Raw genomic sequence first — 57,671 nt, 5'->3', positions numbered from 1 at the left:
GTGCCGCTGCCCTGGGTGTCCAGTTCAAAGTCCTGGATGCCGAGGTTCTTGGCAATGTCCGAGGTCACGCCGGCACTGCCCATCAACCCCAGGCCCAGCGCCGCTTGCGCCAGCATGTTGTTGTCTTCGCCGGTGGTGCTCAATGGGCGACCCAGTACCAGGTAAGACAGCGCCTGCTCCTGGCTCATGGCCGGTTCCGAGAAGATCTGCGTGGTCGGCTGCTCGGCACTGCCGCTCAAGCGGATACCGGCGATCACGTCGTCGGTCTTGCGGATGGCTTCGATATCCAGGTACGGCTGGTCCAGTGGCCCGGCGAACAGCAGGCGCGCACGGCGCACATCCAGCCTCTGGCCGTAGGCGCGGTAGCGCCCGTCGTTGAGCCACAGCTCGCCACGGGTGTCCAGGTTGTCGCCGATATGCACTCGGCCCTGGACCTTGGCGGTCAGGCCGAAGCCGGCAAAGTTGAGCTGCTCCTCGCCCACCACCACGTTGATATCCATGGCCATGGCCATTGGCGGCTTGCCCTCTTCGGTCTGGCTGCCGACGATCACCGTGTCGTCCGAAACCTTGACCGTCGACGGCGGCAGTTCGCGCACGGTGATATCACCGCGCGGGATGTGCACATTGCCAGCAATCGCCAACTTGTCGTCTTTGAGCGTGATCTTCAGGTCAGGCGCCACTTCCAGTTCGGCGTAGGGTTCGACCGTGACCGGCAGTTGCGAGCCTTGCAGACTGAGGTCCACGACCAAGGCCCGGCCCCAGTCGATCTGCCCCTTGAGGCTGCCCTGCCCGGCCTTGCCACTGCGCCAGCCGCCGTTGAGCTGCACGCTTTCGCCGGCGATCAGGGCCTGCACGTTCAGGCCTTCAAGGCTGATGGGCAGTTCAGGCCCGGAAATCTCGCCGGCGATCAGGTTGATGCTGCCGTTGACCTGCGGCGCCAACAACCCGCCGGAGATCCGCCCGTTGCCATTGAGCTTGCCATTGAGTTTTTCCACCATCGGCACAAACGGCCGCGCGACCGCCAGGTCCAGGCCGGTGAGGCTGAAATTGCCGGAGATCGGCTTGTTTTTCGCCAACGGGTTGATTTGCGCCTGCAACAGCAACTCGCCGAGCTTGCCGCCACGGAAATTCAGCTGGGTATCGATGCGCGTGGGGTTGAGCGTGGTTTCCAGCTTGAGGGCGTCGTAGGGGAAATCCAGCCACTGGTCCTTGTCCTTGACCCGCAGCGTGCCGCCACTGGCATCCACCGCGATCAGGCCTTTAGGGCCGCTGGCCGGCAGGTCGAGCTGGATATCGGCGTTGAGCTTGCCCTGCCAGGCAAAATCCTTGGGCAGCCATTGCGCCAGGCTGTCGATGGGGAACTGCTTGAGGTGGTAACGCAACTTGGGATCGGGCATCAGCCGCTGGTCTTCGCCACACAGGCTGGCGGGCCCGGAGACCCAGCAATGGGCGGCGAACGTCAGCTTGCCGTCGGCCATGCGCTCGATTTTTGCCGGGGCTTGCAGTTTCCAGTCCTGGCCACCGGCCTGCACATCGCCACTGGCCAGGCGCCCGCGCCAGTTACCCTTGTCGAGATTGCCGTCCAGGGCCAGGGCCAGCTTGACCAGGGGGCCCATCAGGTCCAGTTGGAGGTTCTGGCTTTTGATATTGCCCTGGGCGCTGGCGGTCAGGGTGCCGAGCTGGGTGTCTCCGGCCTGGATGCCTGTGCCCTTGAGGTCGATCTTCGCGCGTTGGGCGTTGTCCAGCGTTGCGTCCAGGCTCAGGGCTTGCAGGCGATTGTCTTCAAACACCAGTTGCTGGCCCTTGAGGTCGAGCTTGCCCTGGGGCGCCTTCAACGTGCCGGCCACATCGAGCCGGCCATTGACCTGCCCACGCAGCTGCGGCCACAGCTGGGCCAGGCGTGCGAGCTTGATGTCGATCTGCCCGGCCAAGCGCTGTTGCAGGCTGGCGCTGCCGTTGATGCGGTTGTCGCCCAGGCGGATATCCAGGTTGGCCAGGGTCCACTGCTCGCCCGCGCCTTCGGCCTTGGCCGCCAGCACCGCCGTTTGGCCACGCAAGCGGCCCTTGAGGTCGAGGTCGGCGTTGAGCTTGAGTTGCTCGTTCTTGAACTCGCCCTTGCTGCGCAGCGGCCCGGCCAGGGTGCCGGGCAATTCTGCGACCCAGTACGCCGGGTTCAATGCCGACAGGTCCAGCGCCGTATCCCAGGCGATGCCCTCGGCAAATTGCAGGTTCAGGTGGCCTTCGGCCTTGCCTTGGCCGGCAGTCAATTTCAGCTCGGGCAGGAACACTTGCTTGAGGTCGCCACTGAACGGCGTGACCAGGCTGAACTTGCCGGCCGGGCCATCGAGGTCGGCCTTGAGATTGCCCAAGTAGTTGCCGTCCTTGTAGGAAACCTCACCATTGAAGGTGCGCAACACCACTTGCGGCTCGTCAACCAGCGGATACAGGCGATGCCAGGGGAAGTCCAGCCAGTCGATTTTCGCCTCGGCGCTCAAACCCTGCTGCCAATCCAGTTGGGCACTGAGCTTGAGGCTTTGCTTGTCCCCGGCATTCAGGTCCAGGCCGGCGAGCTGCGCGCCCTTGGCATCGACCCGGCCTTGCAGCAGCAGGTCAACCGGGCCTTTTTCCGCCGGTAAAACGGCTTTGCCCAGCAACTGATAACCCTTGCCCAGGTCACCCTTGGCCGTCAGGTCCAGTTGATTGAGTTGCAAGGTATCCGGCAAGTCGGCGGCAGGCTTGAAGCCATCGGCGGTGATACGCAGTTGCGCCGGCAGGTTCTCGAGCAAAGGTTGCAGCTCGCCACTGAGTTTGGCGGGCAGGTAGCCGCTGCTGTCGGCGTCGAGCTTGAGGGTCTTGAGCAAGTCACCGGTAACATTCAGCGCCATCGTCCACGGCGCGCCACCCGGGGCATAGGGCAGGCTCAGGCTGCCGCTCGCCGTCAGCGGCCAATCGCCCGTGGGTTGCAGCACGCCGTTGAGGTCCAGCACCAGGCCGTCGCGTTGCAGATGTACCGCGTCGATCTTCATGCCCTTAGCGGTCCAGTGCGCGGCCAGTTGCAGGCCCTGGAGCTCTTCGCTGCCGTTGAACAGCAGGCTGGCGACGCGCACGTCGCCCAGTTCGATGGCCACGGGCAGGTTCAAGTCCGGCAGGGTGATCGGGCCGCTGCTGTCCTCGGTGCTGGGCGGGAACTGCAGGCTCACCTGCTCCACGTCCAGTTGCCGGATGCACAGGGTCATGCGCAGCAGGCACGCCGGCGACCAGTCGAACTTAGGTGCTTTGAGCTCCACGCGGCTGCTGTCTTGTTGCCACAGCAAATGGTCGGCGCTCCACTCCCCGCCCAAACGGCCCTGGAAGTTGTCCACGCTCAAGCCCGGCACCTGGCCCAGGGCCCAGCGACTGCCGACTTGCGTACCCAGTACGCTCCAGACGGCCAGCAGCACCAAGGCGACGAGCGCCACCCCACTCAAACCCGCTATTTTCAAACCACGCTTCACAGCTCAGGCCCCATGGAAAAGTGCAAACGAATGCCGCCCGGGTCTTCCAGGGCATGGGCCAGGTCAAGGCGGATCGGGCCGACCGGCGACACCCAGCGCACGCCAACACCGACCCCGGTTTTCAGGCTCGGCAATTCCAGGGAGTTAAAAGAGTTGCCCTGGTCGACAAAGGTCGCAATCCGCCATTTTTCGGCGATGGAATATTGATACTCGGCGCTCAGGGCCACCATGTAGCGGCCACCGATGCGGTCACCCTTGTTGTTTTCCGGGGACAGGGTCTGGTACTCGTAGCCACGCACGCTCTGGTCGCCACCGGCAAAGAAGCGCAGGGACGGCGGCACCGACTTGTAGCCATTGGTGGCGCTGCCGCCAAACTGCGCGCGGCCAAGGAAACGGTGCTTGTCCCACACGGTGGTCAAGCCCTTGATCATCGCGGTGCCGTACAGCAGGTTGGTGTCCGAGCCCACCCCCTCCTTGGCCACCTTGGTATCGAACTGCAGGCGATAGCCGTTATGGGGGTCGATGCGGTTGTCGCTGCGCAGGTAGGAATAACTGAGACCGGGCATCAGCAAATTACTCAAGCCGGAGTCATCCCCCAGGCGATATTCTTCGCGCTGCCATTTGAGCGAGATCACCCGTGTCCAGCCGCTGGGCAACTTGCTGTGCCATTCCGGGCCGAGGGTGAGCAGCTTGCTGAGGGTGTCGGTGTTGGCCAGTTCTTCGTTCTGGTAGCCCCCGGCAAAACGCAGCTTGTCGGTCAGCGGCGGGTCGAGGGGAATGTCGTACCACAGGCCGACGTTCTGCCGGGGCGCCGACAACTCGGCCTCCCAGCCATAGCTGTGGCCCTGGGGGTTGACCCAGTGTCGCGTCCAGTTAGCCTTGCCACGCGGGCCGACGTCGGTGGAAAACCCCAGGCCCAGGCCCATGGTCCGGGGCTTGCGGGTCTCCAGCTGGACCGCCACCGGGATCACATCATTGGCCGCCGCAGCCGGGGCGGCATCCACCCGGATGCCTTCAAAAAAGCCGCTGGCTTGCAGGGCCTGGTTCAATTCGGCAATCAGTTCGGAATCGTAGGGGGTGCCACTCTTGAACGGCACCATGCGCTGCAACAGTTCTTCATCAAACGGGGTATCGCCGGCAAAGTTGACTTTGCCGAGGGTGTAGCGCGGGCCGCTGTCGTAGACCAGCTCGATATCGGCCACGCCCGCCTGGGGGTCGACGGAAAGCTTCTGACTCGTGAAACGGCCACTGAAATAGCCGAAGCGCGAGGCCTGGTTCTGGATCAGGCGCTTGGCGTCTTCGTAATGACCATGGTTGAGGATGGCGCCGGACTTGAGGTCCTGGCTGTCGGGTACACGGAAGGATTTAAGCTCCGCCGCCGGGCCGTCGACCCGGATCGTGACATTGCGCAAATGCACGGGCTCGCCGGGGTCGATGCTGAGGATCAGGCGCGGGTTCTTGCCGGCCTTTACCTCACTGGCAATCTGCGGCTGATAAAAGCCCAGTGCCTGGGCGGCCTTGCGCGCCTGCTCCTCGGCGCCACGGCTAAAGCGCAGCAAGGCCTCTTCATCACGCTCGCCAACCCCGCCGATATAACCTTCGATATTGGCCTTCAGCGCGTCGTTTGAAGGCTTGACCCGCACGTCCAGTTCGCTTTGTGCCAAGGCGCCGCAACTTGTGAACAGCAGAATCAAGCCGCTGGTAACTCTATTTGGAAACTTCATAGGCGCGGATGCTACACGAGCTGGGGAGCACCTTAGAACCTGGAATTGTCTGAATAATTCTCCGTTAAGCCGTTGCAGGTTGTAACACCTGGGGATTGGGGTGAAAAAACACATGTTCCAGGATGGGGCCTACCGCCACCTCTCCCACTTCCTCATAGCCCTGGCGCTTGTAGAACGCCAGGTACAGCGGATTGCCGGTGTCCAGCACCACCCCGTGTGAATGAGGGTCTTCGGCGCACCAGTTATGCACGGCTGCCAGCAGTTGCTCGCCGTAATGCTTGCCCTGGAATTGCGGGTGGATGCCCAGCAGCGGCAACACATGCACCGACTCGGACGGCAGGCATGCCAGCACGGCCTGATGGTATTCGAGGTAACGCCGGGTGCCCTTGAACCCGGTACTCAGCCACATGCGCAATTGCCAGGCCCAGCTTTCGGTGATGCCCAGGCGTCGTTGCGGCGGGGCAATCAGGGCGATGCCGATCAGGCGGTCATTGACCAGCAGGCCGATGGCCGGCAGATCCTGGAGAAAGTGCTGCTTGACCAGCTCGCGCACGGTGGCCCTGACCCGCTGCTCATAGCCGGAGCGTTCAGCTTCAAACAGGTAGGCAAAGGTCGGCTCATGGCGATAGGCGTGGTACAGCAGCGAGCGTGCTTCGCGGGAATAGCCGCTGTCGAGCAGGTGCACCTGGGCAGTGGTGGTCGAGGTGTCGGGCATCAGTCGTATCTCCCCTGGGCGCCACTCAAAAAGGTCGCGCTCTTGTTATTACGAGCCCGGGGCAACGCAGTCGTTCCCCGCCACTGGCTCCTTGAGAGACATTAGCAGTGCATCTGTCCTACCGCCACGCTGGCCCCCGTCCGACTTGTCGGCTAGCATCGCCCTTTTGCCAGACTGGACTGCCGACCATGAAAATCGTCTCCTTCAATATCAACGGGCTGCGCGCCCGCCCTCATCAGCTGGCGGCCCTGATCGACAAACATCAACCGGACGTGATCGGCCTGCAGGAAACCAAGGTCCACGACGACCAGTTCCCGCTCGCCGAAGTCCAGGCCCTGGGTTACCACGTGTACTACCACGGGCAGAAAGGCCACTACGGCGTCGCCCTGCTCTCGCGCCAGGAGCCGCTGGCCCTGCACAAGGGTTTTGCCAGCGACGAAGAGGATGCCCAGCGCCGCTTTATCTGGGGCACCTTTGCCGATGAACACGGCAACCCGATCACCATCATGAACGGCTATTTCCCACAGGGCGAAAGCCGCGACCACCCAACCAAGTTCCCGGCCAAGCAGCGCTTCTACGAAGACCTGCAACAGTTGCTGGAAACCCAGTTCAGCAATGACCAGGCGCTGGTGGTGATGGGCGATGTGAATATTTCCCCCGAGGATTGTGACATCGGCATCGGTGCCGACAACGCCAAGCGCTGGCTGAAGACCGGCAAGTGCAGCTTCCTGCCGGAAGAGCGCGAATGGATGGCGCGCCTGAAGAACTGGGGCCTGACCGACAGCTTCCGCCACCTGAACCCGGACGTGGCGGATCGCTTCAGCTGGTTCGATTACCGCAGCCGCGGTTTTGAGGACGAGCCCAAGCGTGGCCTGCGCATCGACCTGATCATGACCTCCAATGGCTTATTGCCACGGGTCAAGGATGCGGGTGTGGACTACGAGTTGCGCGGCCTGGAAAAACCTTCGGATCATGCGCCGATCTGGCTGGAACTGAGCTGATCTTTGCGGCCACACCCTAAAATGTAGGAGCTGGCAAGCCAGCTCCTACATTTGGATAGGCGGGGTGTCAGTCATATTTTTGAAACCTTACTGTCTTAATCTGCCCGCACTTCCTTTGGCTTGAGAAGGTGCCAGCATGATGCTGCGCGTTTTGTACCTGCTGACACTTTGCAGCGTTTTTCCTCTTGTGGTTTCTGCAACGCCCCTGCCCTTCCCCGAACAGGGCCCGGCCTTGCGCATCCAGGGTTCCAACACCATTGGCGCGGCGCTGGGCCCGGCGCTGGTCAAGGGCTTGATGGAGCAACAGGGCCTGAAGGCCGTGCACAATGAGCCGGCCAGCCGCCCCAACGAACAGCGCCTCGTCGGCACCAGCCCCCAAGGCAAACGGGTCCTGATAGAAATCGCCGCCCACGGCTCCAGCACCGGCTTTGCCGCGCTGAAAAACGCCGAGGCCGACCTGGCCGCCGCGTCGCGCCCGATCAAGGACCGCGAACTGGTAGACCTCGAACCCCTGGGCGACCTGAAAAGCCCCGGCGCCGAACAGGTGATCGCCATCGATGGCCTGGCGATCATCCTGCACCCCTATAACCCGCTACAGGTGTTGAGCACCGAACAACTGGCGAAGATTTTCAGCGGCGAGATCAGCACCTGGGAAGCCTTGGGCGGCCGCGGCGGGCAGATCCGCTTGTATGCCCGTGATGATCAATCCGGCACCTACGACACCTTCAAGGAACTGGTGCTCAGCCGTCGCGGCAAAACCCTCGACAGCGCGGCCAAGCGCTTTGAGTCCAGCGAGCAATTGTCCGATGCGGTCAGCCACGACCCTCAGGGCATTGGTTTTATCGGCCTGCCCTATGTGCGCCAGGCCAAGGCCGTCGCGATCAGTGACGGGGACTCCCAGGCCATGTTGCCGCAGAGCAGCCTGATCGCCACCGAGGACTACCCGCTGTCGCGCCGCTTGTTTTTCTACCTGCCACCCACTAACACCAACCCTTGGGCCGAAGTGCTGGTGGACTTTGCCCAAAGCGCCCAAGGCCAGGCCATCGTGGCCGCCAATGGGTTTATCGCCCAGCAGATCAAGGCCATCACCGTGCAACCACGGGCGCCGATGCCCGCCGACTACCAGGCCATCGCCCGCGAGGCGCAACGCCTGAGCGTGAACTTTCGCTTTGAGGAAGGCAGCGCCAGCCTGGACAACAAGGCGCGCCAGGATCTGGCGCGGGTGGTGGCTTATATAAGCCGCCACGATAAACGGGACAAACGGGTCACCCTGGTGGGCTTTGGTGACGCCAAGAATGACCCGCAACGCGCCGACCTGCTGTCGAAGCTGCGGGCGATGGCGGTGCGCCGGGAATTGGTCAAGAGTGGCGTGGTGCTGCGCGATATCCGCGGTTTTGGCGCGCAGATGCCGGTGGCGGCGAACACCGTGGATGAGGGGCGGATCAAGAATCGCCGGGTGGAGGTCTGGGTTTACTGAAGCCTGCCACCGCTATCGCGTGCAAGCCCGCTCCCACAGAGGTCAGTGTGGGAGCGGGCTTGTACGCGATACAGGCGATGCGGTCCTACTGACCGCTGCGCATCATTTCCCGAGGCACATATTTGCCAATCTCGAACTTGCCAATGGCCGCGCGGTGCACTTCGTCCGGGCCGTCGGCCAGGCGCAGGGTGCGTTGCATGGCGTACATATAGGCCAGCGGGAAGTCATTGGACACCCCGGCACCGCCGTGGATCTGGATGGCCCGGTCAATCACCTTCAGGGCCACATTCGGCGCCACCACCTTGATCTGGGCAATTTCACTTTTCGCCACTTTGTTGCCGACCGTGTCCATCATATAGGCCGCCTTCAGGGTCAGCAGGCGCGCCATGTCGATTTCCATCCGCGAGTCGGCGATCTTGTCGATATTGCCCCCCAGGCGCGCCAGTGGCTTGCCAAAGGCGGTGCGGCTGACGGCACGCTTGCACATCAACTCCAGGGCCCGCTCGGCCATGCCGATGGAGCGCATGCAGTGGTGGATACGCCCCGGGCCAAGGCGACCCTGGGCAATTTCAAAGCCACGGCCTTCACCCAGCAGGACGTTTTCGTACGGCACACGCACGTTATCGAACAGCACTTCGGCATGCCCATGGGGCGCGTCGTCGTAGCCAAACACCGGCAACGGCCGGACGATTTTCACCCCGGGCGCATCCACCGGCACCAGGATCATCGAGTGCTGCTGGTGGCGCGGCGCATCCGGGTTGCTCAGGCCCATGAAAATCAGGATCTTGCAGCGCGGGTCGCACGCGCCGGAGGTCCACCACTTCTTACCGTTGATCACCCACTCGTCACCCTGGCGCTCGGCGCGCGCAGCCATGTTGGTGGCGTCGGAAGACGCCACGTCCGGCTCGGTCATGGCGAACGCCGAGCGGATCTCGCCGCGCAGCAGCGGCTCCAGCCAGCGTTGTTTCTGTTCTTCGTTGGCGTAGCGCACCAGCACTTCCATATTGCCGGTGTCGGGTGCCGAGCAATTGAACGGCTCCGGGCCCAGCAGGGAGCGGCCCATGATTTCGGCAAGCGGCGCGTATTCCAGGTTGGTCAGGCCGGCCCCCAGCCCGGATTCCGGCAGGAACAGGTTCCACAGGCCTTCGGCCTTAGCGCGGGCCTTGAGCTCTTCCATAATGGCCGTGGGCTGCCAGCGGTCACCTTCGCTGACCTGGCGCTCAAACACCGGCTCGGCGGGGTAAACGTAAGCCTCCATAAACGCGGTGACGCGTTCACGCAGTTCCTGAACCTTGGGCGAATAGGCAAAATCCATGAGCAGCTCCCTTCGTGGAGAGGTTGTTTAGGTCATGCAATCGATGCTAGAACAGCGTTGATAATTTACCTAGCCTATTCTCGGCGTGTATTAACATTCATCACCGATATATGATCGGCGCATGAAAACCTAACAAGAAGAGCGCAACGCAATGAATCTGAGCAAGGTCGACCTCAATCTTTTCATCGTCTTTGACGCGATCTACACCGAAGCCAACCTGACCCGTGCCGGGCAGATCGTCGGCATTACCCAGCCGGCCGTGTCAAACGCCCTGGCACGCCTGCGCGAGACCTTCAACGACCCGCTGTTCGTGCGCACCGCCCAGGGCATGGTGCCGACCCCCATGGCCCAGAACATCATTGGCCCGGTGCGCAACGCCTTGTCGCTGCTGCGGGTGTCGGTGCAGGAAAGCCGGATCTTCAACCCGTTGCAGGCGGCCAAGACCTACCGCATCAGCATGACCGACCTCACAGAGGCGGTGATCCTGCCGCCGCTGTTCCAGCGCCTGCGCCGCCTGGCGCCGACGGTGATCATCGAGAGTTTCCTGTCCAAACGGCGGGAAACCACCAAGGAACTGGCCGCCGGGCGCCTGGATTTTGCCGTGGACGCGCCGCTCAACACCGACCCGCAAGTGCGCCACGTCAAGCTGATGGAAGACCGCTACGTGTGTGCCATGCGTAAGGGCCACCCGCTGGCGGGCAAGGAAAAGCTCAGCCTGGATGACTACCTGGCGCTGACCCACATCCATATTTCCAGCCGGCGCAATGGCCTGGGCCACGTCGACCTGGCCCTGGGCAAGATGGGGATCCAGCGCAAGATCGCCTTGCGCTCGCAGCATTACCTGATGGCCTCCCAGGTGTTGCAGCAGACCGATATGGTGATGACAGTGCCCGAGCGCTTTGCCAGGCGTAACGAGCTGCATTCGTTCAACCTGCCGGTCAATGATGTGCCGTCGGTGGAAACCCACTTGTACTGGCATGAAAGCACCGACCAGGACCCGGCCAACCGCTGGATGCGCGAGCAGATGATCGAGTTGTGCCAACAGGTGACGGCGCGCGAGAAGAAGTTGGATAACCCATAGGGGGGGATTTGCTTGACGTTTACGTCAAGCAGCCATTAGCGTAGCGCCAAGACCCTCCTTGAGCGCCATCATGAGCACCACCTACAGCATCTCCGACCTGGCCCGCGAGTTGGACATCACCACCCGGGCCATTCGTTTCTATGAAGAGCAAGGCCTCTTGAGCCCCGAACGCCGGGGCCAGGAACGTATCTATTCGCCCCGGGACAAAGTCAGCCTGAAGCTGATCCTGCGTGGCAAGCGCATCGGCTTTTCCCTGGCCGAATGCCGCGAACTGATCGAACTCTACGACCCCAGCAGCGGCAATCAGAAGCAACTGCACAGCATGCTGGCGAAGATCAGCGAACGCCGCGAGCAACTGGAACAGCAGTTGCTGGACATCGAACAGATGAAGCTGGAACTGGACACCGCCGAAGAACGTTGCACCCAGGCCCTGGAACAGACGATCCAGAGCCAGGTCGGCCAACCCCAATAAAAAGGTAGCTCCCATGTCTCTCCCCTCTTTTGTGCGCCTGATCGAAGTCGGCCCGCGCGACGGCCTGCAAAACGAAGCACAGCCCATCAGCGTGGCCGACAAGGTACAACTGGTGGACGCCCTCAGTGCGGCCGGCCTGGGTTATATCGAAGTCGGCAGCTTTGTCTCGCCCAAGTGGGTGCCGCAGATGGCCGGCTCCGCCGAGGTGTTTGCGCAGATCCAGCGCAAGCCGGGCGTGATCTATGGCGCCCTGGCGCCGAACCTGCGGGGCTTCGAGGACGCGCTGGCGGCCGGGGTCAAGGAGGTCGCGGTGTTTGCGGCGGCGTCCGAGGCGTTCTCCCAGCGCAATATCAATTGCTCCATCAGCGAGAGCCTGGAGCGCTTTGCCCCGATCATGGCGGCGGCGCAACAGCAGGACATCCGTGTGCGCGGCTATGTGTCGTGCGTGCTGGGCTGCCCTTATGAAGGCCAGGTCGCGCCAGCGCAAGTCGCAGCGGTGGCCCGCGAGCTGTATGCCATGGGCTGTTATGAGGTGTCCCTGGGCGACACCATCGGCACCGGCACCGCAGGCGCTACGCGGCGCATGTTCGAGGTGGTGGGCAAGGACGTGCCCCGGGCCAAGCTTGCCGGGCACTTCCATGACACCTATGGCCAGGCCATCGCCAATATCTATGCCAGCCTGCTGGAAGGTATCGCGGTGTTCGACAGCTCTATCGCGGGCCTTGGCGGCTGCCCCTATGCCAAGGGCGCCAGCGGTAACGTGGCCACCGAGGATGTGCTGTACCTGCTCAATGGCCTGGGCATCGAGACCGGTATCGACCTGGATACGTTGCTGGTGGCGGGGCAACAGATCTGCACAGTCCTGGGCCGCCCCACCGGTTCACGCGTGGCCAAGGCCCGTAGTGCCAGTTGAGTACTGTGCCCGTGACGATGTGTTACCTCGCGGCTACACATCGGGTAACACGGGAACATATTTTGTCGCATTTTCTGAAGTAAATTTCCCACTCAAAAATCAAGTTATTGATTTTAAAGGTATTTTAAAAGTTGGCACGGCTTCTGCTATCTCTATGGCATAACAAGAATAAAAAGCACCAAACCTAATAAAAATAAGACGTACCGACTCTGACATAACAAAAACAACACGGCAGAGACGCAGCTAACAGATTTTTTTGGAGAAGATGTGCTTCGCAGGGTACGGCGCAAGCCGCCACTCGCAACCGGGCAGAGAACAATAAAACTACCCCAAGGTAGCTACCCACTGGTTGGATCGCGTGCGAAGAAGCAGATCAGCGCTCAAAAAAATACGTTTGCTCTTGACCCCGGATGGGGGTCGCCAAAAACAGCGGTAAAGGGCCACGGTTGCCAAAAACAACAATAGACCGCCCCTCAATAATAAAAAAAGAGCACGTAACAACAAATTAAAGGGGAGCTTCGGCTCCCCTTTGTGCTGTCTGGGTAAAATGAATTGTGTGAATCACCTGCCATCCCCTGTGGGAGCGGGCTTGTGTGGGAGCGGGCTTGCCCGCGATAGCGGTGGGTCAACTGATGAATAGTTGGCTGACACTCCGTCATCGCGGGCAAGCCCGCTCCCACATTTTTGATCGGCGCCAGATCTTAATCTTCGCTACGCAGTTGCTCGATCGTGATCTCCCGCATCCGAAACTTCTGGATCTTCCCCGTCACCGTCATCGGAAACTCTTCGACAAAGCGGAAATACTTCGGTGTCTTGAAGTGTGCAATGCGCCCCTTGCACCAGGTTTGCAGCTCCAGCGCGTTGGCCACGTGCCCCGGGTGGAACTTGATCCAGGCCACGATCTCTTCGCCGTAACGCTCATCGGGAATGCCGATGATCTGCACATCGGCCACCGCCGGGTGGGTGAAGAAGAACTCCTCCAGCTCCCGTGGGTACACGTTCTCGCCACCACGAATGATCATGTCCTTGTTGCGCCCGGCGATGCACACATAGCCCTGCTCATCCATGCTCGCCAGGTCGCCGGTGTGCATCCAGCCAGCGGCGTCGATGGCCTCGCGGGTGCCTTCGGGGTTGTTCCAGTAGCCAAGCATCACGCTGTAGCCACGGGTGCACAACTCGCCGATCTGCCCGCGCGGCACGGTGTTGCCGGCCTCGTCGATGATTTTGCTTTCCAGTTGCGGCTGGGTGCGCCCAACCGTGGTCACGCGCCGCTCCAGGTCGTCATCCGCGCCGGTCTGTAGCGACACTGGACTGGTCTCGGTCATGCCGTAGGCAATCTGCACTTCACTCATATGCAGGTCGCTGATCACCCGGCGCATCACCTCGATCGGGCAGGTGGAACCGGCCATGATCCCGGTGCGCAGGGTCGACAGGTCGAACGTGCTGCGTTGCGGATGATCGAGCACCGCGATAAACATCGTCGGTACGCCGTACAGGCCGGTAGCGCGTTCTTCGGCCACGGCGGTCAGGGTCAGCAGCGGGTCGAAGCCGTCATTGGGATAGATCATGGTGGTGCCATGGGTGATGCAGCCCAGGTTGCCCATGACCATGCCAAAGCAATGGTAGAGCGGCACCGGGATCACCAGGCGATCCTGCGCGGTCAGGCCCAGGCTTTCGCCGACCATATAGCCGTTGTTGAGGATGTTGTGGTGACTGAGGGTGGCGCCCTTGGGAAAGCCCGTGGTGCCAGAGGTGTACTGGATGTTGACGGCTTGATCGAAGTGCAGGCTGGCCTCGCGGCTGTGCAGGTGTTCGGCGGGAATACCCGCGCCGAGGGCCGATAATTGCGACCAGGGCAGGAACCCCGAGGGCGGTCGCGCATCCAGGCTGATCACCCCGCGCAGCTCGGGTAATAGCTCGCAGTGCAATTGGCCGATGCCCTGCTCCGCCAGTTCCGGCACCAGCGCCTGTAGCATCCCGTGATAGTCAGAGGACTTGAACGCGCCGGCACAGATCAACCACTGGCAACCCGATTGCTTGAGCACGTATTCCAGTTCGCTGCTGCGGTAGGCCGGGTTGATGTTGACCAGGATCACCCCAAGCTTGGCGCTGGCCACCTGGCTGATGCACCACTCGGCACAGTTCGGCGCCCAGATGCCGAGGCGATCCCCGGCCTGCAGCCCCAGGGCCAACAGAGCGCGGGCATGCAGGTCCACGGCTGCGGCCAATTGCTGCCAGGTGTAGCGCAGCTGCTGATGGCGCACCACCAGGGCCTCGCCCTCCGGGTGCTGCGCCACGGTGCGGTCAAATGCCTGGCCAATGGTCATGGCCAGCAGGGCCTTGTCCTGTGGGCCACGGCTGTAGCTCTGATTCGGTTGATCCATGACGACCCCTATTGTCTTTTTTGTAGGTGGACGGTGCGCCGGTCAGGCGCGAGCTTGACGTTAACGTAAGCTACGATTGACAGTCATGCAACGCAAGTTTACGTTAACGTAAAGGTGACCGCCCAATGGCGTCGCCAGCCCCACAACAATAATGTTTATAGGTGCCCTCCCATGAGTTACCCGACCCTGAACTTCGCCCTCGGTGAAACCATCGACATGCTGCGCGACCAGGTGCAGGCCTTCGTGGCCAAGGAGCTGGCGCCACGGGCGGCGCAGATCGATATCGACAACCTGTTCCCCGTGGATATGTGGCGCAAGTTCGGCGACATGGGCCTGCTGGGCATCACCGTGGCGGAAGAATACGGCGGTGCCGGCCTGGGTTACCTGGCCCACGTGGTGGCCATGGAAGAAATCAGCCGCGGCTCGGCCTCGGTGGCCTTGTCCTACGGCGCGCACTCCAACCTGTGCGTCAACCAGATCAACCGCAACGGCAGCCACGAGCAGAAACTCAAGTACCTGCCCAAGCTGATCAGCGGCGAACACATTGGCGCCCTGGCCATGAGCGAGCCGAATGCCGGTTCTGATGTGGTGTCGATGAAGCTACGCGCCGACAAGCGTGGCAGCGTGTACGTGCTCAATGGCAGCAAGACCTGGATCACCAACGGCCCCGATGCCCACACCTATGTGATCTACGCCAAGACCGACCTGGAAAAAGGCGCCCATGGCATCACCGCGTTTATCGTCGAGCGCGACTCGAAAGGCTTCAGCCGCAGCAACAAGTTCGACAAGCTGGGCATGCGCGGCTCCAACACCTGCGAGCTGTTTTTCGATGACGTCGAAGTGCCCGAAGAAAACATCCTCGGCACGCTCAATGGCGGGGTCAAAGTGCTGATGAGCGGCCTGGACTACGAACGCGTGGTGCTTTCCGGTGGCCCCACCGGGATCATGCAGGCCTGCATGGACCTGATCGTGCCGTATATCCACGACCGCAAGCAGTTCGGCCAGAGTATCGGTGAGTTCCAGCTGATCCAGGGCAAGGTCGCCGACATGTACACCCAGCTCAACGCCAGCCGCGCCTACCTGTATGCGGTGGCCCAGGCCTGCGAGCGCGGCGAAACCACGCGCAAGGACGCCGCCGGGGTGATCCTGTACAGCGCCGAACGCGCGACGCAGATGGCCCTCGATGCGATCCAGATTCTCGGCGGCAATGGCTACATCAATGAATTCCCCGCTGGCCGTCTGTTACGTGATGCCAAGCTGTATGAAATCGGCGCGGGCACCAGTGAGATCCGGCGCATGTTGATTGGTCGCGAACTGTTTAACGAAACCCGCTGAGGGAGTGCACCATGGCCACCCTGCACACCCAACTCAACCCGCGCTCGGCAGAGTTTGCCGCCAACAGCGCGGCGATGCTCAAACAGGTCGATGCCTTGCACACCCTGCTCGCCCAGGTCCAGCAAGGCGGCGGCAGCAAGGCTCAGGAGCGTCATACCTCCCGTGGCAAGCTGCTGCCACGCGAGCGCATCAACCGCCTGCTCGACCCGGGCTCGGCGTTCCTCGAACTCAGCCAACTGGCGGCGTATCAGGTCTACGGTGAAGACGTACCCGCTGCTGGCGTGATCGCCGGGATCGGCCGGGTTGAAGGCGTGGAATGCATGATCGTCGCCAACGACGCCACGGTAAAAGGCGGCTCCTATTACCCGCTGACCGTGAAAAAACACCTGCGCGCCCAGACCATCGCCGAACAGAACCGCCTGCCGTGCATCTACCTGGTGGATTCCGGCGGCGCCAACCTGCCGCGCCAGGACGAGGTGTTTCCCGACCGCGAGCACTTTGGGCGGATCTTCTTCAACCAGGCCAATATGAGCGCCCAGGGCATCCCGCAGATCGCCGTGGTCATGGGCTCCTGCACCGCCGGCGGTGCCTATGTGCCGGCGATGGCCGATGAAGCGATCATGGTGCGCCAACAGGCGACCATCTTCCTCGCCGGCCCGCCCCTGGTGAAGGCCGCCACCGGCGAAGTGGTCAGCGCCGAAGACCTGGGCGGTGCCGATGTGCACTGCAAGATCTCCGGGGTGGCCGACCATTACGCCGACAGCGACGAACACGCCCTGGCCCTGGCCCGCCGCAGCGTCGCCAACCTCAACTGGCACAAACAGGGGCAGTTGCAGCAGCGCACGCCGGTCGCGCCGTTGTATGCCAGCGACGAGTTGTACGGGGTGATCCCGGCCGACGCCAAGCAACCCTTCGATGTGCGTGAAGTGATTGCGCGGCTGGTGGACGGCTCGGTCTTCGATGAATTCAAGGCGCTGTTCGGCACCACGCTGGTCTGCGGCTTTACCCATTTGCATGGCTACCCCATCGCGATCCTCGCCAACAACGGCATCCTGTTTGCCGAAGCGGCGCAAAAAGGCGCGCACTTTATCGAACTGGCCTGCCAGCGCGGGATTCCCCTGCTGTTCTTGCAGAATATCACTGGCTTTATGGTCGGCCAGAAGTACGAAGCCGGCGGCATCGCCAAGCACGGCGCCAAGCTGGTCACGGCCGTGGCCTGCGCCAAGGTGCCGAAATTCACGGTGATCATCGGCGGTAGCTTTGGTGCCGGTAACTACGGGATGTGTGGGCGCGCCTATGATCCGCGCTTTTTGTGGATGTGGCCCAACGCACGCATTGGCGTGATGGGCGCCGAGCAGGCGGCCGGTGTACTGGTGCAGGTCAAGCGCGAACAGGCCGAGCGCAGTGGCCAGGGGTTCAGCGCCGAGGACGAAGCGCAGATCAAGCAGCCGATCCTCGACCAGTACGAAACCCAGGGCCACCCCTATTACTCCAGCGCTCGCCTGTGGGATGACGGCGTCATCGACCCCTTGCAGACCCGCGACGTGCTGGCCCTGGCCTTGTCCGCCGCGCTGAATGCCCCCATCGAGCCGAGCCGCTTCGGCGTGTTCCGCATGTAATTGGAGCTGCACCCATGAGCGATTTCAACACCGTTGAACTGGTCAACGACCCCCGGGGCTTTGCCACCCTGTGGTTGAGCCGGGAAGAGAAGAACAACGCATTCAACGCCGAGATGATCCGTGAGCTGATCATTGCCCTGGACCAGGTGCAGGCCGATGCCGCCTTGCGTTTTCTACTGGTCCGCGGGCGCGGCAAGCATTTCAGCGCCGGCGCGGACCTGGCCTGGATGCAACAGTCGGCCGAGCTGGACTACCACACCAACCTCGACGACGCCCGCGAGCTGGCAGAGCTGATGTACAACCTGGCCAAGTTGAAGATCCCCACACTGGCGGTGGTCCAGGGCGCGGCCTATGGCGGCGCCCTGGGCCTGATCAGTTGCTGCGACATGGCCATTGGCGCCGATGATGCGCAGTTCTGCCTGTCGGAAGTGCGCATCGGCCTCGCACCGGCGGTGATCAGCCCGTTTGTGGTGCAGGCGATTGGCGAGCGCGCGGCACGCCGCTATGCCTTGACCGCAGAACGCTTCGACGGTCAGCAGGCCCAGGCCATCGGGCTGTTGGCGCAAAGCTACCCTCTCGATACGCTGGAGCAGCAGGTCGAGCAATGGACCGCCAACCTGCTGCTCAACAGCCCGGCCGCCATGCGCGCCAGCAAGGATTTGCTGCGCGAAGTGGGTAACGGCACGCTGACCCCGGCGCTGCGCCGTTACTGCGAAAACGCCATCTCCCGTATCCGCGTCAGCGCCGAAGGCCAGGAAGGCCTGCGCGCATTTTTGCAAAAGCGTACGCCCAGTTGGCAGTCCCAGGAGCCGCGTTCATGAGTTTGCCGTTGATTACCTGCGTGCTGGTGGCCAACCGGGGCGAAATCGCCTGCCGGGTCATGCGCACGGCCAAGGCATTGGGCATGACCACCGTTGCCGTACACAGCGCCACGGACCGCAATGCGCGCCATAGCCGCGAAGCCGATATCCGCGTGGACCTGGGCGGCAGCAAGGCCGCCGACAGTTACCTGCAGATCGACAAACTGATCGCCGCCGCCAAGGCCAGCGGCGCCCAGGCGATTCACCCGGGCTATGGCTTTCTTTCCGAGAACCCAGGATTTGCCCGGGCGATTGAAGAGGCCGGGCTGATTTTCCTCGGCCCACCCGCCTCGGCCATTGATGCCATGGGCAGCAAATCCGCCGCCAAGGCGTTGATGGAAACCGCCGGTGTGCCGCTGGTGCCGGGTTACCACGGCGCCGAGCAGGACCTGGAAACCTTCCGCCAGGCCGCCGCGCGCATTGGCTACCCGGTGCTGCTCAAGGCCACCGCTGGCGGCGGCGGCAAGGGCATGAAAGTGGTCGAGGACGAAAGCCAGCTGGCCGAAGCCCTGGCCTCGGCCCAGCGTGAGGCGCTGTCATCGTTTGGCAATGCGCAGATGCTGGTGGAGAAATACCTGATCCAGCCGCGCCACGTGGAAATCCAGGTGTTTGCCGACCAGCACGGCCATTGCCTGTACCTCAATGAACGCGACTGCTCAATCCAGCGTCGCCACCAAAAAGTCGTCGAGGAAGCACCCGCCCCCGGCCTCAGCCCTGCCCTACGCCAGGCCATGGGTGAGGCAGCGGTGCGTGCCGCCCAGGCGATTGGCTATGTCGGCGCCGGCACCGTGGAGTTCCTGCTGGATGCACGCGGTGAGTTCTTCTTCATGGAGATGAACACCCGCTTGCAGGTGGAACACCCGGTGACCGAGGCCATCACCGGCCTGGACCTGGTGGCGTGGCAGATTCGCGTGGCGCAAGGCGAACCGCTGCCGATGACCCAGGAGCAGGTGCCGTTGCGCGGCCACGCCATTGAAGTGCGGCTGTATGCCGAAGACCCGGCCAATGACTTCTTGCCGGCCACCGGGCATCTGGCGCTGTACCGCGAGTCGGCGCCAGGCCCGGGACGCCGGGTGGACAGTGGCGTCGAGCAAGGCGACGACATCTCGCCCTTCTACGACCCGATGCTCGGCAAGCTGATTGCCTGGGGCGAGGACCGCGAACAGGCACGCCTGCGCCTGTTGAGCATGCTCGACGAATTTGCGGTCGGCGGCTTGAAGACCAACCTGGGCTTTTTGCGGCGCATCATCGGCCACCCGGCGTTCGCCGCGGCGCAGTTGGATACCGGGTTTATCCCGCGCTATCAGGAGCAACTGCTGCCTGTTGCAAGCGCGTTGAGCGATGCATTCTGGCAGGCGGCTGGCCATGGGTTTATGCAAAGCCAACTGCCTCGGTTGCGGGACGACGACCCCGCCTCGCCGTGGGCTGCGACACAGGGGTTTCGTGCAGGCCTGCCTGCCGAGACATCACTGCACCTGAGCTGCGACGGTCAGGACCGCCTGGTGACACTGCAAACCACCACTGCGCCACAACTGCGCGACGAACAGCTGTTGATCGAAGACGCCGGCATACGCCGCTCGCACCTGGCCGTGCGCCAGGGGCCGACGCTGTTCCTGCGCTGGCAAGGCGAAATGCGCAGCGTGACGCTGTTTGATCCGATCGCCGCCGTCGAGGCCGGGCAAGCCCATCAGGGCGGCCTTACGGCGCCTATGAACGGCAGCATCGTGCGGGTGCTGGTGGAGGTCGGCCAGACGGTCGAGGCCGGCACGCAACTGGTGGTGCTCGAAGCGATGAAGATGGAGCACAGCATCCGCGCGCCCCATGCAGGTGTGGTCAAGGCGCTGTATTGCCAGGAAGGCGAAATGGTCGGCGAAGGCAGCGCCTTGGTGGAGCTGGAGGCCCAGGCCTAGAACTTCACCGTGGCCTGTACCACGACGCCGATGATCCGGCAGTCATCGGTCAGCAGCGCCTTTGGATAGGTCGGGTTGAGCGGCACCAGGTAACGCTGGCCGCTTTCTTCGATCAACTTACGAAAGGTCGCCTGGCTGCTGCCGGCCCATTGGGCCACCACCAGGTGGCCGGGTTCGGCGTCGAGGGCCGGGTCCACCAGGATCATCATCCCGTCGGCGATGCTCGGCCCACTGGGCGCGGTCATTGCGTCGCCGCTCACCTGTAGCCAGAACGCCTCGCCGCTGGCGTCGTAGTCACTCGCCTCAAAACGCCCAGGGCCATAGGCTGGCCGCGCTTCGTGCACCCGGCAGGGTTGCTTCCAGTCACTCACGGGGTAGCGAAAATACGGATTGTATTTAACGGCCGACGCGGTGTCGTCTGCCGGGCCGTCACCCCTTTCGCGGATCACCAGCGCCGCTTCCAGGTAACCCAGGCCCAGCTCTTCGAGCACCCGGTTCATATCGGCAAGGCTCGGCACCCGGCGCTTGCCCAGCCAATGGCCAATGCCGCCCTGGGACATGCCCAGGCGCGCGGCCAGTTGATTCTGCGTGACCTTGCGGGCCTTCATGTTGGCTTTGACCAACGCTATCCATTTATCCATGGGGCAGACAATACCGGGTGGATTCACGGCGACAATAAACAGTTTGTAGTAATCAATCAAATGACATAAATACAGATCGTATTATTATCAGTCCCACCTGTTCACCCTCCCACCCAGAGCACCGACCTCATGACCACAACCCCGGATCACCTGCCTGGCACACCTGATAACGACGAAATAAAGTTTTTGCAGGGCAGCGATGCAGCCCGACGCGCACTGGACTACTACTTGAAAGAAGAGACAACCCCCGCCTCGGACGAGGTGGCCTTTTTTGAAGCCAACCCCACTGTCAGCAGTGAAGAAGCCCTGGTCCATGCTTCGGACCTGCTGCGCAGCGCCGCCGCCATTGCGTATGAACTGGCGAACAACAAGCTGGGGGGCACCCGGGACCTGGCGTTTTCGGTGGTGTATCTGATTGATATGGCCAAGGCCATGCTGGAGCGTCCACTGCACCTGGCAGGCGGGAAAACCCCGTGACCCGGTAGGTATGCAGGAACAGCGAGAAAAATATTTCTATCTGGACGATAAAAACATTTGACTTGCAAATGATAATGATTATTATTGCATGCAGCTGGTCGCGAGATCAGTCGATAGACCAAGAGACCTTAGGTCGGACTCTTGGAATATCTCCTCATCAGGCTAATCACGGTTTTTGACCCGGCTCTTTGGCCGGGTCTTTTTTTTGCCAGTTATTCTGGCGTGGCTTCAGGCTAATGAAGACTGTGTGTTGCTTGATGGCGCGCATGGTAGCAAAAGACCATCGCCGAAAGAAAGCCGAGAAAGCGCTCTGGCCCGGTTCTTTCCAAATTAGCACTTGAGAATCAATCTCATAGACTCTAAGCTGCTGCGGCGTCATGGACGACGCCCCCTCCTTTTTCGCAATCATTTGCGTCCAGACTTTACCCCGCGCCTGTGTAAACTGCCTGTCACAACTCTCATACTCAGGCAAGCAGACTATGACCGTGGCCTTGACCTCCATCAAAATCAGCACCGACTTCGACAGCGGCAATATCCAGGTGCTCGACACCAGCGATGCCCATCAGTTACTGCTGGCAATCAAGCCGGATACCCGCAGCCAGCACTTCCAATGGTTCCACTTCAAGGCCGAAGGGATGCACGTAGGTCATACCCATACCTTCCGCCTGAGCAACGCTGGCCAGTCTTCCTACAAACATGCCTGGAGTGGCTACAACGCCGTGGCGTCCTATGACCATATCAACTGGTTCCGGGTCCCCACGCGCTTTGATGGCGAAACCTTGCACATCGAACTGCAGACCGAGCAAAAACATGCCTGGCTCGCCTACTTCGAGCCCTACAGCCGCGAGCGTCACGCCTGGCTGATCGACCAGGCGCTGAACCGTGCCGGTACGCAATTGCTGGCCACCGGCAAGAGTGTCGAAGGCCGTGATATTCCCCTGCTGCGCCGTGGCAAGGGGGGCGCTGGGCGGCGCAAGGTCTGGATCATTGCGCAACAGCACCCGGGCGAGCACATGGCCGAGTGGTTTATGGAAGGCATCATCGAACGCCTGCAACAGGACGGCGATGCCGAACTGAAAAAACTCCTGGCCGCCGCCGACCTGTACCTGGTGCCGAACATGAACCCGGATGGCGCATTCCACGGCCACTTGCGCACCAACGCCATGGGCCAGGACCTCAACCGCGCCTGGCAGAGCGCCAGCCAGGAACAGAGCCCGGAAGTGCTGTTCGTCCAGCAGCAAATGGAGAAATACGGCGTCGACCTGTTCCTGGATATCCACGGCGACGAGGAAATCCCCTACGTGTTCACCGCCGGCTGTGAAGGCAACCCTGGCTACACGCCGCGTATCGAGGGCCTGGAAAAACACTTTCGCAGCCACTTGAGCGAGCTGACCCGCGACTTCCAGACCACCCATGGCTACACCCGCGACTTGCCGGGCCAGGCCAATATGACCCTGGCCTGCAACAGCGTGGGCGAGAAATTCGACTGCCTGTCCCTGACCCTGGAAATGCCGTTCAAGGACAACGACGATGCCCCCGACCCACATACCGGCTGGTCCGGCAAACGCTCCCGGCAACTGGGCAAGGACGTGCTGAGCACCGTGGCGGATATGGTCAGCGTACTGCGCTGAACCTGCCCCAATAAGCGCCGCTAACCCTAAGCCTCGGACTGCGCCGCCACCCGCACGCAGTCCTGCGGCCCAAGCACCCGGCCATCCGCCGCCTGCACGTGCAAAGCCTGCAGCGGTTGCCCGTGCTCCCGGTCCAACAGCACCGAATGGGCCTCGCCTTCGGCGTAGAAAAACCCCTCGCCCCATTGCCGCAAGCCAATGATCACGGCAAACAACCCCCTGCCCTTTTCCGTCAACACGTACTCTTGGTAAGCGCTGCCATCCGAGGCCGGGACGATCTCGAAAACCCCATGGCCGACCAGGCTGCGCAGGCGTGCCGACAGAATGTTCCTGGCCATCCCCAGGCTGCGCTGGAACTCGCCAAAACGGCGGATACCGTCGAACGCATCCCGAATGATCAACAGCGCCCAACCATCGCCAATCGCCTCCAGGGAGCGCGCCACTGGGCATTCGGCACTTTCAAAACGGGTGAGTTTGACCATGGCTGATGCCTGCCTGACTGAATAATGTAGTTGCAATATAAAACTGGAATACCTACCGTACAACCAGTTTCATTTTAAAACCATAATCAGAGCCCAGCATGCCTCAATCCTCTTTAAGCGGCGCCGTGGTGCTGCTATTCGCCATGGCCTGTGGCTTGTCGGTGGCGAATGTCTATTACGCCCAGCCCCTGCTCGATGCCATGGCCACGACATTCGCCATGGCCCCTGCCACTGTCGGCATCGTGATCAGCCTGACCCAGGTCGGCTATGGCGTCGGTTTGTTACTGCTGGTGCCGTTGGGCGATCTGCTCAACCGGCGGCACTTGATCGTCGGCCAGTTACTGCTGTCCACTGGCGCGGTGTTGCTGGTGGCCCTCTCTAACAGCCGCGTTGGGTTTCTGGCCGGCCTGCTGCTGACGGGCCTGCTCGCTGTGGTGGCCCAGGTGCTGGTGGCCTATGCCGCCAACCTGGCGCGGCCCGAGCAACGGGGGCATGTGGTGGGCCTGGTGACCAGTGGCATCGTGGTCGGCCTGCTGCTGGCGCGCACGGTGTCCGGGATCATGGCGGACCTGGCCGGCTGGCGCTCGGTGTACCTGTTGTCGGCTGGCTTGACCTTGCTGATGGCGCTGTTGCTCTGGCGCGTCTTGCCCACTACCGAACAACCCCGGGCGCCAGGCACCTATCGCCAGTTGCTCGGCTCGGTGTTCAACCTGTTGCGCGAAGAAAAAGTGCTGCGCGATCGTGCCGTGCTGGCGTGCCTGGTTTTTGCCGCTGGCACCGTGCTCTGGACCCCGCTGGTGTTGCCCCTGAGCACCCCGCCCCTGTCGTTGTCCCACACCCAGATCGGCCTGTTCGGCCTCGCCGGTGCCGTCGGCGCGCTGGGCGCGGCCCATGCCGGGCGCCTGGCGGACCGAGGCTGGGCGCAGTGGACCAGCGGCATGGCCCTGGCGTTGATGCTGCTGTCCTGGCTGCCCATCGCCTTCACCCAGTCGTCGTTGTGGGCGCTGTTGCTCGGGGTGATTGCCTTCGACCTCGGCCTGCAAGCTGTGCATGTCACCAGCCAAAGCCTGATCTACAGCGTGCGCCCCCAAGCCCAGAGCCGACTGGTGGCCGGCTACATGCTGTTCTACTCGGCGGGCAGCGCCCTGGGCTCGCTCGGCGCCACCTTGATGTACGCTTGGGGCGGCTGGCTCGGCGTTTGTGCCCTGGGCGCCGCCATCAACCTACTGGCCCTGGTGTACTGGCGGGCGACCCTGGCGGCGCAGCCCTTGTCACGGCCAGTCCAACCCAGGAACAACGCCGCCGCCAAATGCAGCAACAGCCCATAGGGGATGCAGGCCTTTTGCTCAGGAATCCCAGATCGCGCCATAAGCCGCAATCCCCCGCGCCTCCATTTCCTCCACCACCCGGCGCGTCAACGCCTGGTTGGCGATACAGATCACCGCTTCGGCCCCCACATCCTGCACCGCGGCGTAGGCCAGTTGCACCAGGTCAGGCTTGCCCCGTACATCGGTATCCCAGATCACGGCATGGGGTTGTGCACGGAGGATTTCTGCGACCAATTCCTCGCCATAGGTCTTGGCCGGGCTGCGGGTGGACCATACCAACTGGATCGGCACCTGCCTCGCCAACAAGTGCGGCATCACCGGGCCAATACCGCTGCCGGTGGCGATATACACCACCGACCTGAACAAGGTCTCGACATGGGCCACCCCCGCTGTGGTGATGCCCTTGACCCACACATGGGACGGCCTCTGCTCGATAAAACGCCCCGTCCAGTCCCCGGCCCTGGAAATGATCAGGCGAAAGCCCGGCTGGCCCGGGGCCGGGATATTGGCAAATGAATGCCACTCCAGCAGCGGCTGCAGGCTGATGGCCGTAGACGAGCCGGCAAAGGGCGTGGTGTGCCGCAATGTGCTGATCACGGCATGGCCGGAAGGCCGCTGATGACTGACCGCCACTTTGCGCAACCGCAACCAAGGCAGGGCAATACTGAAGGTCAGCACCAGTAGCACCCACAACGCCGCCGCAGGGGCCTCGGCCAGCAGGGCCTGCACCCAGAACAGCAGCAAGGCCCCCCACCCCGCAAACCGGTGCACACGCTCAAAGCCATTGTGAAAGCGACGGCGGATCCCCGGCTGCGCCATGAGCACCATCAGCAGCAACAAGCCCAACAGTGCCGCACTGACCAGCAACCACGGCGCCGAAACACTCTGCGGCTGTTGCAGATATCGCCAGCCCTGGCTGCCGACCAGCACGGCGAACCACAGCGTCGCCGCCAGCGCACCGCCGCTGTGCAGCCCGCCCAGGTGATAGACCTTGGCGGCGTGGCGGCGCACATACAGTGGCCAGCTCACCGGAATGCGCGTCGCCAGCCAGAACAGCCCATTGATCACATACTGCTGGCGCACCAGGATTGCCAGGGACAGGTTGATCATCACCAGCATCGACACCTGCGGCACGTCGATCTCGGGCAGTTCCAAGCCGCAGAGCGCATACCAGCCATTGCCCAGCAGCACCAACACCACCAGCCGGTTGTAATGGGAAAATATCGGCAAGCCACACCAGCGCCGCCACCCGCCCGGTCGGGCGGGCACCACTGTCGCCATCCACCTCTCAATCATGCTCGCTCACCGGCTTTCAGGGCCAGCCGGCGCCCCTCCTCGCTGTCGCGGGCCCATTGCAACAGCAAGGCCTTGTCGAGCTTGCCGCGCGCCGTCAGTGGCAAGTGGTCCAGGGCAAAAATCACGGCGGGTACACAGTAGTAGGCCAGCCGTTGCGCACAGGACTGCCTGGCGGCCGGAATGTCCACCGTGGCGGGTGTCACAAACGCCACCAGGTGCTGGCTGTCGAGTTTCAGCGCCACCGCCCGGCTACAAGCGCCACTGGCCTCCAGCGTGCTGGCCACCGCGTCCAACTCCACGCGAAACCCGCGGACCTTGACCTGGTCGTCGACCCGCCCCAGATGCTCCAGGGCCCCCTCGTCCGTCCAGCGCCCCAGGTCCCGCGTGCGAAACATCATCCGCCCCGTCGCCAGGAACGGGTCGGGACGATAGCGCTGCGCGGTCAACAGTGGGTCCTGCAGATAGCCCGCCGTCACCCCGTCGCCCCCGGCCCACATCTCCCCCACTTCCCCCGGCGCGCAGGCCTGGCCGTGTTCATCCAGCACATACACCGTGTTGTTGGGCGTCGGTTTACCGATGGTCAATGGTGCCCCTGGTACATGCCGATGCAGGGTATTGACGATGGTGGTTTCGGTGGGCCCGCACCCGTTGTAGAAGGTGCAATGGGCCGCCCAGCGATCCGCCAGGGCCTGCGGGCATGGCTCCCCCGCTACCGCCACCACCTCAAGCGTGGGGCACCGCTGAGGGTCCAGGGTGGCGAGTATCGATGGGGTGGCGATCAGCACCTGGCACTGGCGGGCCGTTTCGCCGATGTCTTGCTGGCGGATATGCAACGTCGCCCCATGGGCCAGGCAGCCGAGGATTTCCCAGGCGGCCATGTCAAACGCGATATTAAGGATTTGCCCGACCTGCATGCCCGGCTTGATTCCCAGGTTGCCCGGTGCCGTCAGCACAAGATTGCAGACATTGCGGTGGGTCACCCGTACGCCATTGGGCCGCCCTGTCGTCCCGGAGGTAAACAGTACAAAGCACAGGCTGGCAGGGTCCGGCGCGGCAACGTTCAGCGCGCACGCCTGCGCCACCCACGACTGCTGCGCCAGGAACTCATCCAGGCACACACAAGGCTGGCCCGCTGCCAGCGGCAGGCGATCCTTGAACCCCGACAAGGTCAGTACCACCGTACTCGACAACGCCCCAAGGATCATCGCCAACTGCGCCGGCGGGGTGATCCTGGCATCTTGCGGTACGTAGGCCGCGCCAATCTTCAGCACCGCAAGCATCCCCACCAGCATGGGGATCGATCGCTCGACAAACAGCGCCACCGTGTCGCCCGCCACCACCCCCTGCTCGATCAGGTGCCGGGCCAGCCGGTCGGCCTGGCGGCTCAACTGCTCATAGCTGATGCTCTGGCCCCGCCAGAGCGCGGCGATCCCATGGGGGGTTGCCGCTGCATGCGCCTCGAACGCCTGGTGTATACACGCGTACGGCAGTGGCCGTGCCGGCCCGCATCCCCAGGCTTCAAGGGTATTACGCTGGATAATGGGCAAATGGCCCAGTGCCTTGGTGCAAGCAAATCCGCTATCCGCTGTTGTCGCCGATATCATGGGTCAACTCCTCATCTGGCCCCTGCCTCACAGTGTTCGGGCAGGCAGAGGGCTGGACTGAGGACAATTCACGACATTACAGGGCCACGAGAGCCCACAAACGATAGAGACCAAGACTCTCTATAACGCTTACTTTTCCTACAGATGGAACAACCTTTGCCGGTAGGCGTTTCCCTCAACACCGCCCCATCGCCTGCCAGGCCGGGGCAGTTGCAACAAGTCAGCTCGCTGGCGCTCAAGCCGCTATCATGAGCCCCTTTGCCCCTGTCGAGTGACCTAAGCTGTTCATGGATACCCTTGCCCAACTCAAGGCTGGCCAACTGGCTGGCATCAAGCGCCTGGACCTGTCCTGCGGCCTGACGCAGTTCCCCCGGGAAATCTTCGACCTGGCCGACTCCCTGGAAATCCTCAACCTCAGTGGCAATGCCCTGAGCAGCCTGCCGGACGACCTGCACCGCCTGCCCCACTTGCGCGTGCTGTTTTGCTCGGACAACAACTTCACCGAACTGCCGGCGTGCCTGGGCCAATGCCCGCAGTTGAGCATGGTCGGCTTCAAGGCCAACCAGATCGAACAGGTGCCCGCCGCCGCACTCCCGCTCTCGTTGCGCTGGCTGATCCTCACCGATAACCGCATCCGCCAGTTGCCGGACGCACTCGGTGAGCGGCCACTGCTGCAAAAACTGATGCTGGCCGGCAACCGCCTGGAGCAATTGCCGGCCAGCCTGGCCCAGTGCCATAACCTCGAACTGCTGCGCATCGCCTCCAACCGCCTGACGCAATTACCGCACTGGCTGCTGACACTGCCGCGCCTGACCTGGCTGGCCTATGCCGGCAACCCGGTGGAAAGCGCGGTGGACGTGGCAACTGATGACGCGACGCCGAATATTCCCTGGGCCGAGCTGGAGCTGGCCGACGTGCTGGGCGAAGGCGCTTCAGGCGTGATTCACAAGGCGCTGCGCAAACCGTCGAACGAGCCGGTCGCGGTCAAACTCTACAAGGGCACCATCACCAGCGACGGTTCACCGCTGCACGAAATGCAGGCCTGTATTGCCGCCGGGCTGCACCCCAACCTGATCAAGGTGCAAGGCCGCGTGGTCGGCCACCCCGCTGACCAGGCCGCCCTGGTGATGGACCTGATCGACCCGAGCTACCGCAACCTCGCCGGCCTGCCCAGCTTGGCGTCCTGCACCCGGGACATCTACGAGCCTGCCACCCGTTTCAGCCTGGAAGTGGCATTGCGCATGGCGCGCGGCATCGCCTCCGTAGCGGCGCATCTGCACCGGCACGGCATTACCCATGGCGACCTGTATGGGCACAATATCCTGTGGAATGCCCAAGGCGATTGCCTGCTCGGGGACTTTGGCGCGGCATCTTTCCACGCCACGGCAGACACCTTGGAAACCAGGGCATTGCAGCGCATTGAAGTGCGGGCGTTCGGGGTGTTGCTGGGGGAGTTGCTGGAGCGGATTGACGCAGGCCTGAGCGATGCACAGCGCCAGGTGCTGGAGGCGCTGCGTGACAGTTGCTGCCAGCCGCAGGTGCTGGCGCGACCGGCGTTCCAAGAGATCGAGACACTGCTGTCCTCACTCTGAAACGCCGTGCAAATGTGGGAGCGGGCTTGCCCGCGATTGCGGTGTATCAGATGGCACATCAGCTGGCTGACCCACTGCTATCGCGGGCAAGCCCGCTCCCACACGAGTCTGCGCCCATAATTCCAGGCCGGGTTTAGCCCGCCAGGCCGACGAACATATCCTGCACATCATCATGGTTGTCCAGGCCTTCCAGGAAGGCTTCGACTTCGGCCATCTGCTCGTCGCTCAAGCCGCTGACCGGGTTTTTCGCAAGGTAGCCCAACTTCGCCGACAACACGGTAAACCCCTGCTCCGGCAAGGCTTTCTGCACTGCGTCGAGGTCGGTGGTCTCGGTGATGAACAGGGTCGTGCCCTCTTCTTCACCGTCTTCAAAGTCCTGGGCGCCGGCTTCGATGGCGGCCATTTCCGGGTCGGCGTCCGGGGTATCCGGCGAGGCCTCGATCAGCCCCACGTGGTTGAAGTCCCAGGCCACCGAGCCCGAAGCCCCCAGTTGCCCCTTGCGGAACGCCACGCGGATTTCCGCCACGGTGCGGTTGATGTTGTCGGTCACGCATTCAACGATCAACGGCACCTGGTGCGGGGCAAACCCTTCATAGGTCACGCGATGGTACTGCACGGTCTCGCCCAGCAGGCCCGCGCCTTTCTTGATCGCGCGTTCCAGGGTTTCCTTGGGCATCGAGGCCTTCTTGGCCTGCTCGACCACCAGACGCAGGTGGGCGTTGGTCGCGGTGTCCGCACCGTTACGGGCGGCAATGGTGATCTCTTTCACCAGCTTGCCGAAGATTTTGCCCTTGGCATTGGATGCCGCTTCTTTATGTTTAACCTTCCACTGTGCGCCCATGACTCACTCTCTTGATATCCGTGGCGCCGAGACGTCTACTGGCCGGCGCTTTGGCCGCAGAGTTTATAGGGCAAGCCCCCATCGTTCCACCAAAAAACCGGCCAGCGTTGCAGGCGCCTCAGGTGCGCAGGGGTTTGATCGCCACAGTGCGATCCGGCACAAAGTCGCCCACTTGCGCCAATACCGCAGGCCGGGCGTTCCAATAGGGCATCAGCACCAGCGCGGAAAACAACGCGGCGCCGGCGAACACGATAAACACCGTTACCGTGTCGAAGTAGCCCGGCAACAGGCCACCGAGGATCGCCCCCACCGAACCGCAACCATTGACGAAGCCCGCCGCCGTGGCGCCGGCCTTGGCCGTGCCGAAGTCGATCGCCGCGGTGCTGCTGATCATCGAGTCCGGCCCGTACAGGGTCAGGCCCATGACAAACAGCAAGGCCATCACCAGCATCACACTGCCGGTATGCAACGCCCCCATAAACAGTGCCAGGGACACGGTCAACGCCAACAAGCTGAGGACGCAAGCCGGCATGCGTCGGGCGCCAAACAGTTTGTCGGACGCCAGGCCAATCATGATCGGCCCCAGCAACCCCGCCAGCTCGAACGCCGTCGGCACAATGGCCGCGCCGACCTTGCCCACCGAGGGCATCTGCTCATAGACAATCACCGGGCCCCACAACAGGATCGCGTAACGCGCCGGTTTCAACAGGAAGTACGCCAGGCCCAGGGTCAGCACCGTGCGGTTGCGCAAGATTGCGCGCAACGGCTCAAGGATGCTGATTTTCTTCGCCGCCGCCTGCTCTTGCGCACTCATTGCCGGTTCGGGCTCTACTTCCGGCAGGCCGACGTCCTGTGGCGTATTGCGTTGGAAGACGAAGAACAGCACCGCCACCACCGCCACCACGGCGGCACTGGAGATAAATGCCGCATGCCAGCTGCCGATCAGGGTATAGGCCCACCAGCCGGCAAACGGCGAGGCCACCAGGCCGCCAAACGCATAGCACGAGCTCCACAACCCCAGCACCCGCCCGCGCTGTTGCGCCGGGAAGAAACTGCCAAGGTTCTTGCACAGCCCCGACCAGCCGGTGGACTGCGCCAGCCCCTGGATCAACATGCACGTGACAAAGATCGGCAAGGTGGCAAACGTGCCCATGACCAGGGCGGCGGCCGCCGAAATCACCAGCCCGCCCAACACCACAACCCGTGGGCCGAAACGATCGGCGAGCATGCCCCAGGTGAACTGGCCGACGGCATAGGCCGCCAGGTACAGGCCATCCAGGTTGGCCATCATCATCTTGTCCAGCGGGAAGCTCGGATCGTCGACGATCCCCAACTTGGCCACGGAAAACGCTTTGCGGGTGAAATAGAAGGCGGCATAGGCCAGCCAGGTGATGGCGAAAATCTGCACGCGCCAACGCTTGATGCTACCCATAGGGATATTCATGGTGGTTCTGACCTCAGGTGTGAGTGTGCCGGCAGAGTCGAGAAGCAATTGCCTGTGTTGTTATTGTTTTGCACTGCAGTACCGGGTCGCAGGGCGCCGGGTACTGGTCAGATGAGTCCTGCAAGGTTGCGCGCAAGGGCCCATGGTCGCCGAAGTTGTAGGACTCAACCTGCGGCGACTGGGGGCTATCAAAGCAATGGCTGACTAATAGGTAAAATCGATTTATCGTATTTCAAATATAAGCTCAGCTTGTAAGAGGTCGTGCCATGCCGGTATCCCATGCCCAACTCAAAGCCTTCCACGCCGTGGCCGTCCACGGCAGCTTTACCCTGGCGGCCGAACGGCTGTTCCTCACCCAGCCGGCCATTTCCGACCAGGTGCGCAAGCTTGAAGAGCGTTTTGGCGTGCTGCTGTTCCATCGCAACAAGCGCTCGGTGCGCCTGACCGACCTGGGGGAGCGCCTGCTGAGTATCACCCAGCGCCTGTTTGTCATCGCCGCCGAAGCCCACGAGCTGCTGCAAGACTCCAAGGCCTTGCAAACCGGCAGCCTGACCCTGGCGGTGGACGCGCCGGTGCATGTGCTGCCGCAAATCGCCCGGTTCTGCCAACGCTATCCGGGGATCACGGTGAAGATCGAGACCGGCAACACCGATGATGCACTGTACCGCCTGTACAACTATCAAGCCGACCTGGCGCTGGTGGGGCGCGATGTCGATGATGAGCGCCTGCTCTCGATCCCCCTGCGCGATGACCCGATGCTGGCGTTCGTCGCACGCAACCACCCGTGGGCCGGGCGCGAGTCCATCGACCTGGCGGACCTGGACGACACGCCCCTGGTCCTGCGCGAAACCGGCTCGGTGACCCGGCAGACCCTGGAGCGCGAGATGCACCAGGCCGGGCTGCGCATCCGCCCGGCGATCCAGGTGGAAGGCCGCGAGGCCGCCCGTGAAGCGGTGGTGGTGGGGATTGGCGTGGGGGTGGTGTCGGCGTCGGAATTCGGTGCGGATTCGCGGGTGTATGCCATGCCCATCCGCGACTGCACCCAGCGCATGAAGGAAACGCTGGTGTGCCTCAAGGAGCAGAGCTCGCGGCGGGTGGTGGCGACTTTTCTGGAGATTGTCCGCGAGAGCCTGCGCGAAGATCAGCTTGAGGCCAGCTCGAAAAACGCCTGAATCAAGCGCAATTCCCGGCGCCGCTCCATGCAGCCAAGCCTATGGTGGTTCAGCAGCCCATCGCCACGGATGGGAATCGCGTGCACCCGGGGATCGCGGCTGACTTCCACCGAGGACACCACGCCCACCCCCAGCTCGGCGGCCACCGCCTCCGTCACCGCTTCGCGGCTGTCCAGCTCCAGCAACACCCTGGGCTGCACGCCGGCCTTGGCACAGGCGTCGTCAAAGGTGCGGCGGGTGATGGAACTGGGCTCGCGCAGCACCATGATCACCTGGTCCAACTGCTCCAGGCGGATACCCGCCGGGTCCGCCAGCCACGGATGGCCAGCCGGTACCAAGGCGCAGATACGGGATTCGCTCAAGGGTTGCAGGTGCACGCCCTTGCGCGGCTCGACTTCGGTCAACACGGCCACATCCGCATGCTCGGACAGCAGCGCCGCCAGGGTTTCCTGGGCATTGCCCAGGCGCAGGTTGACGGTAATCCCCGGGTAACGGGCACGCAGCTTGGCCAGCATCGGCATGACCATATGCGGGCCATCCGCCGCCACTTCCAGGCGCCCGGTGAGCAGTTGGCGGTTGGCTTCGAGCAGGGTCTGCGCTTCATCCACCAGGCCGAAGATACTGCGGGTAATGGCCGCCAGCTTGATGCCCTCCTCCGTCAACTCCACCCGCCGCGCGGTACGCCGCAGCAGGGTGATCTGGTAGTGCTCTTCCAACGCCTTGATATGCCCGGTCACGGCTGGCTGGCTGATAAACAGGCGCGCGGCGGCACGGGTAAAACTGCCGTCCCGGGCCACGGCATCAAATGCACGGAGTTGGAAAAGATTCATAGCTATCGGCCTCACTGATGGCTGACATAACAACAAACAATTTGATTGATGACAAGGCAAACTGCAATTTATGTCCCGTAGCTTCATCCCACTGCTTTGCGAGGACATGAGAATGAGTACTGCCGCGCCGATCCTGCTCACACCTGGGCCCCTGACCACCTCTGCCCGCACCCGCCAGGCGATGATGGTTGACTGGGGTTCGTGGGATGACCGCTTCAACCAACTGACCGCCAGCCTCTGCGAGCAACTGCTGGCCATCATCAACGGTGGTGACAGCCATCACTGCGTACCGTTGCAGGGCAGCGGCACCTTTGCCGTCGAGGCCGCCATCGGCACCCTGGTGCCCCGGGATGGCAAGGTGCTGGTGCTGATCAACGGTGCCTACGGCAAGCGCCTGGCAAAAATCTGCGAAGTGCTGGGCCGCCCGTTCAGCACCTTTGAAACCGCTGAAGACCAGCCTACCACCGCCGCCGATGTCGAGCGCCTGTTACAGGCCGACAGCCGCATCACCCATGTCGCGCTGATCCACTGCGAAACCAGCACCGGCATCCTCAACCCGCTGCCGGAGATCGCCCAGGTTATCCAACGCCACGGCAAGCACCTGATCATCGATGCCATGAGCTCGTTTGGCGCACTGCCCGTCGACGCCACCCAAGTGCCCTTCGATGCCCTGATCGCCGCCTCCGGCAAATGCCTGGAAGGCGTGCCGGGCATGGGGTTTGTCTTTGTCAAAAAACAGGCGCTGGCCGCCGCCCAGGGCAACAGCCATTCCCTGGCCATGGATCTGTTCGACCAGCACGCCTACATGGCCAAGACCGGCCAATGGCGCTTTACCCCACCGACCCATGTGGTGGCCGCGCTGCATGAAGCGCTGCTGCAATACAACGAAGAAGGCGGCTTGCCGGCCCGTTACCAGCGCTATGCCGCCAACTGCCAGACACTGCTGGACGGCATGGCCGACCTGGGCCTGCGCAGCTTCCTGCCGGCCGCGATCCAGGCGCCGATCATCATCACCTTCCACGCACCGAAAGATCCGCGCTACCAGTTCAAGGACTTCTACGAGCGGGTCAAGGCCAAGGGTTTCATTCTGTATCCGGGCAAGTTGACCCAGGTGGAGACCTTCCGCGTCGGCTGCATCGGTCACGTCAACCAGGCCGAGATGCAGGCGGCAGTGGCGGCGATCGGCCAGGCGCTGCAAGAGATGGAAGTGCTCGAAATCTGATTCCCCTCGGCGATGGGGCCTTCAGAGCCGCTATCGCCGGCAAGCCGGTTCCTACACATTATTTACAGGATTTGCACCATGAACTATCAGAACCCCAACACCCTGCAGGCCGCCATCCTTGACTGGGCCGGCACCGTGGTCGACTTCGGCTCCTTTGCCCCCACGCAGATTTTTGTCGAGGCGTTTGCCGAGTTCGACGTGCAGGTCTCCATCGAAGAAGCCCGTGGCCCGATGGGCATGGGCAAGTGGGACCATATCCGCACCCTGTGTGATCAGCCGCAAGTGGCCGAGCGCTATCGCAAAGCCTTCGGCCGCACGCCGACCGACGCTGACGTGACCGCCATCTACGAGCGCTTCATGCCCTTGCAGATCGAGAAGATCGCCGAACACTCGGCGCTGATTCCCGGCGCCCTGGCGACCATCGCCGCGTTGCGTGCGCAAGGGATCAAGATCGGCTCCTGCTCCGGCTACCCCAAGCCAGTGATGGACAAGGTGGTCGAACTGGCCGCCACCAACGGCTATATCGCCGACCACGTGGTGGCCACCGATGAAGTGCCCAATGGCCGCCCATGGCCGGCCCAGGCCCTGGCCAACGTGATCGCCCTGGGCATTGACGACGTGGCGGCCTGCGTGAAGATCGACGACACCGTGCCGGGCATCCTCGAAGGCCGCCGCGCCGGGATGTGGACCGTGGCGCTGACCTGCTCGGGCAACGCCCTGGGCCTGACCTACGAGCAGTTCCGCGCCCTGGACCCGGCGACGCTGGCCAGCGAGCGCCAGCGTATCGAAACGCTGTTTGCCGGCTCACGCCCGCACTACCTGATCGACACCATCACCGACCTGCCCGGCGTGATCGCCGACATCAATCAGCGCCTGGCCCGTGGTGAAATGCCACAAAGCGCCTGATCGAGATCAATACTTCGCCCCTCACTCGGGCAAACCTTGCGCAACAGGTTTAGGCTGAAGGGACTCCGTCGCCAAAGAACGGAGGTTTGCCCCTGATGAGTGAGGAAAGACGCGATGCCGTGGAAAAACAGTGAGTCCCGTTACAGTACGATGTCCATTGCCCTGCACTGGCTGATGTTGGTGCTGCTGGTGGCGGTCTACGTCACCATTGAATTTCGCGGGATTTTCCCCAAGGGCAGTGGCGGGCGCACCCTGATCAAAGAACTGCATTTCATGTTCGGCCTGACCGTGTTTGTGCTGGTCTGGCTGCGTCTGTTTGCCCGTAGCCTGGGCGTGGCACCGAAAATCCTGCCGGCGCCGCCGCAGTGGCAAGCCCTGCTGGCGACCCTGATGCACGTGGCGCTGTATGTGTTCATGATCGGCATGCCGATTTTCGGCTGGCTGATTGTCAGTGCCGAGGGGCATTCAGTGTGGTTCTACGGGATCGAGTTGCCACCCCTGATCGGTGAGAACAAGGACCTGGCCAAGCAGATCGAAGGCTGGCATGTACTGGGCGGCACCATCGGCTACTGGCTGATTGGCCTGCATGCGGCGGCGGGGCTGTATCACCACTACTTTATGCGCGACAACACCGTGTTGCGCATGTTGCCCAAGCGTTAATCCACAAAACCCCGGCGGCCCTGCAAGCCGCCGGTGTGCACAAAGACCAGGCGAGTGCCGGGGGCCAAGCGTCCGGCCTCGATCTGCTGCTTGAGCGCCAGCAGCGCCTTGCCGGTATAGAGCGGCTCCAGGGGCAAGCCACTGGCCTGCTGCGTGGCGTCGATGAAGGCCAGCAATGGCGGATCGACTTTCGCAAAACCGCCACGACTGGCGTCCAACAGTTCATACCCGCCCTGCACGATGGCCCGCACGTTCTGCACGACACCGTGGTCATCCGGCACCGCCATGGCCCCGTAAACAGGATGCGCTCCCGCCTCCGCCAGCACCAAACCCGCCAGGGTGGTACCGGTGCCGGCTGCCAGCCACCAGGCGTCATAGTCGGCCCACCCCAGGGCGGGCAACTGCCTGCGCACCTGCTCGACCAACACCCCACAGCCCAACGCCCCCGTCACCGCGCCGCCGCCTTCGGGCACGGGATGCAGGTGCGGGTATCGCTCGCGCCAGGGCAACCAGAAGTCCGGCTCATGCCGCGCGCGGTAACCGCCATAACCCAACCAGTGCAGTTGCATGCCGAAGGCTTGCAGGTCGAGGACCGTCGGGGTGTCTTGCGGGTGCCCGCGCAGCAGGCCGACGGTGGCAAAGCCAAAGCGTTTGCCGGCCGCCGCCAGGGCATGCAGATGATTGGAGTAGGCGCCGCCCAGGCTGATGATGCCGCTGGCACCCGCCTGTTGCGCCTGGGCCAGGTGCCCGCTGAGCTTGAACCACTTGTTGCCGCTGATCAGCGGGTCGATACGGTCCAGGCGCAGCACGGCCACCTCGACCCCGTTCAGCCAATCCAGCTGCAAGGGTTCAAGGGGCGCGTGGGGAAGCCAATCGAAAGGACCCATCAGGGCATGTCTGCATGAAAAAAGGGGCGCTAGTCTAACACCGCCCCGGCGCGCCCCTTACAACTCGGCGGCGAGGCGCGAGCCTTGGTTGATGGCGCGCTTGGCATCCAGCTCGGCGGCCACATCGGCACCGCCGATCAGGTGCACGTGCTGGCCCGCGGCGACCAGGCCCTCTTGCAGTTCGCGCAGCGGGTCTTGCCCGGCGCAGATGACGATGTTGTCCACCGCCAGCACTTGGGGCTCGCCCTCGGCACCAATACGGATATGCAGGCCCTCGTCGTCGATCTTCAGGTACTCAACGCTATTGAGCATCTGCACCTGCTTGTTCTTCAGGCCGGTACGGTGGATCCAGCCAGTGGTCTTGCCCAGGCCGTCGCCGACCTTGGAAGCCTTGCGCTGCAACAGGTACACCTCACGCGCCGGCGCATGGCGCTCGGGCTTGATCCCGGCCACGCCGCCACGGGCTTGCAGATGGGTGTCGATACCCCACTCCTTCCAGAACGCTTCGCGGTCCAGGCTGGTGGACACGCCCTGGTGCACGAGAAACTCCGAGACGTCGAAGCCGATCCCACCGGCGCCAATCACCGCAACGCGCTTGCCCACCGGTTTGCGTGCCAGGAGCACGTCCAGGTAGCTGAGCACCTTGGCGTTCTGCACGCCTGGAATGGCCGGGGTCCGCGGCGCGATACCGGTGGCGAGGATGATCTCGTCATAACCGCCGGCCACCAGTTGCGCCACATCCACCCGGGTGTTGAGGCACAGCTCGACATGGGTGGTTTGCAACTTGCGCTTGAAGTAACGCAGGGTTTCAAAAAACTCTTCCTTGCCCGGCACGCGCTTGGCCACATTGAACTGGCCGCCGATCTCGCTGGCCGAATCGAACAGGGTCACCTGGTGACCGCGCTCCGCCGCCACGGTGGCAGCCGCCAGGCCGGCGGGGCCGGCGCCGACCACGGCGATTTTCTTGATCTGCTTGACCGGCAGGTAATTAAGCTCGGTCTCGTAGCAGGCACGCGGGTTGACCAGGCAAGTGGTCAATTTGCCGCTGAAGGTGTGGTCCAGGCAGGCCTGGTTGCAGCCGATGCAGGTATTGATCTCGTCGGCACGGCCAGCGGCAGCCTTGTTGACGAACTCCGGGTCGGCGAGGAACGGCCGGGCCATGGACACCATGTCGGCATCGCCTTCGGCGAGGATCTGCTCGGCCACTTGCGGGGTGTTGATGCGGTTGGTGGTGATCAACGGGATCTGCACCGCGCCGCGCAGCTTGGCCGTAACTTTACTGAACGCGCCACGCGGCACCTTGGTGGCGATGGTCGGGATGCGCGCTTCGTGCCAGCCAATGCCGGTGTTGATAAGCGTCGCACCCGCCTGCTCGATGGCCTTGGCCAACTGCACGATCTCTTCCCAGGTGCTGCCGCCTTCCACCAGGTCGAGCATCGACAGGCGGAAGATAATGATGAAGTTAGGCCCCACGGCTTCGCGCACCCGGCGCACGATTTCCACCGGCAGGCGCATGCGGTTTTCGTAGGCGCCGCCCCAGCGGTCGGTGCGCTGGTTGGTGTGGGCGGCGAGGAACTGGTTAATGAAATAACCTTCCGATCCCATGATTTCCACGCCGTCGTACTCAGCGACCTGGGCCAGTCGCGAGCAGGTAACAAAGTCGCTGATCTGCTTTTCGATGCCGTCCTCGTCCAGCTCCTTGGGCTTGAACGGGTTGATCGGCGCCTGGATCGCGCTGGGTGCGACCTGCTTGGGGCTGTAGGCGTAACGCCCGGCATGCAGGATTTGCATGCAGATCTTGCCGCCCGCCTCGTGCACCGCCTGGGTGACGATCTTGTGCTTGAGCGCCTCGGCCTCGGTGGTCAGCTTGGCCGCCCCGGCATACACCCCGCCTTCATCGTTCGGGCCAATCCCGCCGGTGACCATCAGGCCCACGCCGCCACGGGCGCGTTCGGCAAAATACGCGGCCATGCGCTCGAAACCGCCGGGCTTTTCTTCCAGGCCAGTGTGCATCGAACCCATCAGGGTGCGGTTGCGCAAGGTGGTAAAACCCAGGTCCAACGGGGCCAGCAAATGCGGGTAGGCAGCAGCGCTCATGGTACAGCTCCACAACGGATCATCACGGGACGTGACAGGCTCGAATGGCCGGCCATCGGTTTATGTCCCACAGACTAAGAGCCATACCCCTAGCGCTCAATGACTGAAACTGACAAGTTATTGATCCAAATGCGCAGCGCCCCTTGGCAAGTGTGACGACGGGCCCTACCCTAGGGTCGAACCCTGCACACGGCCTGTTGTCTGTTCCCCCATGCGTAAATTACTTGCCTTGACCCTCACCATGGCCCTGGTCGCCGCCGTTTCCGCCTATCTGGTCTGGACCCAGGAGCGCCCCGTGGGGCATTACCTGTCGGACCTGCGGATCAACCTGGCCGTGAACCAGGGCACTCCCGCCGATCACGGCAACCTGCTGGGCATCCAGCCGGAACTGTTCCCCGCCGACTACCAGAGCCTGGAGCGCCTGCACCTCAAACTCTCGGCCTACCTGCGCAATGCCCGGGACCTGGGCCTGCTCAACGACAAAACCATCGTGGTCCTGCCGGAACATGTCGGCACCTGGTTGATGATCAGTGGTGAAAAAAACCAGCTGTATCAGGCCACCACCTTTAAAGAGGCGATGAACTGGCTGTCGGTGAGCAACCCGTTGCCGTTCCTGCGCGCACTGATCAGTGCCCAGGGCGACAACCGCCTGGACGATGCCTACCTGCGTATGAAAGCGCCGGCCATGGCCCGTGATTACCAGGTGCTGTTTGGCGGCCTGGCCAAGGAGTTCGGGGTGACCCTGGTCGCCGGCTCCATCGCCCTGCCCAACCCAAGCATCAGCCAGGGTCAACTGCAGGTCGGCCATGGCGCGCTGTACAACACTAGCCTGGTGTTCGACCGCGATGGCCTGCCCCTGGGTCAACCCCAGCGCCAGCTCTACCCGATCTTCGATGAGCGCGGTTTTATTGCCCCGGGCGACGAAAACGCGATCAGCGTGATCGACACCCCGGCCGGGCGCCTGGGCATTCTGATTGGCAGCGACAGCTGGTACCCCGACAACTACCGCAAGCTCAACGAACAAGGCGCGCAAGTGGTGGCGGTGCCGGCACTGGTGATTGGCCGCGACACCTGGGACAAGCCGTGGCGCGGCTTCAAAAGTGTGTCCACGCCCCCGGAAGTCAGCCTCAAGCCCGAAGAGCTCAGCGAAGGCGAAGCCTGGCATCGCCTGAGCCTGATCAGCCAGGTGCCCATCAGCCTCGCGGGTGCGGGCATGAGCGTATTCATGCGCGGGCAATTCTGGGACCAGGGCACCAGCGGCCAGAGCTTTCTCAGTGCCCAGGGCCAAGTCTTCGCCGACAGCAACGCGCGTGGTGCGCGCCTGCTGAACGTGTGGCTGTAAGCCCATGAAACCGGCACCGATGCGCCTCGGGGACTTATCGGTGGGCATCGTGCACACCCTGGCCGACGCCATCCTCAGCCATGGCCTGGACCCACAGCCGCTGCTGTTGCAGTACGGCCTGGACCCAGCGCGCTTGAGTGAGCCCGGCGCGCGCCTGTCGATCCCACGCTATATGCGCCTGGGCCATGCGGCCATCCAACTGACCGGCGACCCCGGCCTGGGCCTGCGCATGGGCCAATTGAGCCGCATGAATCAACTGGGCCTGGCCGGCGTCACCGCCGCCCAGGCGCCCAACGTGCGTGAAGCGGCGCGTACCCTGACGCGCTTCGAGGCCCTGTACGGCGCCAACTACCGTGGCCAGTCGAGCTTTCATGAAGACGCCCGGGGCGCCTGGCTGCGTTTCTATTCCATCAGCCCGTACAACGCCTATAACCGCTTTGTGGTGGACTCGATCCTGGCTGGCTGGCTGCAGCAGATGGCGACCTTGTGCCAGCAGCCGGTGTTGGCCGAGCGTATCGAAATCGAATTCGCCGCCCCGGACTACAGCGCCCGCTACAGCGTACTGGGCGACTGCCCGATCCAGTTCGGCGCCGAACTCAATCAACTGCGCCTGAGCCAGCACAGCCTGGGCCTGCGCAACCCGCAACACTGCCCCAGTACCTGGCACATGCTGTTGCAGGTGTGTGAACGAGAACTGGAACAACTGACCCGCACCCGCAGCCTGCGCGAGCGCATCACACGGTTGCTGGGGCCGATGCTCAATGGCGGCCGGGAACCCGACCTGGAAGAAGTGGCGGCGCGCCTGAAGCTGCCGACCTGGACCTTGCGCCGTAAACTGGCCGAGGAAGGCACGCAATATCGCGCCATACTCAACGACACCCGCCGCGACCTGGCCATGACCTACATTCGCGATACGGAACTGGCGTTTGGGGAAATTGCCTATTTGCTCGGTTTTGCCTCAGCGCAAGCCTTCCAGCGGGCCTTCAAGCGCTGGAACAGCCAGACCCCAGGGGAATTTCGCCGCAGCCAGCGGCATTTCGCCTGACGCCGGCCTACAGCTCGGTGGCGTCGTCGGCCGGGTCCAGAGGGTCCAGTTCAAAGGCCTGGAGTTCCAGCAGTTCTTCCTGGTAATCGTCCATCGTCGACTCCTTATTTGAGGTGAGTGGCTGCATAGTGACCCGCATCACCAGCCTAAAGTGCCTTCATGACGGAAAAATGTATGCGTCAAGATGTGTTCCTGCACCTAAGGAGTAAACGTAGTAGCGCCGTGGGAATTTATGGCGGTGACGGCAGCGCTGGGATCGCCTCGGTCGGGGCCGGCAAGGCGGGTGGGGCTAGCACCGGCACGGCAGGTTGCTCTGGAGCAATCGGCGCGGCATCAGGAGGAGGTGCCAGTGGCTGCGAAGCCTCGGGTTCGGCTACCGGGGCTGCCGGTGCCACAGGCTCTGCTGCCTTCGGCTCCGGCACGCCCAATTCTGCCTTGGGCGCTTCAGGCAGCGGTGCTGCAGGTTTCTCCTGGGGTAGAAACACATCGACCAAGGCAAAGTAGCGGTCATAGAACTTCGGCGAAGTCACTGTCTCGCTGGCCACCTTGACCATCGAGTCGTCGGTGGAGCCGATCGGCATCGACACCGAGCCAAGCACCCCCACCCCCAGGCTGGCGGAGTTGTTGACCTTCTTCAGCGCGTAGCGATCCTGCAGGGCGTTGGCAAACATCGTCGCATGATGCTCACCGCTGCCGTCTTCGGCACACACCACGTTGAAACTGATCTGCAGATGGGTCTCACCGGTCTGCTGGAAGCTTTTGTTACCACTGACCAGCTTCGGGTCGCTGCTGGTGATGATGTAGCCCTGGCTGAGCAACGCCCGGCGTGCCGCTTCGCAGGCCGCGACATCGCTGACCGGGTAATTGCGCGAAAACGTACCGGAGTCGTCGAAATTCTCATGTTCGTAGATAGCGGTCTTGGGCGACGAGCAGCCCGTGGCGCCTGCCAGCACCAGCGCAAGCACAAGGCCACGCAAGTGAAATGAAGTTGACATTGATCATCCTGGGGAAAACGGTCAGGGCGGTATTGTGCAACAGATCACCGGGTGCGCGCGCGGATTCCTGTCGGTAAAACGTCACCGGCCGGCTCGACGCGCGGCGCAGGAAAAAGCCTGGCGCTCATATGATCGATAAACACCCGCAGTTTGGCCGAGGCATGCCGGCTCGACGGCCAGAGCATCCAGAAACTGCCGCGATGCTCCAGGTAATCGTCCAGCACCCGCTGCAAGCGGCCCTGCTCGACGGATTCGCGGACCATGAAGTCCGGCAGGCAGGCGATCCCCAGGCCTTCGTGCACCACATGCTTTAGCGACTCGATGGTCGTGCTGACCAGCGGTGCGCGCAGCAACGGCTCGGGCTCACCCGGTAAATGGCGCAACGGCCAGCTCTCCAGCTTGCCGGTGGCGCAGAACTTGTGACGTAGGCAGGCATGATGGTTGAGCTCCGCAGGACAGGCTGGTATGCCGTGTAGGGCGAAATACTGTGGCGATCCCACCAGCACCAATCGATAGTGCCCCAGCAGCCGCGCCGACAGCCGCGAATCCTCAGGCTTGCCGGTGCGCACCACGGCGTCGAAGCCTTCCTCGATCACATCCACCATGCGGTCGGAAAAATCCACGTCCAACTCAATCTCTGGATAGGCCCGCATAAACTCGGTCAGCACCGGCATCAACAGGCCCCTGACTTGCGGCAAGCTGATGCGCAATTTGCCACGGGGGGTGGCCGCCGCTTCGGTCAACTCCCGTTCGGTCGCTTCAACCTCGGCCAGGATCCGCCGCGAACGCTCAAGGAACAGCGCACCCTCGGCCGTCAGCGTGATACTGCGGGTGCTGCGATGAAACAACCGCACCCCCAGGCGCTGCTCCATACGCGCAATGCTTTTGCCCACGGCCGAGGACGACACACCCAGCAAGCGAGCGGCCTGGGTAAAGCTGCGGGTCTCCGCGACCTGCACAAACACCGACATACTGCCCAGGCTGTCCATTGTCCCTTCCTGCTGATTACGGACACGAGTGTCCGATAAGTTCGGAACCTTAGCCTATTTTTCCGAGCGGTTCAGCCCCCTACTCTGCCCCGATGTCCTGATGCCTTGAATACGGAGCCGAGCCCCATGAATGACTGCAGTACACCGCAATGCCTGCCCAGCCAGCGCGAACGATTGCCCCTGGCGGGTTTGCTGGCGCTGGCCACCGCTGGCTTCATCACCATCCTCACCGAGGCGATGCCCGCAGGCCTGCTGCCCCAGATGAGTACTGGCCTGGGCGTTTCCGAAGCGCTGGTGGGCCAGCTTGTCACGCTGTATGCCCTGGGCTCATTGCTGGCCGCCATCCCGCTGACCATCGCCACCCGTGGTTGGCGCCGCCGCCCCTTGCTGCTGATGGCCATTGGTGGTTTTGCGCTGGTCAACAGTGTCACGGCGCTATCAAGCGTGTATTGGCTGACCCTGGTCGCACGGTTGTTGGCCGGGGTGTTCGCGGGCCTGCTCTGGGCACTGTTGGCGGGGTATGCCAGCCGCATGGTGGCGCCGCACCTGCAGGGCCGGGCGATTGCCGTGGCGATGCTGGGCGCGCCGCTGGCGCTGTCCCTCGGGGTGCCCGCCGGGACCTTCCTTGGCACGGCGGTAGGCTGGCGCTTGAGCTTTGCGATCATGAGCGGGCTGACCGTGCTGCTACTGGTGTGGGTCCGCTGGCAGGTGCCGGATTTTGCCGGGCAACGTGCGCAGCAGCGCCTGGGCTTGCGCCAGGTATTGCACTTGCCGGGGGTGCGCCCGGTGCTCTGGGTGACCTTTACCTACGTGCTGGCGCATAACATTCTGTACACCTATATCGCGCCGTTCCTGATGCCCGCCGGGCTTGGCGCCGACATTGACCAGGTGCTGCTGGTATTTGGCCTGGCCGCGCTGATGGGCATCTGGATCGTCGGCCTGTTGATCGACCGCCTGCTGCAGGGCTTGCTGGTGCTCAGTTGCGCGCTGTTTGCCGCTGCGGCATTGGCCCTGGGGCTGTGGGTCGCCGCTACCGAGGTCGTCTACCTGTCAGTCGCCGTCTGGGGCCTGGCATTTGGCGGCCTGCCCGCCTTGCTGCAAACCGCGCTGGCCAAGGCGGCCGGTGACTCGGCGGATGCCGCCCAGTCGATGCTGGTGACGGTGTGGAACCTGGGGATTGCCGGCGGTGGCCTACTGGGCGGCGTGTTGCTTCAAGGGTGGGGCGTGGTGTCCTTTCCCTGGACCGTTGCCGGCCTGGCCATGCTGGCGTTGATCACGACCCTACAGCTTCGCCGCACCTGACCCACAGGCAAAAAAAGACCCCGGTTTTCAGGCCGGGGTCTTTTTTTGAGGCGGTATCACACGATCAGAAACGCTTGATATCAGCCTTGGCTTCCAGTTCCTTGCGGAACGCTGCGAAGTCTTGCTGGCCGACCCGCGAGGCGAGGAAGCGACGATATTGCTCCTTCTCTTCATCGCTTGGTGCGGCACCTTCGTTGACGCTGTTCAAGCGCACGATCATCAGGCTGCCATCCGGCAGGGTCACGTCGGTAAAGGTCGGTTTGTCCTTCGCCGCCGGCTTGGCCATGCGGAACAGGGCCTGCAGCACGGCAGGCTCAACGCCTTCCTGGCCACGGGTGGCGGCTTCGGTGACTTTCCAGGCCTGGCCATCAACGGCCTTGTCCAGCGCCAGCTTGCCATCGCGCAGGTTGGCGATCAGCTCGTCAGCGTGGGCCTTCGCCGCAGCGCTTGCACGCTCCTTGGTCAACTGGGCACGGATGGCAGTCGCCACGCTGTCCAGTGGCAGTTGCTCCGGCTTGCGGTGCTCCTTGGCGCGCAGGACCACGATGGTTTCCGGATCCAGCTCGATGGCAGTGCTGTTGGCACCCTCATCCAGCACTTCAGGGCTGAAAGCCGCCTGGATCACCGCACGATTGGCCGTGATGCCTTCGCCACCTTCACGGCCAAACGGCGCCGAGGTGTGCACGGTCAGTTTCAGGTCCGACGCCGGCTGGGCCAGGTCGGAAGCCTCAAATGCCGCATCTTCCAGTTGCTTGGTCGCCTCGACGAAGCGCTGCTCCACTTGCTGGGTCTTCAGCTCGCGGGTCAGCTTGTCTTTGAGGCTGGCGAACGAAGGCACTTCTGGCGCCTCAACACCCAACAGCTTGATCAGGTGCCAGCCGAAGCTGGAGCGTACCGGTGCCGAGACCTGATCCTTGTTCAAGGCATACAGGGCGGTTTCAAACTCAGGATCGTAGACGCCAGGGCCTGCAAAACCCAGGTCGCCGCCATTGTTGGCCGAACCTGGATCCTGGGAGAACTCCTTGGCCAGGGCCTCGAAGCTTTCGCCCTTGGCCAGGCGCGCCTGGACGTCTTCGATCTTGGCCTTGGCCTGCGCCTCGGTCACCTTGTCGTTGACTTCGATCAGGATATGCGCGGCACGACGCTGTTCAGCGAGGTTGGCGGTTTCTTTCTCGTACAGGGCCTGCAGTTCATCGTCCTTGACCGTTACCTGGTCAAAGAACGAAGCCTTCTTCAGCTCCAGATAGTCGATGACGACCTGGTCCGGGGTCATGAACTCCTTAGCGCGCTGGTCGTAGTATGCCTTGACCTCGTCGTCGGTGAGCTTCACCGCTGCCGGGTCGGCCTTGATGCTGACGGTGGCAAAATCACGGGTCTGTTTATCCAGACGCGCGAAGTTCAGCACTTCCTGGTCGGTGACGAAACCGCTGCCGGCAATGCCTAAACGCAACTGCTCGATCAGCATTTGCTGCGTCATCATCTGGCGGAATTGCATGCGGCTGTAGCCCGCCTGACGAATCGCCTGGTCGAAACGCTCAGCGTTGAACTTGCCCTCTACCTGGAATTCCGGCATTTGCAGGAGCATTTGGTCCAGGGCCGCTTCCGAGAAGGAGAACTTCGAGTCGGCCGCGCCTTGCAGCAACAGCTTGCGGTCGATCAGGCCCTTGAGGGCCGCTTCGCGCAGCATTTTTTCATCCAGCAAGGACGCGTCGAAGTCCTTGCCCAGTTGTTGCATCAGTTGCCGACGTTGCGAGTCGACAGCCTGGCTCAGCTCGTTTTGACTGATTTCTTCACCATTGACCTTGGCCGCGTCCTGGCTGTTGGTCGTCGCCTGGAAAATGGCCTCGATACCGGTGAAAGCCATCAATACAACGATGAGCCCGATAATGGTCTTGGCAATCCAGCCTTGTGAATTGTCCCTGATATTCTGCAGCATGCGTCCCCCAGAAACGGTTGAACTTCAAAATTAGGCAACCGTGGAGCGTGGGTAGAATCCGGATAGAAGAAAGGCGCATCCGAGGATGCGCCTTCTCGTAACTGGCGGAACGGACGGGTGTTGAACCCGCCCCCCGGCGTCGCGACCCAATGGATACCTGGGTCAGTTGCCGCTCCGCTGCCAGGCCAGACCTGCGTCCAGCCCGGATAGGCAAAGGCTTGAGCGAAGCTTAGTTAACGGCTTCTTTCAGGGCTTTACCGGCTTTGAAACCTGGTTTCTTGGCAGCAGCGATTTGCAGTGCTTTGCCAGTCTGTGGGTTACGGCCAGTGCGAGCTGGACGATCGGTCACAGAGAAAGTACCGAAACCTACCAGTACCACGGAGTCGCCGGCCTTGAGAGCGCCAGTGACGGATTCGATTACTGCGTCCAGCGCACGGCCAGCAGCGGCTTTCGGGATATCAGCAGATGCGGCGATAGCATCAATCAGTTCCGACTTGTTCACTCTAAGTCCCCTTATATCTATTGAGTATGATTCTAAGTTTTTTGGTGAAAGCAAAAACCAGTGCTGAATGGCCTACAGACACTTAAGAGCCGCTTTATAACAAGGGCTCTAAAAAGCTGTCAAGGAAGCCACCCGGCTTAAACGTATTAATGCGTGCTAATTCTTTCCTTAGAGTCTGTCTCGCGTTTTTCGTCCTTCGCGACTATCTCGGGAGCCACATCCGGCAAGGGCTCCGGCGCGTATTGCAGCGCAATTTGCAGGACCTCGTCAATCCATTTAACCGGTTTAATCTGCAGATCCTGCTTAATGTTGTCAGGAATTTCCTTCAAGTCGCGGACATTCTCTTCCGGAATGATCACGATCTTTATGCCACCACGGTGGGCGGCCAGCAGTTTTTCCTTGAGGCCACCAATGGCCAATACCTGGCCACGCAGGGTGATCTCCCCGGTCATGGCGACATCGGCACGCACCGGGATGCCGGTCAGGGCCGAAACCAGGGCCGTACACATGCCTACGCCAGCGCTGGGGCCGTCTTTGGGGGTAGCCCCTTCCGGCATATGGATGTGGGTGTCGTGCTTCTGGTGGAAGTCCTGGGGGATCCCCAGGCTGCGGGCGCGACTGCGCACTACGGTCTGCGCGGCCGTGATGGACTCGACCATCACATCCCCCAGGGAACCGGTCTTGATCAGTTGCCCCTTGCCCGGAATCACCGCGGCCTCGATCGTCAGCAATTCGCCGCCCACCTGGGTCCACGCCAGGCCAGTCACCTGCCCGACCTGATCCTGCTGCTCGGCCAGGCCGTAGCGGAATTTACGCACGCCCAGGAAGTGTTCCAGGTCATCGGCCGTGACCTTCACCGAGAAGCGTTTTTCCAGGGCATGTTCCTTGACCGCCTTGCGGCAGATCTTCGCCAACTGGCGCTCAAGGCCCCGTACACCGGCCTCGCGGGTGTAGTAACGAATGATGTCGCGGATCGCCTCGACCTCGAATTCGATCTCGCCCTTCTTCAGGCCATTGGCCGCAATCTGCTTGGGCGCGAGGTATTTGACGGCGATATTGATCTTTTCGTCTTCGGTGTAGCCCGGCAGACGAATCACCTCCATCCGGTCCAGCAGGGCGGGTGGAATGTTCATGGAGTTGGAGGTGCACAGGAACATTACATCGGACAGGTCGTAGTCGACTTCCAGGTAATGGTCGTTGAAATTGTGGTTCTGCTCGGGGTCGAGCACTTCCAGCAGGGCCGATGCCGGATCGCCACGCATGTCGCTGCCCATTTTGTCGATTTCATCGAGCAGGAACAGCGGGTTTCGCACGCCAACCTTTGTCATCTTTTGAATCAATCTTCCTGGCATCGAGCCGATATAAGTCCGGCGATGACCACGGATTTCCGCTTCATCACGCACGCCACCCAAGGCCATGCGCACGAATTTACGGTTGGTGGCATTGGCGATCGACTCGGCCAACGAGGTTTTACCCACGCCAGGAGGACCGACCAGGCACAACACCGGGCCACGGATCTTCTTCACGCGCTTCTGCACGGCGAGGTATTCGAGGATACGTTCCTTGACCTCTTCCAGGCCGTAGTGGTCGGCGTCGAGGATATCTTCGGCACGCGCCAGGTCCAGGCGCACCTTGGTCTGGGCCTTCCACGGCACCTGCACCAGCCAGTCGATGTAGGAACGAACCACGGTGGCTTCGGCCGACATCGGCGACATTTGCTTGAGTTTGTTCAGCTCGGCAGTGGCTTTGGTCAGCGCGTCTTTAGGTAAGCCTGCGGCATCGATGCGCTTTTTCAGCTCTTCGATTTCATTGTGGCCTTCTTCGCTGTCGCCGAGTTCTTTCTGAATGGCCTTCATCTGCTCATTCAGGTAGTACTCGCGCTGGCTGCGCTCCATCTGTTTCTTGACGCGACCGCGAATGCGCTTCTCGACCTGCAACAGGTCAATCTCGGCATCCAGCAGGGCCAGGACGTGCTCGACCCGGGTCGACAGGTCGATGATTTCGAGGATGTCCTGCTTCTGCTCGATCTTCAGCGCCATGTGCGCGGCCATGGTGTCGACCAGGCGGCTTGGCTCATCGATGCTGTTGAGGGAGGACAGGACTTCAGCCGGGACTTTCTTGCCCAGTTGCACGTATTGCTCGAACTGGGACAGTAGGCTGCGTACAAACACTTCGGACTCGCGCTCCGGCGCATCGACTTCGTCGATCAACGCCACTTCTGCACGCAGGTGGCCATCCACCTCCATGAAGCGCTCGACCGCACCGCGCTGCTCGCCTTCGACCAGCACCTTGACGGTGCCATCCGGCAGTTTGAGCAATTGCAGGACGGTTGCAACGGTGCCGACGCGATACAGGGCGTCTTCGCCTGGATCGTCGTCAGCCGGATTTCTCTGGGCCAACAGCAGGATCTGCTTGTCGCCCGTCATCGCGGCCTCGAGGGCTTCGATAGACTTCTCGCGCCCCACGAACAGCGGGATAACCATGTGCGGATACACAACCACATCGCGCAATGGCAGGAGAGGCAATTCAATGGTTGTCTTCATGATTTCGCCTCTATGACAGATGAAAGTAAGCTTGAAGCCAAGATGGGGGCTGCGTGCAAAAAAAACAAGCTCAATGCTGGCAGTTACACACAGTAAAAATTTCCATGAAAAACAAAGGGGCCCCTAGAGGCCCCTTGTCTGTACCGAAACGGCGAAACGCTTACGCGTCTGGCGCAGCCTTGGCCGCCGGCTCACTGTTTTCGTAGATATACAGTGGCTTGGACTTACCTTCGATAACGCTTTCGTCGATCACCACTTTACTCACCTCGGACTGCGAGGGGATTTCGTACATGGTGTCGAGCAATACGCCTTCGAGAATCGAACGCAAACCGCGTGCACCGGTCTTGCGCTCCAGTGCCCGCTTGGCCACCGATTTGAGCGCGTCAGAACGGAACTCAAGGTCCACGCCTTCCATCTCGAACAGCTTGGCGTATTGCTTGGTCAGGGCGTTTTTCGGCTCGGTGAGGATCTGAATCAGCGCAGCCTCATCCAGCTCGTCCAACGTGGCCAGGACCGGCAGACGGCCAACGAATTCCGGGATCAGACCGAACTTGACCAGATCGTCAGGCTCGACTTCACGCAGGGACTCGCCCACCTTCTTGCCTTCTTCCTTGCTGCGCACTTCTGCACTGAAACCGATGCCGCCACGGGTGGAACGGTTTTGAATAACCTTTTCCAGGCCGGAGAACGCACCGCCACAGATAAACAGGATGTTACGCGTATCAACCTGCAGGAATTCCTGCTGCGGGTGCTTACGGCCGCCTTGAGGCGGTACGGAAGCGACCGTGCCTTCAATCAGCTTGAGCAGGGCTTGCTGCACGCCTTCACCGGAAACATCCCGGGTGATCGACGGGTTGTCGGACTTGCGCGAAATCTTGTCGATTTCATCGATATAGACAATACCCATCTGGGCCTTCTCTACGTCGTAGTCGCACTTCTGCAGCAGTTTCTGAATGATGTTCTCGACATCTTCACCTACGTAACCCGCCTCGGTGAGGGTGGTGGCGTCGGCGATGGTAAACGGAACGTTCAGCAGGCGAGCGAGGGTTTCTGCAAGCAGGGTTTTACCCGAGCCTGTAGGACCGATCAGCAAGATGTTGCTCTTGCCGAGTTCGACTTCGTCGCCTTTCTTGTCACGCTGGTTCAAGCGCTTGTAGTGGTTGTACACCGCTACGGCCAGAACCTTCTTTGCACGCTCTTGACCAATCACGTACTGGTCAAGGATGCCGCTGATTTCTTTAGGCGAAGGCAATTTATGCGCGCTGCTCTCGGCCTGTGCCTCCTGCACCTCCTCACGGATGATGTCATTGCACAGGTCGACGCACTCGTCGCAGATAAAGACCGAGGGGCCGGCAATCAATTTGCGCACTTCATGCTGGCTTTTGCCACAGAAGGAGCAATAGAGCAGCTTGCCGTTGTCCTCGCCGTTGCGGGTGTCAGTCATTCGTTCGATCCAAATCCGATAGGCTTGCAACACAAGATGAAGGCTTATGCGGGCTTTTTCAAGCCCGCCGGTGGTCGGACATGCCGACCAGCCCTATTTTGAGCTGCTTATATTAAGCGGGGCGCTTGTCGATCACGGCGTCGATCAGCCCGTATTCACGCGCGGCTTCGGCACTCATGAAGTTGTCACGGTTGGTATCGCGCTCGATTTCTTCCAGGGTGTGCCCGCTGTGCTTGGCCATCAGCGTGTTGAGACGCTCGCGGATAAACAGGATTTCCTTGGCGTGGATCTCGATGTCCGACGCCTGGCCCTGGAAACCGCCCAGTGGCTGGTGAATCATCACACGCGAGTTGGGCAGGCAGAAACGCTTGCCTTCGGCACCCGCCGTCAGCAGGAATGCCCCCATGCTGCAGGCCTGGCCGATGCACGTGGTGGATACGTTCGGCTTGATGAACTGCATGGTGTCGTAGATCGACATGCCCGCCGTCACCGAACCGCCTGGGGAGTTGATGTAGAGATGGATGTCCTTGTCCGGGTTTTCCGCTTCAAGGAACAGCAGTTGCGCACAGATCAGGTTGGCCATGTAGTCCTCTACCGGACCAACCAGAAAGATCACTCGCTCCTTGAGCAGGCGCGAGTAGATGTCATAGGCGCGTTCGCCACGAGCAGATTGCTCGACAACCATCGGGACCAGGCCGCCTGCGGCCTGGATATCAGAGTTCTGCTGAATATACGAATTACGGAACATGCTCTGCAGTTACTCCCAAATAGTCATGTCTTGAATACGCATAAGCCAGCGCGAGGCTGGCTTATGGGTGTATTTTCAAACGAGTTGGACAATCAGTCGGCTTGTGCTGCTTCTGCCGGCTTGACTGCTTCTTCGTAAGAGACCGCTTTGTCGGTCACCTTAGCCTTCTGCAGAACAGTATCTACAACTTGCTCTTCCAGCACAACCGAACGGACTTCGTTCAGTTGCTGGTCATTCTTGTAGTACCAAGCCACGACCTGCTCAGGCTCCTGGTAGGCCGAAGCCATTTCCTGGATCATTTCGCGAACGCGGTCTTCGTCTGGCTTGAGGTCGAATTGCTTGACCACTTCCGCGACGATCAGGCCCAGCACGACGCGGCGCTTGGCTTGCTCTTCAAACAGCTCGGCCGGCAGTTGATCAGGCTTGATGTTGCCACCGAACTGCTGGACAGCTTGTACGCGCAGGCGATCCACTTCGTTGGACAGCAGGGCCTTAGGCACTTCGATCGGGTTGGCGGCCAGCAGACCGTCCATGACCTGGTTCTTGACCTTGGACTTGATGGCCTGGCGCAGCTCACGCTCCATGTTCTTGCGAACTTCGGTGCGGAAACCTTCGATACCGGTTTCCTTGATACCGAACTGGGCGAAGAACTCTTCGTTCAGCTCTGGCAGCTTAGGCTCGGAAACGCTGTTGACGGTCACGGTGAACTCGGCGGCTTTGCCAGCCAGGTCCAGGTTCTGGTAGTCCGCCGGGAACGTCAGGCTCAGAACGCGCTCTTCGCCGGCCTTAGCGCCAACCAGACCGTCTTCAAAACCCGGGATCATGCGGTTGGAGCCCAGTACCAACTGGGTGCCCTTGGCCGAACCACCGGCGAAGACTTCGCCGTCAACCTTGCCCACGAAATCGATATTCAGCTGGTCTTCGTTCTGGGCAGCGCGATCGGCCACTTCAAAACGGGTGTTCTGCTTGCGCAGGATTTCCAGCATATTGTCCAAGTCGGCATCAGCCACTTCGGCGCTCAGGCGCTCGATTTCGATACCGTCGAAGCCTGCCACGGTGAACTCTGGGAACACCTCGAATACGGCAACGTATTCCAGGTCCTTGCCCGCTTCCAGGGACTTGGGCTCGATCGAAGGCGAGCCTGCCGGGTTCAGCTTTTGCTCGACAACGGCTTCGTAGAAGGAAGCCTGGATCACATCACCTACAGCATCTTGACGTGCGTCAGCACCAAAACGGCGCTTGATTTCGCTCATCGGCACTTTGCCTGGACGGAAACCAGCGATCTTGGCCTTCTGGGCAGTCTGCTGCAGACGCTTGTTGACCGCGGTCTCGATGCGCTCGGCCGGCACGGTGATGCTCATGCGGCGCTCGATAGCAGTAGTATTTTCAACAGAAACTTGCATGGATATTCCTCGTTGCACAGACGTTAGCCGGCCGTTTCCGACCCAAGAATCAAGGGCATGCATTCTAGTGGGTCAAACTCAAGAAGTCACCCTACTGAAAACGGGTTAAAAAACAGCAGGCAATTTACAGGTACGAATGCACGAATGCTCCTCGCCCCAGTGACAAATACAGCCCATCACGCCAGGGCCCTGTGCCGCCCCTTCTATATATAGAAGACACCAGCAACCTCCTCCCTGGCAGCCAACCCTGCACGCAAGGCCGGCGGGTAGTTCAGCATCATCGAGAAACAAAAATACGACGAAACGCCCTACCCCTGCGACCCGGAGCCGCAAACCGCTAAAACAAAAAAGGCGCCAGACTGTTAAATCTGGCGCCTTTCGGAATATGGGGTGGACGAAGGGGATCGAACCCTCGACAACGGGAGTCACAATCCCGTGCTCTACCAACTGAGCTACGCCCACCATATTGCGTGACAAAGAAGCCAATCGCCTTCTCTGTTAAGCACCAACCCAGCCCATGGCAAGGGTGACGCTGTATTTGGTGCGGATGAAGAGACTCGAACTCTTACGCCTCGCGGCGCTGGAACCTAAATCCAGTGTGTCTACCAATTCCACCACATCCGCGGCTTGAAGCTTTTAAAACAAAGGCGCCAGACCGTTAAATCTGGCGCCTTTTCAAATATGGGGTGGACGAAGGGGATCGAACCCTCGACAACGGGAGTCACAATCCCGTGCTCTACCAACTGAGCTACGCCCACCATCTTGCGCTACTTGTGCCAAAGCTGCCTAATGGCGCACCCGGCAGGACTCGAACCTGCGACCATCCGCTTAGAAGGCGGATGCTCTATCCAGCTGAGCTACGGGCGCCTGATTAATCTGTACTCTTGGAGGACTACAAACTAAATGCTTCCAGCCTTACACAATAAAACAGCCATTGCGCTCGACCTTCTTAACCAGTGCTAGGCTGTGCCCGACAAGTGCGACGAATAGTATAGACGCCCCCAGGGGCCGTCAAATCTTTTTTGAAAAAAATTCATTTTATTTAAGGGGTTAGGGGAATTTACAGACCAAGCGCCTTTGCCCTCACGTCCTGGCGTGCGAGAATGCGCGCACTTTTCCTCCCCCTCTCGATGGTTAATCACGCGTAATGACTGCACAACTTATCGACGGCAAATCAATCGCCGCCAGCCTGCGCCAGCAGATCGCCAAACGTGTCGCCGAGCGTCGCAAGCTTGGGCTGCGCACGCCGGGGCTCGCGGTGATCCTGGTCGGCAGCGATCCCGCCTCCCAGGTTTATGTCTCGCACAAGCGTAAAGACTGTGAAGAGGTCGGCTTTATTTCCAAGGCCTACGACTTGCCTTGCGACACCACCCAACAGGCCCTGACCGACCTGATCGACGGCCTCAACGACGACCCGAACATCGACGGCATCCTCCTGCAATTGCCACTGCCGGAGCATCTGGATGCCTCCCTGCTGCTGGAGCGTATCCGCCCCGACAAAGACGTCGACGGTTTCCACCCTTACAACGTCGGTCGCCTGGCCCAGCGCATTCCCCTGCTACGCCCCTGCACACCGAAGGGCATCATGACCCTGCTGGAAAGCACCGGCGTGAACCTGTACGGCCTGGATGCCGTGGTCGTGGGCGCGTCCAACATTGTTGGCCGTCCGATGGCCATGGAGTTGCTGTTGGCCGGCTGCACCGTGACCGTCACCCACCGCTTCACCCATGACCTGGCGGGCCACGTTGGCCGTGCCGACCTGGTAGTAGTCGCCGCCGGCAAGCCGGGCCTGGTCAAGGGCGAGTGGATCAAGGAAGGCGCGATCGTGATCGATGTCGGTATCAACCGTCAGGACGACGGCAAATTGGTCGGCGACGTAGTGTACGAAACCGCCCTGCCCCGTGCTGGCTGGATTACCCCGGTGCCGGGTGGCGTAGGCCCGATGACCCGTGCCTGCCTGCTGGAAAATACGCTGTACGCGGCTGAAACCCTGCATAGCTGAGACCTTAGGGCGCAATGCTGCTCGCTTAAGTCTTCGAGATTACGCCGGGGCTTCCAAGAAATCCGCAGCCAGATCTCTGGCTGCGGATTTTTTAGGCCTGTTCAATGGCATCTGTTCAAGCCTGGTGACGTACACCCACCTTGGCCGTCACAGCCAAGCAATACTGCGCTTTTCCGAAAATGAAGCCCCCATACCCTATAGTGGTTAGCGTCATACTTCCTCCTCAAGGCCTACCACAAGCAGGCACAGGCCATGTCAGACCTTGAAGCGCGCCACTAAGCGATTCAGTTCAATCGCCAGGCCGGCCATCTCACCACAGGCGCTGGCGGTCTGACTGGCGCCCGCCGAGCTCTGGACTGATAGTTCGCGGATACTGGTCAGGTTTTGATCGGCCTCGCGGGCCACCTGTGCCTGCTCTTCCGAGGCGGTGGCGATCAACAGGTTGCGCTCGTTTATCTGGGTGATGGCCTCGGCGATCTGCTTAAGCGACAGGTCGGCGCTCTGCGCCACGGAGATTGAGCTGCTGGCCATCTGAGCACTGACGCTCATGGCACTCACTGCGTGGGTCGAATCGCTCTGAATCGCGCTGATCATCTGTTCGATTTCCTGGGTCGACTGCTGGGTGCGGTGGGCCAGGGCCCGCACTTCATCAGCAACCACCGCAAACCCACGACCTTGCTCGCCGGCGCGGGCGGCTTCAATGGCTGCGTTCAGCGCCAGCAGGTTGGTCTGCTCGGCAATCGCGCGAATGACCTCGACCACCTTGCTGATGTCCTGGGCCCTGCCGGACAAGGCCTTGACTTGATCCCCAGTACTCGCCACGTTGCTGGCCAGACTTTCGATGGCTTTGAGGGTCTGCGCCACGTTCTCGATACCCGAGTGGGTGAATGCCATGGACTCTCGCGAAGATTGGGCGGCGGCTTCGGCGTTGCGTGCCACCTCGTCCACCGCAGCGCTCATTTCGGTCACCGCGGTGGCGGCCTGATTGACTTCATCGTTCTGCCGCACCAGCCCACGGCTGGCATCTTCGGTCACAGCGGTCATTTCTTCAGAGGCCGACGCCAGTTGGGTGGCAGAGTCAGCGATACTGGCGATGGTTTCCCGCAGGTTGCTCTGCATCTTCGCCAAGGCAGCCAGCAGGCGGCCGGCTTCATCGCGACCACTGACCCCAATCTCCCGGGACAGGTCGCTACCGGCAATGCGCTCGGCCACGGCCAGGGCATCGCTGATAGGCGAGGTAATGCTACGGGTCAACACCGTAGCCAGTACTACGGTGAGCATTACGGTCACCACCAGCAGGCCAATCACCAACGTTACGCCGTTGCTGTAGATCGAGGCGGCATCCAGGCCTGCACGCTTCGCACCCTCCTCGTTAAAGGCCGAGAGTTTGTCCATCTTTTCCTGCAGGGCGTTGGTCATCGGGCTGATGCGGGTATTGATCAGGCTAATGGCTGCGGCGTTGTCGCCACTTCGCAGCAACGGTTCCAGCTCATCCACTAGCTTGAAATACTGCTGCACATCGGTGGCCACCGCCTGGTAGAGCTCACGCTCTGCCGGCCCGGTAATCAAGGGGACGTAATTGCTGATGGTGCCCTGTAGCGTACTACGGTAGCCACCCAACGAAGCGATGCGCGTTTGGCGCACTTGCTCGTCGGTAGTCACAGTGATGCGGATGCTTTCAAGACGCAGGCGCAAGACACCTGCCTGCATCTTGCCGATCTCACGGATGCTCGCCATCCAATTAGTTTCGACATCCTGCTCCGCGTCTCGAAGCTTGTCCATTTGCATCAAGGCGACAATGCCCAGAGCAAAAACCACCAGGACAATGAGCGAGAAGAAGATGGCAGACCTTGGAGCAAGGTTTATAGTCCTGACGTTCATTTTTTATCTCCCTGAATTCAACACATAAGTGCAACGCTCACCCCTGTATGCACTTCGTACGGCGTCTTCCAGCCCAAGCGCTTGCGCGGGCGTAGATTGATCCTCGCTACTGTCCGATTGACGGCTTCG

At 61.9% G+C, this 57,671-nt stretch carries 45 protein-coding genes, 4 tRNA genes and 2 pseudogenes (1 of these 51 running past the window's edge); 21 read left to right on the top strand and 30 right to left on the bottom strand.

Going from position 1 to position 57,671, the window contains the following annotated elements; translation table 11 throughout:
* The 3 genes from AO268_RS14390 to AO268_RS14380 form a co-directional block, all read right to left on the bottom strand.
* Positions 1-3,494, bottom strand: the 5' portion of a protein-coding gene (locus tag AO268_RS14390; RefSeq protein ID WP_099169044.1) for a translocation/assembly module TamB domain-containing protein. 181 nt of this gene lie to the left of the window's left edge; the window shows 3,494 of its 3,675 coding nt (coding positions 1-3,494); it begins with the start codon at positions 3,492-3,494; the stop codon falls past the left edge of the window.
* On the bottom strand, positions 3,491-5,218 hold the full coding sequence (locus AO268_RS14385; RefSeq protein ID WP_099169043.1) for an autotransporter assembly complex protein TamA: 1,728 nt from the start codon (positions 5,216-5,218) through the stop codon (positions 3,491-3,493). The genes AO268_RS14390 and AO268_RS14385 overlap by 4 nt, the downstream gene beginning before the upstream one ends.
* Before the next feature lie 64 nt (positions 5,219-5,282).
* Complete coding sequence (locus tag AO268_RS14380; RefSeq protein WP_076964756.1) at positions 5,283-5,933, bottom strand: GNAT family N-acetyltransferase; 651 nt, start codon at positions 5,931-5,933, stop codon at positions 5,283-5,285.
* Between the two features lie 188 nt (positions 5,934-6,121).
* Here AO268_RS14380 and xthA point away from each other — a divergent pair, with 188 nt between their 5' ends.
* Both xthA and AO268_RS14370 read left to right on the top strand, forming a co-directional pair.
* Positions 6,122-6,934 carry an exodeoxyribonuclease III gene (xthA, locus tag AO268_RS14375; protein ID WP_099169042.1) on the top strand — a complete coding sequence of 271 codons (813 nt, stop codon included), beginning with the start codon at positions 6,122-6,124 and terminating at the stop codon, positions 6,932-6,934.
* Between the two features lie 136 nt (positions 6,935-7,070).
* A complete protein-coding gene (locus AO268_RS14370) occupies positions 7,071-8,411 on the top strand; it encodes a substrate-binding domain-containing protein (RefSeq protein WP_076964758.1) in 1,341 nt (446 codons plus the stop codon).
* Between the two features lie 85 nt (positions 8,412-8,496).
* Here the strand turns inward: AO268_RS14370 and AO268_RS14365 are convergent, their stop codons facing one another.
* Positions 8,497-9,726 (bottom strand): acyl-CoA dehydrogenase, encoded by a 1,230-nt coding sequence (locus AO268_RS14365; RefSeq protein ID WP_076964759.1) that lies wholly within the window; start codon positions 9,724-9,726, stop codon positions 8,497-8,499.
* 151 nt (positions 9,727-9,877) lie between these two features.
* On the opposite strand from AO268_RS14365, the gene AO268_RS14360 reads away from it, so the two are divergent.
* The 3 genes from AO268_RS14360 to AO268_RS14350 all read left to right on the top strand — a co-directional run bounded on the left by AO268_RS14360 (position 9,878) and on the right by AO268_RS14350 (position 12,192).
* A complete protein-coding gene (locus tag AO268_RS14360; protein ID WP_076964760.1) occupies positions 9,878-10,807 on the top strand; it encodes a LysR family transcriptional regulator in 930 nt (309 codons plus the stop codon).
* Positions 10,808-10,877: 70 nt separating this feature from the next.
* Entirely contained in the window at positions 10,878-11,279 is a 402-nt protein-coding gene (locus tag AO268_RS14355) for a MerR family transcriptional regulator (protein WP_154220670.1), read from the top strand.
* A gap of 13 nt (positions 11,280-11,292) precedes the next feature.
* Positions 11,293-12,192: a hydroxymethylglutaryl-CoA lyase gene (locus tag AO268_RS14350; RefSeq protein ID WP_099169041.1), complete on the top strand. Its 900-nt coding sequence runs from the start codon at positions 11,293-11,295 to the stop codon at positions 12,190-12,192.
* A gap of 701 nt (positions 12,193-12,893) precedes the next feature.
* On the opposite strand, the gene AO268_RS14345 is transcribed toward AO268_RS14350, so the two are convergent.
* A complete protein-coding gene (locus AO268_RS14345; protein WP_099169040.1) occupies positions 12,894-14,576 on the bottom strand; it encodes an AMP-binding protein in 1,683 nt (560 codons plus the stop codon).
* A 171-nt stretch (positions 14,577-14,747) separates the two neighbouring features.
* On the opposite strand from AO268_RS14345, the gene AO268_RS14340 reads away from it, so the two are divergent.
* The 4 genes from AO268_RS14340 to AO268_RS14325 are packed head-to-tail and all read left to right on the top strand — an operon-like array spanning position 14,748 to position 20,300.
* Positions 14,748-15,911, top strand: a complete 1,164-nt coding sequence (locus AO268_RS14340) for an isovaleryl-CoA dehydrogenase (RefSeq protein WP_099169039.1) — start codon at positions 14,748-14,750, stop codon at positions 15,909-15,911.
* A gap of 11 nt (positions 15,912-15,922) precedes the next feature.
* The gene (locus AO268_RS14335) at positions 15,923-17,530 is read left to right on the top strand and encodes a carboxyl transferase domain-containing protein (RefSeq protein WP_099169038.1); all 1,608 of its coding nucleotides are present in this window, start codon (positions 15,923-15,925) and stop codon (positions 17,528-17,530) included.
* A 14-nt stretch (positions 17,531-17,544) separates the two neighbouring features.
* Complete coding sequence (locus AO268_RS14330) at positions 17,545-18,351, top strand: gamma-carboxygeranoyl-CoA hydratase (RefSeq protein WP_076962654.1); 807 nt, start codon at positions 17,545-17,547, stop codon at positions 18,349-18,351.
* On the top strand, positions 18,348-20,300 hold the full coding sequence (locus AO268_RS14325) for an acetyl/propionyl/methylcrotonyl-CoA carboxylase subunit alpha (RefSeq protein ID WP_076962653.1): 1,953 nt from the start codon (positions 18,348-18,350) through the stop codon (positions 20,298-20,300). The genes AO268_RS14330 and AO268_RS14325 overlap by 4 nt, the downstream gene beginning before the upstream one ends.
* Here AO268_RS14325 and AO268_RS14320 read toward each other — a convergent pair.
* Positions 20,297-20,941, bottom strand: a complete 645-nt coding sequence (locus tag AO268_RS14320; protein WP_099169058.1) for a LexA family protein — start codon at positions 20,939-20,941, stop codon at positions 20,297-20,299. The two genes, AO268_RS14325 and AO268_RS14320, sit on opposite strands and share 4 nt — an antisense overlap.
* A gap of 129 nt (positions 20,942-21,070) precedes the next feature.
* Here AO268_RS14320 and AO268_RS14315 point away from each other — a divergent pair, with 129 nt between their 5' ends.
* A complete protein-coding gene (locus AO268_RS14315; RefSeq protein WP_099169037.1) occupies positions 21,071-21,418 on the top strand; it encodes a DUF6124 family protein in 348 nt (115 codons plus the stop codon).
* A 166-nt stretch (positions 21,419-21,584) separates the two neighbouring features.
* Here the strand turns inward: AO268_RS14315 and AO268_RS14310 are convergent, their stop codons facing one another.
* Entirely contained in the window at positions 21,585-21,797 is a 213-nt protein-coding gene (locus tag AO268_RS14310; protein ID WP_141562817.1) for a hypothetical protein, read from the bottom strand.
* Between the two features lie 100 nt (positions 21,798-21,897).
* Here AO268_RS14310 and AO268_RS14305 point away from each other — a divergent pair, with 100 nt between their 5' ends.
* Positions 21,898-23,049, top strand: coding sequence for a M14 family metallopeptidase (locus AO268_RS14305; protein WP_099169035.1), 1,152 nt, complete (start codon positions 21,898-21,900; stop codon positions 23,047-23,049).
* 26 nt (positions 23,050-23,075) lie between these two features.
* On the opposite strand, the gene AO268_RS14300 is transcribed toward AO268_RS14305, so the two are convergent.
* The gene (locus AO268_RS14300) at positions 23,076-23,531 is read right to left on the bottom strand and encodes a winged helix-turn-helix transcriptional regulator (protein ID WP_099169034.1); all 456 of its coding nucleotides are present in this window, start codon (positions 23,529-23,531) and stop codon (positions 23,076-23,078) included.
* 98 nt (positions 23,532-23,629) lie between these two features.
* On the opposite strand from AO268_RS14300, the gene AO268_RS14295 reads away from it, so the two are divergent.
* Positions 23,630-24,859, top strand: a complete 1,230-nt coding sequence (locus tag AO268_RS14295) for an MFS transporter (RefSeq protein WP_099169033.1) — start codon at positions 23,630-23,632, stop codon at positions 24,857-24,859.
* Positions 24,860-24,877: 18 nt separating this feature from the next.
* Here AO268_RS14295 and AO268_RS14290 read toward each other — a convergent pair whose 3' ends face one another.
* A complete protein-coding gene (locus AO268_RS14290) occupies positions 24,878-26,155 on the bottom strand; it encodes a hypothetical protein (RefSeq protein WP_099169032.1) in 1,278 nt (425 codons plus the stop codon).
* The gene (locus tag AO268_RS14285; protein ID WP_099169031.1) at positions 26,152-27,759 is read right to left on the bottom strand and encodes an amino acid adenylation domain-containing protein; all 1,608 of its coding nucleotides are present in this window, start codon (positions 27,757-27,759) and stop codon (positions 26,152-26,154) included. Before AO268_RS14285 ends, AO268_RS14290 begins: the two co-directional genes overlap by 4 nt.
* A gap of 287 nt (positions 27,760-28,046) precedes the next feature.
* Between AO268_RS14285 and AO268_RS14280 the strand changes: the two genes are divergently transcribed.
* Entirely contained in the window at positions 28,047-29,351 is a 1,305-nt protein-coding gene (locus tag AO268_RS14280; RefSeq protein ID WP_099169030.1) for a protein kinase, read from the top strand.
* Between the two features lie 133 nt (positions 29,352-29,484).
* Here AO268_RS14280 and AO268_RS14270 read toward each other — a convergent pair whose 3' ends face one another.
* Entirely contained in the window at positions 29,485-30,192 is a 708-nt protein-coding gene (locus AO268_RS14270; RefSeq protein ID WP_076962644.1) for a YebC/PmpR family DNA-binding transcriptional regulator, read from the bottom strand.
* 118 nt (positions 30,193-30,310) lie between these two features.
* The gene (locus AO268_RS14265; protein WP_099169028.1) at positions 30,311-31,636 is read right to left on the bottom strand and encodes an MFS transporter; all 1,326 of its coding nucleotides are present in this window, start codon (positions 31,634-31,636) and stop codon (positions 30,311-30,313) included.
* A 266-nt stretch (positions 31,637-31,902) separates the two neighbouring features.
* Between AO268_RS14265 and AO268_RS14260 the strand changes: the two genes are divergently transcribed.
* Positions 31,903-32,808, top strand: coding sequence for a LysR substrate-binding domain-containing protein (locus tag AO268_RS14260; protein WP_099169027.1), 906 nt, complete (start codon positions 31,903-31,905; stop codon positions 32,806-32,808).
* Here the strand turns inward: AO268_RS14260 and AO268_RS14255 are convergent.
* Complete coding sequence (locus tag AO268_RS14255; RefSeq protein WP_099169026.1) at positions 32,778-33,638, bottom strand: LysR substrate-binding domain-containing protein; 861 nt, start codon at positions 33,636-33,638, stop codon at positions 32,778-32,780. The genes AO268_RS14260 and AO268_RS14255 overlap by 31 nt on opposite strands.
* Positions 33,639-33,750: 112 nt before the next feature.
* Between AO268_RS14255 and AO268_RS14250 the strand changes: the two genes are divergently transcribed.
* The 3 genes from AO268_RS14250 (at position 33,751) to AO268_RS14240 (ending at position 36,426) form a co-directional block, all read left to right on the top strand.
* The gene (locus AO268_RS14250; protein ID WP_099169025.1) at positions 33,751-34,860 is read left to right on the top strand and encodes a 2-aminoethylphosphonate--pyruvate transaminase; all 1,110 of its coding nucleotides are present in this window, start codon (positions 33,751-33,753) and stop codon (positions 34,858-34,860) included.
* A gap of 78 nt (positions 34,861-34,938) precedes the next feature.
* Positions 34,939-35,766, top strand: coding sequence for a phosphonoacetaldehyde hydrolase (gene phnX / locus AO268_RS14245; RefSeq protein ID WP_099169024.1), 828 nt, complete (start codon positions 34,939-34,941; stop codon positions 35,764-35,766).
* Positions 35,767-35,880: 114 nt separating this feature from the next.
* Complete coding sequence (locus AO268_RS14240) at positions 35,881-36,426, top strand: cytochrome b (protein ID WP_099169023.1); 546 nt, start codon at positions 35,881-35,883, stop codon at positions 36,424-36,426.
* Here AO268_RS14240 and AO268_RS14235 read toward each other — a convergent pair.
* Together AO268_RS14235 and AO268_RS14230 are read right to left on the bottom strand one after the other, a co-directional pair.
* On the bottom strand, positions 36,423-37,313 hold the full coding sequence (locus AO268_RS14235; protein WP_099169022.1) for a 1-aminocyclopropane-1-carboxylate deaminase/D-cysteine desulfhydrase: 891 nt from the start codon (positions 37,311-37,313) through the stop codon (positions 36,423-36,425). The genes AO268_RS14240 and AO268_RS14235 overlap by 4 nt on opposite strands.
* Before the next feature lie 57 nt (positions 37,314-37,370).
* Positions 37,371-39,410, bottom strand: a complete 2,040-nt coding sequence (locus AO268_RS14230; protein WP_099169021.1) for an NADPH-dependent 2,4-dienoyl-CoA reductase — start codon at positions 39,408-39,410, stop codon at positions 37,371-37,373.
* A gap of 211 nt (positions 39,411-39,621) precedes the next feature.
* Here AO268_RS14230 and AO268_RS14225 point away from each other — a divergent pair, with 211 nt between their 5' ends.
* Positions 39,622-40,752 (top strand): carbon-nitrogen hydrolase family protein, encoded by a 1,131-nt coding sequence (locus AO268_RS14225; protein ID WP_076962633.1) that lies wholly within the window; start codon positions 39,622-39,624, stop codon positions 40,750-40,752.
* Positions 40,753-40,756: 4 nt separating this feature from the next.
* The gene (locus tag AO268_RS14220) at positions 40,757-41,797 is read left to right on the top strand and encodes an AraC family transcriptional regulator (protein WP_076962632.1); all 1,041 of its coding nucleotides are present in this window, start codon (positions 40,757-40,759) and stop codon (positions 41,795-41,797) included.
* A 230-nt stretch (positions 41,798-42,027) separates the two neighbouring features.
* Here the strand turns inward: AO268_RS14220 and AO268_RS14215 are convergent, their stop codons facing one another.
* Together AO268_RS14215 and AO268_RS14210 are read right to left on the bottom strand one after the other, a co-directional pair.
* The gene (locus tag AO268_RS14215) at positions 42,028-42,792 is read right to left on the bottom strand and encodes a DUF2242 domain-containing protein (RefSeq protein WP_099169020.1); all 765 of its coding nucleotides are present in this window, start codon (positions 42,790-42,792) and stop codon (positions 42,028-42,030) included.
* A 44-nt stretch (positions 42,793-42,836) separates the two neighbouring features.
* On the bottom strand, positions 42,837-43,781 hold the full coding sequence (locus AO268_RS14210) for a LysR family transcriptional regulator (RefSeq protein ID WP_099169019.1): 945 nt from the start codon (positions 43,779-43,781) through the stop codon (positions 42,837-42,839).
* A 126-nt stretch (positions 43,782-43,907) separates the two neighbouring features.
* On the opposite strand from AO268_RS14210, the gene AO268_RS14205 reads away from it, so the two are divergent.
* Positions 43,908-45,083 (top strand): MFS transporter, encoded by a 1,176-nt coding sequence (locus AO268_RS14205; protein ID WP_076962629.1) that lies wholly within the window; start codon positions 43,908-43,910, stop codon positions 45,081-45,083.
* A 64-nt stretch (positions 45,084-45,147) separates the two neighbouring features.
* Here AO268_RS14205 and AO268_RS14200 read toward each other — a convergent pair whose 3' ends face one another.
* The 10 genes from AO268_RS14200 to AO268_RS14155 all read right to left on the bottom strand — a co-directional run bounded on the left by AO268_RS14200 (position 45,148) and on the right by AO268_RS14155 (position 54,526).
* A complete protein-coding gene (locus tag AO268_RS14200; RefSeq protein WP_099169018.1) occupies positions 45,148-47,019 on the bottom strand; it encodes a SurA N-terminal domain-containing protein in 1,872 nt (623 codons plus the stop codon).
* A 229-nt stretch (positions 47,020-47,248) separates the two neighbouring features.
* Entirely contained in the window at positions 47,249-47,521 is a 273-nt protein-coding gene (locus AO268_RS14195; RefSeq protein WP_003174819.1) for an HU family DNA-binding protein, read from the bottom strand.
* Between the two features lie 146 nt (positions 47,522-47,667).
* Positions 47,668-50,064 carry an endopeptidase La gene (gene lon / locus AO268_RS14190; RefSeq protein ID WP_099169017.1) on the bottom strand — a complete coding sequence of 799 codons (2,397 nt, stop codon included), beginning with the start codon at positions 50,062-50,064 and terminating at the stop codon, positions 47,668-47,670.
* Between the two features lie 160 nt (positions 50,065-50,224).
* A complete protein-coding gene (clpX, locus tag AO268_RS14185; RefSeq protein ID WP_076962626.1) occupies positions 50,225-51,508 on the bottom strand; it encodes an ATP-dependent Clp protease ATP-binding subunit ClpX in 1,284 nt (427 codons plus the stop codon).
* Between the two features lie 112 nt (positions 51,509-51,620).
* Positions 51,621-52,256, bottom strand: a complete 636-nt coding sequence (gene clpP / locus AO268_RS14180) for an ATP-dependent Clp endopeptidase proteolytic subunit ClpP (RefSeq protein WP_029298421.1) — start codon at positions 52,254-52,256, stop codon at positions 51,621-51,623.
* 92 nt (positions 52,257-52,348) lie between these two features.
* Complete coding sequence (gene tig, locus AO268_RS14175; RefSeq protein WP_099169016.1) at positions 52,349-53,659, bottom strand: trigger factor; 1,311 nt, start codon at positions 53,657-53,659, stop codon at positions 52,349-52,351.
* A gap of 386 nt (positions 53,660-54,045) precedes the next feature.
* Positions 54,046-54,121 (bottom strand) — tRNA-His (locus tag AO268_RS14170).
* 77 nt (positions 54,122-54,198) lie between these two features.
* Positions 54,199-54,283, bottom strand: a tRNA-Leu gene (locus tag AO268_RS14165).
* 58 nt (positions 54,284-54,341) lie between these two features.
* Positions 54,342-54,417, bottom strand: a tRNA-His gene (locus AO268_RS14160).
* Between the two features lie 32 nt (positions 54,418-54,449).
* Positions 54,450-54,526, bottom strand: a tRNA-Arg gene (locus AO268_RS14155).
* Positions 54,527-54,806: 280 nt separating this feature from the next.
* On the opposite strand from AO268_RS14155, the gene folD reads away from it, so the two are divergent.
* On the top strand, positions 54,807-55,661 hold the full coding sequence (folD, locus tag AO268_RS14150) for a bifunctional methylenetetrahydrofolate dehydrogenase/methenyltetrahydrofolate cyclohydrolase FolD (protein WP_099169015.1): 855 nt from the start codon (positions 54,807-54,809) through the stop codon (positions 55,659-55,661).
* Positions 55,662-55,916: 255 nt separating this feature from the next.
* On the opposite strand, the gene AO268_RS33765 is transcribed toward folD, so the two are convergent.
* The 3 genes and pseudogenes from AO268_RS33765 to AO268_RS14140 form a co-directional block, all read right to left on the bottom strand.
* Positions 55,917-56,705: a methyl-accepting chemotaxis protein gene (locus tag AO268_RS33765; protein ID WP_373562130.1), complete on the bottom strand. Its 789-nt coding sequence runs from the start codon at positions 56,703-56,705 to the stop codon at positions 55,917-55,919.
* A gap of 66 nt (positions 56,706-56,771) precedes the next feature.
* Positions 56,772-57,542: pseudogene (locus AO268_RS33760) on the bottom strand (MCP four helix bundle domain-containing protein); the annotation flags it as partial.
* 17 nt (positions 57,543-57,559) lie between these two features.
* Positions 57,560-57,671 (bottom strand): annotated as a pseudogene (locus AO268_RS14140) (IS30 family transposase); the annotation flags it as partial.

The sequence above is a fragment of the Pseudomonas sp. ICMP 8385 genome (assembly GCF_002699915.1).
GTDB classification, from domain to species: domain Bacteria; phylum Pseudomonadota; class Gammaproteobacteria; order Pseudomonadales; family Pseudomonadaceae; genus Aquipseudomonas; species Aquipseudomonas gessardii.
This window is presented reverse-complemented; position numbering and strand designations above follow the sequence as displayed.

Excerpts from the sequence above, each read along its gene's own strand:
- AO268_RS14350 (WP_099169041.1), top strand. The coding sequence starts at position 11,293 with ATGTCTCTCCCCTCTTTTGTGCGCCTGATCGAAGTCGGCCCGCGCGAC.
- AO268_RS14380 (WP_076964756.1), bottom strand. The coding sequence starts at position 5,933 with ATGCCCGACACCTCGACCACCACTGCCCAGGTGCACCTGCTCGACAGC.
- AO268_RS14300 (WP_099169034.1), bottom strand. The coding sequence starts at position 23,531 with ATGGTCAAACTCACCCGTTTTGAAAGTGCCGAATGCCCAGTGGCGCGC.
- AO268_RS14200 (WP_099169018.1), bottom strand. The coding sequence starts at position 47,019 with ATGCTGCAGAATATCAGGGACAATTCACAAGGCTGGATTGCCAAGACC.
- AO268_RS14265 (WP_099169028.1), bottom strand. The coding sequence starts at position 31,636 with ATGAATATCCCTATGGGTAGCATCAAGCGTTGGCGCGTGCAGATTTTC.
- AO268_RS14280 (WP_099169030.1), top strand. The coding sequence starts at position 28,047 with ATGGATACCCTTGCCCAACTCAAGGCTGGCCAACTGGCTGGCATCAAG.
- AO268_RS14255 (WP_099169026.1), bottom strand. The coding sequence starts at position 33,638 with ATGAATCTTTTCCAACTCCGTGCATTTGATGCCGTGGCCCGGGACGGC.
- AO268_RS14325 (WP_076962653.1), top strand. The coding sequence starts at position 18,348 with ATGAGTTTGCCGTTGATTACCTGCGTGCTGGTGGCCAACCGGGGCGAA.
- AO268_RS14285 (WP_099169031.1), bottom strand. The coding sequence starts at position 27,759 with ATGATATCGGCGACAACAGCGGATAGCGGATTTGCTTGCACCAAGGCA.
- AO268_RS14205 (WP_076962629.1), top strand. The coding sequence starts at position 43,908 with ATGAATGACTGCAGTACACCGCAATGCCTGCCCAGCCAGCGCGAACGA.
- AO268_RS14360 (WP_076964760.1), top strand. The coding sequence starts at position 9,878 with ATGAATCTGAGCAAGGTCGACCTCAATCTTTTCATCGTCTTTGACGCG.
- AO268_RS14295 (WP_099169033.1), top strand. The coding sequence starts at position 23,630 with ATGCCTCAATCCTCTTTAAGCGGCGCCGTGGTGCTGCTATTCGCCATG.
- AO268_RS33765 (WP_373562130.1), bottom strand. The coding sequence starts at position 56,705 with ATGACCGCTGTGACCGAAGATGCCAGCCGTGGGCTGGTGCGGCAGAAC.
- phnX (WP_099169024.1), top strand. The coding sequence starts at position 34,939 with ATGAACTATCAGAACCCCAACACCCTGCAGGCCGCCATCCTTGACTGG.
- AO268_RS14335 (WP_099169038.1), top strand. The coding sequence starts at position 15,923 with ATGGCCACCCTGCACACCCAACTCAACCCGCGCTCGGCAGAGTTTGCC.
- AO268_RS14355 (WP_154220670.1), top strand. The coding sequence starts at position 10,878 with ATGAGCACCACCTACAGCATCTCCGACCTGGCCCGCGAGTTGGACATC.
- AO268_RS14310 (WP_141562817.1), bottom strand. The coding sequence starts at position 21,797 with ATGACGCCGCAGCAGCTTAGAGTCTATGAGATTGATTCTCAAGTGCTA.
- AO268_RS14305 (WP_099169035.1), top strand. The coding sequence starts at position 21,898 with ATGACCGTGGCCTTGACCTCCATCAAAATCAGCACCGACTTCGACAGC.
- AO268_RS14250 (WP_099169025.1), top strand. The coding sequence starts at position 33,751 with ATGAGTACTGCCGCGCCGATCCTGCTCACACCTGGGCCCCTGACCACC.
- tig (WP_099169016.1), bottom strand. The coding sequence starts at position 53,659 with ATGCAAGTTTCTGTTGAAAATACTACTGCTATCGAGCGCCGCATGAGC.
- clpP (WP_029298421.1), bottom strand. The coding sequence starts at position 52,256 with ATGTTCCGTAATTCGTATATTCAGCAGAACTCTGATATCCAGGCCGCA.
- AO268_RS14240 (WP_099169023.1), top strand. The coding sequence starts at position 35,881 with ATGCCGTGGAAAAACAGTGAGTCCCGTTACAGTACGATGTCCATTGCC.
- AO268_RS14385 (WP_099169043.1), bottom strand. The coding sequence starts at position 5,218 with ATGAAGTTTCCAAATAGAGTTACCAGCGGCTTGATTCTGCTGTTCACA.
- AO268_RS14345 (WP_099169040.1), bottom strand. The coding sequence starts at position 14,576 with ATGGATCAACCGAATCAGAGCTACAGCCGTGGCCCACAGGACAAGGCC.
- folD (WP_099169015.1), top strand. The coding sequence starts at position 54,807 with ATGACTGCACAACTTATCGACGGCAAATCAATCGCCGCCAGCCTGCGC.
- AO268_RS14270 (WP_076962644.1), bottom strand. The coding sequence starts at position 30,192 with ATGGGCGCACAGTGGAAGGTTAAACATAAAGAAGCGGCATCCAATGCC.
- AO268_RS14320 (WP_099169058.1), bottom strand. The coding sequence starts at position 20,941 with ATGGATAAATGGATAGCGTTGGTCAAAGCCAACATGAAGGCCCGCAAG.
- xthA (WP_099169042.1), top strand. The coding sequence starts at position 6,122 with ATGAAAATCGTCTCCTTCAATATCAACGGGCTGCGCGCCCGCCCTCAT.
- AO268_RS14365 (WP_076964759.1), bottom strand. The coding sequence starts at position 9,726 with ATGGATTTTGCCTATTCGCCCAAGGTTCAGGAACTGCGTGAACGCGTC.
- AO268_RS14215 (WP_099169020.1), bottom strand. The coding sequence starts at position 42,792 with ATGTCAACTTCATTTCACTTGCGTGGCCTTGTGCTTGCGCTGGTGCTG.
- AO268_RS14225 (WP_076962633.1), top strand. The coding sequence starts at position 39,622 with ATGCGTAAATTACTTGCCTTGACCCTCACCATGGCCCTGGTCGCCGCC.
- AO268_RS14340 (WP_099169039.1), top strand. The coding sequence starts at position 14,748 with ATGAGTTACCCGACCCTGAACTTCGCCCTCGGTGAAACCATCGACATG.
- lon (WP_099169017.1), bottom strand. The coding sequence starts at position 50,064 with ATGAAGACAACCATTGAATTGCCTCTCCTGCCATTGCGCGATGTGGTT.
- AO268_RS14230 (WP_099169021.1), bottom strand. The coding sequence starts at position 39,410 with ATGAGCGCTGCTGCCTACCCGCATTTGCTGGCCCCGTTGGACCTGGGT.
- AO268_RS14370 (WP_076964758.1), top strand. The coding sequence starts at position 7,071 with ATGATGCTGCGCGTTTTGTACCTGCTGACACTTTGCAGCGTTTTTCCT.
- AO268_RS14220 (WP_076962632.1), top strand. The coding sequence starts at position 40,757 with ATGAAACCGGCACCGATGCGCCTCGGGGACTTATCGGTGGGCATCGTG.
- AO268_RS14235 (WP_099169022.1), bottom strand. The coding sequence starts at position 37,313 with ATGGGTCCTTTCGATTGGCTTCCCCACGCGCCCCTTGAACCCTTGCAG.
- AO268_RS14260 (WP_099169027.1), top strand. The coding sequence starts at position 31,903 with ATGCCGGTATCCCATGCCCAACTCAAAGCCTTCCACGCCGTGGCCGTC.
- clpX (WP_076962626.1), bottom strand. The coding sequence starts at position 51,508 with ATGACTGACACCCGCAACGGCGAGGACAACGGCAAGCTGCTCTATTGC.
- AO268_RS14330 (WP_076962654.1), top strand. The coding sequence starts at position 17,545 with ATGAGCGATTTCAACACCGTTGAACTGGTCAACGACCCCCGGGGCTTT.
- AO268_RS14290 (WP_099169032.1), bottom strand. The coding sequence starts at position 26,155 with ATGATTGAGAGGTGGATGGCGACAGTGGTGCCCGCCCGACCGGGCGGG.
- AO268_RS14315 (WP_099169037.1), top strand. The coding sequence starts at position 21,071 with ATGACCACAACCCCGGATCACCTGCCTGGCACACCTGATAACGACGAA.
- AO268_RS14210 (WP_099169019.1), bottom strand. The coding sequence starts at position 43,781 with ATGGACAGCCTGGGCAGTATGTCGGTGTTTGTGCAGGTCGCGGAGACC.